This is a genomic window from Cupriavidus sp. CP313, from assembly GCF_054072015.1.
The window spans coordinates 222,433-271,363 of record NZ_JBSVZB010000007.1 but is presented as its reverse complement, the minus strand read 5'-3'; the positions used below and the strand labels follow the sequence as shown (position 1 = coordinate 271,363).

Here is a 48,931-nt window from a genome sequence, read left to right as displayed (position 1 = left end):
ACACGGCCGACAAGACCAGGGCGTTTGCGTCGGCCATCGGCTTGAAGCCGCTGACCACGCCGGTCTGCAGCCCGCAGAGCAACGGGATGGCCGAGAGCTTCGTGAAGACCATGAAGCGCGACTACGTCGCCTTCATGCCCAAGCCTGATGCCGAGACGGCGGTTCGCAATCTGGCCATCGCCTTTGAGCATTACAACGAGAAGCACCCCCATAGCGCCCTGAATTACCGCTCCCCGCGGGAGTTCAGGCGTGCGATGGCCTTATCAACCTAAGGGTGTGACCGTGTCCGGGGACACGGGGGCGAATCCAGCCGTAGTGAAGAGAGTCTTTCCTTTGCTGGCAATGTTCCTTGCCATGCCCGCTTTCGCTTGTAGCCTTGGCAACCTGGAATTCAGCCCGATTTTTGAAACCGGCTTCAGCCGTCTTTCAGGCGCGGAGATGCTGCGGTTGGCTGGCTGGAGGGCGGACCTGCGCAGCAGGTTTCCCAAAGCCGGCGAGTTCTATGTCGAAGTTCCAGAGAGCAAAGCAGCGGGGGTGACGCAGCAGCTCGCGGAATCCCGGCGCGCGCACTTGATGGAGACGCTTCGGAATCTCGGCGTCGATGCGGCCGATATCAAGCTATCGACAGTGGTAAAGCGAAGCGTCGATCCGTTCCGCCTGAAAAGCGCCGGGACGAAGCGTGAGGCTATTCGATACATCAATACCGCAAGCATTGCAATCACCCCCAGATGCCCTCACGCATGCTGCACTGGGCAGGACTACCGGCATCAGGAGCAGTCGATATTCAGAGGCGGAAACCTGCCGAAAGGGACCACGAAGGCTGGTGCCCTGATTGGAAGTGAGTTGGCTAAGTGAACTTTCTCCCTCGCAAGATCGCAGATCGCTTGCTTGTCCCGATATCCCTGGTAGCCGGGATGTCGGCCGCCTTCCTGTACCCCTTTCGTCTGTCGGACGAAAACACAACAATCGATGTCATACATATGCAGTATGCCTGCGGAGAGTGCCACGTACAGTATCGGGTGCTAAAGGCTGGCGGCACGAATGGCCAGACACATGCCCGAACGTTCGGCAACGAGAGCGATACCCCGATGCGGTTTATCGGATGGGATGTCGTCGTCCTGTACAAGGGGTCTGACAAACCGCTGCTCAAATATCGGAATGTCAGCGCCGTGTCTGCCGAAGCTTGCGCAAGTCCCGTGCTTCGCCTGAGGGGGCAATTCAAACGTAAGCTGATCTACACGTTTCTCTATTCCGGAGACCGGTACGATGGCACATATTTTGATGCGCATACCGCTTCCATCGCGCCGCAAGACCACCATGGCTGTAAGGCGAATGGCGGGGCATCGATACGATAGCCGTTCATCTGCAGCGCACCGATGATCCGCCGGGCCGGTTCTCCAGTCACGCCCGACATGCTCGCGAGGTTATACGGAAAATCCGCAATTGTTTGTGCCGCGATAAGTGGGGGGCTGGGTCGAGGCTGCAATGCGTGCCGTTGTCGGTGCGCAACTAAAGCACGTGGAACGATCGATTTGCCCCCCATTCGCTCTCCTATTTGCTCGCCGCCTGCACCGCCTGCTCCACCAGCGTCGCAAACAGCGCGTGAAGATGCGTGGTCGGATGGACCTCATCAGCAAACATATAGGTCTGATCAGCGTCCGGCACCGTGTAGGTCTTCGGTGAGCAGAACAGCGAACTCACTTCGATCTCCTTGGACAGAAGCTGCAGGTTGCAGCCGGTCCCGGTATTGCTGACCTGGAATCCCTTCTCCTTGAAGTGGGCAAGGACATCGTTGATGAAGCCGAACTGATCAATGTTGATGACCTGGTTCTGGATGCCTGCAGCCTGGAGCGCGTTCGTCAACGCTGAATTGAAGGTTAACGTCATCCCGGTGAGAAGGGACCCGAGGCTGTTGTCGCTGACCCCCAACGGTGAGACGCCGATATTGCCAACATTTGAGACAACGACATGCTTTGCACCGGATTGGAGGATCTTTCCGACGATTGCCGCCAATTGCTGCGCGGCAAGCGTCACGGCCTGATCCGCGTCAGGAGCTGTCTCACTTCCTGCCGCAACTGCGCCGGCGTGGATCAGGATATCGCTGCCGCCTCCCTGGACAAGAACAAGCTGCCCGTCATTGAAGTTACCGTGCGCCGAAAGGTGGTTTTGTAGCTGCGTTGCGATCGGCACCGTCAGCGCGCCGAGTCCATTCGCCTTGAAATTGATGCCGTTAGGATCCGTTACACGGGCGCCTCCTTGTGCGTAACCCAGTCCGTCAGCGTGATTCCGCACCGGCGCCCCATAGCCACCGGTTTGCGCCGCGGTCAGCGTCCCGCCGAAGAAGTTCGCAACATCCTGGGTCCACACCTGTCCAGGGTTGGTGGTGAAGCGCCCGCCGCCGACCAGTTGTGCAACTGGCGCATAGGTTCCTACATCAGAAATGCTGTCGCCAAACGACACCACCTGGAATCGGAGAGGCGGATTGGCAGCTGGTTTGCCGTCGTCACCTCCGCCGCAGGCGGCGAACAGTGCCACAGCGACACATAGAAGCCCTGAGCGGACGAAATCGAAAAGGGATTGATGGCGTGCTTTCATAGGAACCGTCCAATGGTAGGTGCCCCAGTCGTTCGCGCCCATCAAGACGCCAATGGAGTGAAACGCGCTTGTATGACGTAACAGACAAAGAAACGGCCCCTTTGCTGTCAGTCAGAAAAGTCTTTATGCGCGCTTGCTCGACTTCCCGGGCCCGGCACCGCAGCCTTGACAGTTGCCTTGTCACTAGTGGGCAATCGAACTCTGTTTAGTACAAAGCTATTGGGTTTCACGAGAAAGGCAAGTGGAATAGAAGCAGGCAGCGGCCAGGGCATTGCGAGCCACAGGCGCTTGCCCGACGACTGCTAAACGCCGTGTTCAGGTGGAACCCCGGCTGCCACCTGGGACGCTCGATGCGCCGTGTAAATAATGCTCGCTGCACGTGCGAGATGTTTCATGACTGAAGCATTGTTAATTCCGTGCAGACCAGACTTCAATCGCAATGACTTGGTATTGCCCTGGCAGCGCCTACGATTTCTTTCAACGACAAGCAAGCGGCGTGGGCCAGCCTGTTGCTGATGGCAGCGCCACGCGCTGGGCGGGTCGGGAAAGTGGTCGAGAGTAGAGCGAGATGTGCGATGCCGGGATCAGCTGAACGCCCCAACCGACTCAAGCCGGTGCAGTCCTTTGAGATGATGCGCGAAGGCGCGCCGATGCTCGGCGACTTCGGCCTGCAATGCTTGGCCCAGGGGGACTCCTGGTTCTCCATTAATACGTTGAGGCCGTTTAGCGGCTCAAATTTGCTGATGAACATGTGGCTGTCGCGCAGCGCCATCGCCGTGGATTGCGCAGATCCTGGCGATACCCTGGCGCATATGCTCGACAGCCGCCAGGATCCCCTGTTCTACAGTTTCCTTGTCGGTCCGCACGACCACGCCTGGAGCGTCATCCTGTTGTCCGGTGGCGGCAATGACCTGATCGACGCCATCCAGACCACGCCGACCGATGCCAACGGCCATCGCAGGCCGCCCAACGACAGACTGCTGCTGACGGAAGATGAATGGGATGGCCCTGACGCGATCAGTACATTTATCTCCCGACCCGGCTGGATTGCATTCACACGGTATATGCTGGACCAGTACCGAGCCCTGGATTTCTTGCGCCGGATCAGCGCGCAGAACCAGAACACGCCGATTATCACGCACACCTACGACTACGCCACGCCGCGCGACAGCGGTGCGGGGCTGGGCCGTGGGCCATGGTTGTTTCCGGCGCTGCAGGTTTATGGCATTCCCGAGGATGATTGGATTGCCCTGGCCAATGAATTCACCGACCGACTTGCCGATGACGTCATTCGCCAGGCCGGCATCCCGAATTTTCATGTGGCCGACACGCGCGACACGCTGGTCCCGGCCGGGACCGATGACGATGGCGCCACGGCGGACTGGGAGAACGAGATTCACCCGACTGCGGACGGCTACGGAAAGCTCGGGGTAAAGTTCGTCGACAAGATCGCCGAGGTTCTCCATATTCCCTGAGCGAAAGCTCACAGTTCCACCGTCGACGCGTGGTCTGGTCTGCCAGTCACGCCGGACACCCTCGCGAGGGTTGCGCGGGAAACCCGCAGTTGCTGACGCCGCTTGATAAGTGGAGAATCAGATGGCGCGCGGTACCGCATTCCAAGGCGCCCGTAACGGTTTCCTCTTCCCTCAATCCGTAGCTCGCCCCCTGCGACGACGCCTGCATAAGCGCCGACCATCGTGACGTCCTCACCCCCCTTGCGCACCACCCGCCTGCACTTTGACCTCACCACCGTCCAGCTTTTCATCGCCGTGGCCGACGCCGGCAGCATTACCCGTGGCGCGGAGCGTCTCCATCTGGCCCCCGCTGCCGCGTCAAGACGCGTGCTCGAACTGGAAGCCCAACTAGGCGTCTCCCTCTTCGAACGCCTCCCGCACGGCATGGCCCTGACCGAAGCCGGCCGCGCACTGCTGGCCCATGCCCGCGGCATCACCCACACCGTCCAGCGCATGCAGGACGACGCCGCCTCCTTCGTCGGCGGCGACCTGGGCGTAGTGCGGGTAGCAGCGCCCAAATCCGCAGTCATCCAGTTCCTCCCCTTCGACATCCAGCGCTGCGCCACCGCCTGCCCTGGCGTGCGCATCGACCTGCAGGAAATGAACAGCGCGGAAGTCCAGCAGTCGCTGCGCCGCGGCACCGTAGACATCGGCATTTACGACGGCAGCCTGGGTGTGATCGACCTGCCGACCAAGCCCTATCGGAATGACGAACTGGTGCTGGTGGTGGCGCGCGGCCATGCGTTGGCGCGGCGCCGCAAGGTCACGCCGGACGACGTGCTGGACTGCGACCTGATCGTGCTCAGCGAGAGCTCGGCGATCTCGATCGTGCTGGAGCGGCTGGCGGAGGAGGCCGGCCGCGTGCTGCGCATGCGCATGCGCGTGGGCGGTTTCGACAGCATGGCCGCGCTGGTGGCGCAGAACCTGGGCGGCGGGGTGATGCCGGAGGCGATTGCGCGTGAGGTGGCGGGCGGCAGCCGCTTTGTGCGGCTGCCCATTGCCGCGCCCTGGGCGCAGCGGCAGTTTGTGCTGTGCCATCGGCCCCATGGGGCACTTTCCTCGGCTGCGGTCAGCGTGCTGGCGGTGCTTGCGCAAAACGCGAAACCAGAATCCCCCAAATAGCGATAGCCCGCGGCAAGTGCATTGCGGATGATGGCTCCATAACTACCAGGACGGAGACACGCAATGCAGCGCAGACAATTCATTCTGGCGGCAGCGGCCGGGCTGGCGATACCCAGCCTGGTGCGCGCCGCCGACATCGCCGGCCCGGTGCGCATTGTGGTGGGCTTCGCCCCCGGCGGCGGCACGGATGTGCTGGCACGCGTGATCGGGCAGAAGCTGGGGGTCATGTGGAACACCAGCGTGCTGGTGGAGAACAAGCCCGGCGCTACCGGCGCCATCGCCGCCGCCTATGTGGCCAAGCAGCCGCCTGACGGCACTACCTTGCTGATGGCGCATGTGAACAGCCACGCGATCGCCCCGGCGCTGCTGGACGTCAAGTACGACCCGCGCACCGACTTCACGCCGATTTCGATGGTGGGCGTCACGCCCAATATGCTGACCTGCCGTCCGGAACAGAAGGTGCGCAGCGTTTCGGACATCGTGGCGCTGTGCCGGCAGAAGCCGGGGAAGATCTCCTTTGGTTCGTCCGGCATCGGTTCGGCGCAGCACCTGGCGCTGGAGATGTTCCGGTTGCAGGCCAGGCTCGACGTGGTGCACGTGCCTTACAAGGGCTCGGGCCCGCTGGTGGCGGACCTGATCGGCGGCCAGATCGACTATGCGTTCGACACCATGACCGCCGCCACCCCTTTTATCCAGCAAGGCAAGGTGATTGCGATCGCGCAGACCCGCCTGAAGCGCGCGGCCAGCCACCCCAATGTGCCAACGCTGGCGGAGTCCGGCTTCCCCGGGCTGGATGCGGCATCGTGGTACGGCCTGGTGGGCCCGAAGAACATGCCGCCGGCGCTGGTGCAGCGCATGAACGCGGACGTCAACCGCGTGCTGGCCATGCCCGATGTTGCCGAGCGGCTCAAGAGCTTTGGCGCCGAGGACTCCGGCGGCACCAACCAGCAGTTCGGCGCATTCATCGCCTCTGAGTCCACCAAGTGGGCGAAGGTCGTGAAGGACGCCGGCGTGAAGGCTGAGAGCTGATGGACGAGAAGCGACGCACCCGCGCACGCCGCCCCGTCAATTTATCCAGGATGAAGCACCTCATGACAGATTTCCGCGACTCGGGCGCACAGGCGCCTGCCTCCACCTTGCCGCTGGCCGGCGTGCGCGTGCTCGACGTCAGCCAGGTCATGGCCGGGCCCTACGCCTGCATGCTGCTGGCCGACCTCGGCGCCGATGTGATCAAGATCGAACCGCCTGAGGGAGGCGACCAAACGCGCAGCGCCATGGGTTTCAAGATGAAGGGGCCGGACAGCATGGGCTTCCTCAACATGAACCGGAACAAGCGCAGCGTCACGCTGGATCTGAAGACCGATTCCGGCAGGCAGGTGCTCTATCGCCTCGCGGAAACGGCTGACATCCTGGTAGAGAACTACCGCCCCGGCGTGATGAAACGGCTGGGGATCGACTATGAGACCCTCGCCAAGATCAATCCGAAGCTGGTCTATGTCAGCATTTCGGGCTTTGGCCAGACCGGCCCGTGGGCCGGGCGGCCGGGCTTTGACCTGATGGCGCAGGCCATGTCGGGCGTGATGAGCGTCACCGGTTACCCGGGTGGCGCGCCGGTGAAGGCGGGCGTACCGGTGGCCGATATCGGCTGCGCGCTGTTCGCGACCTACGGCATGCTGTCTGCCTACATCGGCGCCAAGGAGACGGGCAAGGGGCAATATGTCGATGCATCGCTGTTCGATTCCGCGCTGGCGTTCTCGGTATGGGACACCTGCGAATACTGGGGCACGGGCCGGGAGCCCGAGCCGCTGGGCACGGCCAACCGCATGAGCGCGCCTTACCAGGCGATGAAGTCCGCCGATGGCTACTTCGTCATGGGGGCCACCAACCAGAAGCTGTGGCAACTGCTATGCAACACGCTCGACCGGCCCGACCTGCTGGCGGACGAGCGCTTTGCCACCGTGGCGCTGCGGCTGGCCAACCGGCAGGCACTGATCGCGATGCTGGAGGAGAGCTTCGTCAAGGAGAGCAGCGATTACTGGATCGAACGCCTGCTCGGCGTCGGCATCCCGGCCGGGCCGATCCTGACCTACCCGCAGGCCTTCGACAGCGAGCACGGCCGCCACCGGCAGATGCGCATCGAAATCGATCATCCGATCGAGGGCAAGGTGCCCAATATCGGCTTCGCGGTGAAGATGGGCGGCACGCCCCAGCAGGTACGGCGCCCGCCGCCGCTGCTTGGCCAGCACACGGAAGAAATCCTGGTCGAGCTGGGCATCTCGAAGGACGAACAGCAGTCGCTGGCTGTAGCCGGCGCATTCGGAGCATGAAGGCCGCGCTGCCGCCGGAGGGCGGTCCCGGCACCGACGGACAGGTCACGCTCACGATGCAAGGGCAGGTCGCAACGCTGACGTTCGACCGTCCGGCCGCGCGCAATGCGATGACGTGGGCCATGTACGAGCAACTCGCCACGCATTGCCGCACGCTTGCGGCGCAAGGCAATGTGGGTGCGCGTGTGGTGGTGCTGCGCGGCGCGGGCGGCGAGGCCTTTGTTGCAGGTACTGACATTGCGCAGTTCCAGCAGTTCTCCAGCGGCGAGGACGGGGTTGCCTACGAAGCGCGTATCGACGAAGGCATCCGCCTGGTCGAGCAACTGCCGATGCCAACGGTGGCGGTTATCGAAGGCTGGGCGGTGGGCGGCGGCCTGGCCATCGCTACTGCCTGCGACTTCCGTGTCGCTACTCCCAAGGCCCGCTTTGGTGTGCCGATTGCCCGCACGCTGGGTAATACGCTGTCGGCGCTGAATCTTGCCAAGTTACGCGCGGCCTGGGGACTGCAGCCGGTGCGACGCATGCTGCTGCTGGCGCAGATCCTCGACGCCGATGCTGCGCTGGCGTGCGGGTTTCTTGAGGGTGTTTATGCCGCCGAGGCGCTTGAGGCCGAGGTCGCTTCCCTATGCGACCGGCTTGGTGCGCTGGCGCCTGTCACGCAGACGGTCGTTAAAGAGGCGCTGCGGCGCCAGACCGTGCAGTCGGTGGCCGACACGGACGATCTGGTGCGCTTGTGCTATGGCAGTAGCGACTTTCGTGAAGGCGTGGATGCGTTTGTGGGCCGGCGGTCGCCGGTGTGGAAGGGCAGTTGAAAGTCGGGGCCTCGTACGCTAGCCGCCGGTGTTTCACAACTGAAACGATCTGGCCGATTTACCGCGCAACCGACACACCGCGCGAGCGTCACGCGCCCGCCCGTCAGCCTCCCACCACGGTTGGCCCGCGATATGCATCACATTGTTGCTTTGGGCGATGAAGACGCTCGAGCCTGCATGCCTGAACCTGTGCCATGCAGTGGATGTCTCCAGCGCAGCTGGTGGCGGAATCGGGTGCCAGATGGCATCAATGCGGTCTGTGCCGTCGCCGCTCCGGCTGTCTGGTTGCCGTCTCAGGAAAGGAGCGCGCTATGAAAAACAAGCTTCCCCCGATTGCCACACTGGCCTTCGGCGTCTGCCTGACGATGTCTGCGGCATTGGCTGCCCCGCCGGGCAGCATGATCATGGTCACCGCCGAAGAGGTCAAATGGGCGGACCTGCCACTGATACCGGGTGCCAAACTTGCTGTCCTCGAGGGGCAGTTGGACAAGAAAGGGCCGTTCACGGCCCGGATCAAGCTGCCCGCGGATGCGAAGGTGGCGGCGCACTGGCACCCAGGCGTGGAGCGGGTGACCGTGCTTTCCGGGACGTTCAACTATGGCATGGGCGACAAGCTCGACGCGGAAAAGACCTCGCCGCTCGGCCCCGGCAGCCTGATTGTCATGCCACCCAAGATGCGCCACTTTGGCTGGACTAAGGAGGAAACCGTTATCCAGATCAACCCCGGCAGCCTGATTGTCATGCCACCCAAGATGCGCCACTTTGGCTGGACTAAGGAGGAAACCGTTATCCAGATCAATGCGGCGGGGCCTTGGGCTTTCAACTTCGTCAACCCGGCTGATGATCCCAGGAAGAAGAAGTGATGCCTGGTGCGGGGCTATGGATGGCTCAAAGCGGTGCAAGCTGCGGGCAGGACCATAGCAGGCATCGGACGTGGCAAATACCTGATGGAGAGGGCGGTTGCTTGCGGCAATTGCCATAACATGCGCGCGATTCAATGGCTGGCGGTAATCCTTGCACTTGTACTCGCTGGCTGTGGCGGAACCCGGACGACACCCACGCCTGATGCGCGGAGCGCATTGGCGCCGACGGGGAAACTCCGCGTCGGATTCATATCGGGATCCCCGATCCATGCGACGAAGGATGCTGCGTCAGGGGAGTTCAGAGGCGTTGCCGTTGACCTCGGTAAAGAAATGGCGCGGCGTCTCGGCGTTTCGTTCGAGCCCGTTGCCTACACTTCAGTCCCGGCGTTGATCGCCGGCGCAAAAACCGGGGAGTGGGATGTTGCCACAATGGGAATCAGTGCCGAGCGCGCGTCGGTCGTGGACTTTACCGCGCCATACATGGAGGTCGAGTTCAGCTACCTCGTTCCGCAGGGTTCGCGCATCACCACCCTGGCGGACGTCGACAGGCCCGGTGTCCGGATTGGCGTGGTGGAAAAGAGCTCGCCGGATGCCTATCTTGCCAGCACCATACGGAGTGCGACGCTGGTTCAGTCTTCAACCATTGCAGACATGGTTGAGTCGCTGCGGGCCGAAAGGGCAGATGTCATTTTCGGAACCAAGGCAGGCATGCACAGCCAGGCCGAGAAACTCGCGGGTTCGCGCCTGCTAGAGGGCCGGTCCGGCGGGGAGAAGGCCGGGATGGCAACGCCGAAAGGACGGGATTACAGCGCTGCCTACGCGCACAAGTTTGTCGAGAGCGCGAAATCCGAAGGCCTGGTTGAGGCGGCGATCGAACGCGCCGCGTTGCGCGGAGTCGTTGTCACCCCGCGTGAATAGTGCGCCCTGACACCTGCATCACCCGGCTACGACTTCGTTTCCGCCGATTCCAGAGTCCTCTCAACGCCCGCTCGGGGCAGTCCAAACACAATTCTCCGATCCACTCGGATTGTGCTTATTTTTTGGTTGTCACTTGACAACCAATCATTGCGCATCTAGTCTCGGAGACACGAATGACCCGCGCCAGGCACCCAAAGAAGGAGATTGAAGCCGCACTCAGGCATGTAGAGCTGCATGGCTGGCGTGTCGAGCAGGCGAAGGGCAACGGTCATGCTTGGGGCGCATCTACTGCCCCGACAACGCAAGGAATGCCGCTGCGGCGAGTTCTGTGTATCTAGCGTCTGGAGCACGCCGAAGAATCCGGGCAACCACGCCAATGCCATCCGGCGGATCGTGGACAACTGCTCGCATCAGCGGGAAGTGACAACGCTGCGCGTACTGCACCTCAGGACCTGACCATGGAATACGCCTTCACCCTGAAGTTTCACCTGTCGCAGGCGGACAGCGATACCGATGCGCTGGTCGAACGCCTGGCCGAGGCGGGGTGTGATGACGCGCTGGTGGGCACCGGCCTGCCGGGCCGCGTGGCGCTGGCGTTTGTCCGCGAGGCAGAGTCGGCGCGGGCGGCCATTGTGAGTGCCCTGGCCGATGCCCGCCGTGCCATGCCGTCGGCCACGCTGATCGAGGCGGCGCCCGACCTGGTGGGGCTGACGGATATTGCCGAGATGGTTGGTGTGTCTCGCCAGAACATGCGCAAGCTGATGCTTGGCTATCCGAAGTCCTTCCCGGTACCGGTGCATGAAGGCAACAGTTCGCTGTGGCGTTTGCTGGATGTGCTGGAGTGGCTGCGGCAGCGGGAGTACGATATTGAGCCGGCGCTCATGGAAATCGCAGCCGCGGCCAAACAGGTCAATCTCGCCAGGTGCGCCAGCCAGCTGGCGCCTGCGATGCAACGCGAGTTGCGGGGATTGGTGGCATAGCGGGATAGGGCGCTTTGGGGCGGCGCCACAAGAAGCGTTTCACGTACTAGTCCCACCCGCCCGCAGTTTCCCATCCGATGGCGTTGTCGGCGTTATTTTTGGCTGGGCAGGGGTGGTAGCGATTGTCGCGTAGTCCCGCAGGATCACAGTGAAATCGACATCTTTTGAGTCGTACCGCTTGATCGGAATACCGGCGGAGGCCAGTACATCATTCTTCTGCTTGTCCCGCCTCTGGGCCGCTGCACTTCTGTGCGAAGCACCGTCCAGTTCGATGACGTATAGCGGTCGCATTGTGTTGCGCTCGCAGACGAGATAGTCGACGTACTTCTGTGCGAAGAGATTCCGGGCTGCCTGTGATTTTCCCCTGTGTTGTACAAAGGCCGACATGGCAACCTGCGGAAACACGTGAGCGTCTTTCAACGCTGCCGATAGCCGTATGTAAAGTTGAATCTCATCTTGCCTCAGGAACGGCGTCCGGCGCGCGAATTCGAAGCCTTTCGCCGTGCCGGGACCATTGGTTTTTGCCTTGAGTATGGTGAGAGCCAGGAAGACCAGCGCAAACATGAGCGCCAGCGCAAACAATGCCTTCATGCGGACCCCTGCTGATTTGTTGTTGTTTTGGCAATTGCCGGACTGAATGGATTTATGGCTCTTGCATTTCGGCTCTGGGCTTGAGGCTGACCCAGAGTCCCGAGCCGTTCTGCTGATTCAGGACGAGGTCGGGATAGGTCCGGACCAGGTCGGACAAGGCCGCGTGCCCGTAAGCCTTGGGGGAAAATCCTGGATCCGTGCGCTTAAGGTATTGGCCCAATGCGCCCAATCCGACCCAACCGTCCGGGGTGCCACTCGCGAGTAGTGTGACGGCATTGATCAGCGATTTCGGACGCTTCTTTGGGGACGGTTTGGGTGGTGTTGCTGCAGGCTTGGGCTTGGACAAATCCACCGGCTCGGGTACCGGCTCCGGCGGCGTCCATTCGAAGAACTGGTCGCTGGCATTACGCAATGCCGCGGGCGTCTTGGTTTCGCCGACGATATGTACTGTGGCGCCACGCTCCCGAAGCTTGCGGCAGAGGTAAGCAAAATCCGAGTCGCTGGTGACCAGGCAGAACGTATCCGCACGCTCGTCGAACATGGCCTCCAGCGCATCAAGTGCCAATGCTATGTCGGCGGTGTTCTTGCCCGAGGCATACTGATACTGGAGGCAAGGGGTGAAGGCCAGGCGCACCAGGGCGTCTTGCCATTTGTTCGCCAGTGTGGCGTGGTTCCCGTACCCCCTGCGCAACACCACGCGCCCAAACTGCGCGACGACACGCAGCGCGTGTTCAAGAATCTCCGGTGTCGTATTGTCGCAATCCACCAGCACCGCAACCTTGGTATCGGCTGTCTCCACCTGGCTTGCCATATGCGCCTTCCGGTTCAATGTGAATTCGCATCATCGCGCTCGCTAGCATCCTCAAGTATCCCCTCTCTGGTGGGGGCTTCCCCACCCCATCCTTTTCGGGTGGTGGTACGAACCCCGGCCCTTGACCAAGATGCCAGGACAACCGCCCTAGCCGGCGACCATAACCAGAAGCGGAGACAAGATGGCCGAATCAGATGTGAAAGGAGTCATGGGCGAATTCTTCGCCGCCTTTGCCAGCGCAGACATGGCGCGCATCGCTGCATGCCTGGATGATGAGTTCATCTGGACGCTGCCCACCGGAGAATCCGACCCACATGGCCTGGTTGTGCGCGGCAAGGCCGCCGCCCGCCACGGACTACCTGAAGCAGCGCTTCTTTGAAGACAAGGCCAATGCGCCGGTGCTGTCGGACGTCAAGCTTGAGTACAGCGGTGATTTGGCCATCATGCGCTTCCGCGTGCGGGTGCCGGCCAGCGCCGGGAAGAAGAAGGTGGACGCAGCCGGGCTGGAGGTCTACCGGGTGGTGAATGGCAAGATCCGCTCGAAGGAGGCCTACTGGAAGCAGGTCTCCTGGCCGGACGCCAAGTAACCTCGACGGGCTGCAACGGCCCTAGTGCAACCGCAGCCTGTCGCTGTTGCTTCCACACACTCACGCGGCGTGTAGCGCCGGCGGGAGTTCCAGCAGCAACGGCTGCGCCAGCGTGCGCTCCTCGCAGTTGTTGCCATCCCCACCGCGATCGATCACGGCAAAGCGCGCCGGCGCGCCCACGGCCAGCAGCATGTGATGCCAGACGCCGCGGCGGTAGTTGACGCCCTGCCGCCCGTTGGTGATGAAGGCGCACAGCGAGGCGGGATCCAGCACGTCACCAGCCGGCGCCACCACTACCACGAAGGGCTGCTCCGATAGCGGGATAAAGGCCTGGCTGCCGAGCGGATGGCGTTCCAGCATTGCGATCTCCAGTGGATACGCGTAGGGCTTGGCCTCGAACAGGTTGATCAGGGCCCGGCCACCTTCCAATTCCACGGCAGCCAGGTCATGGTGCCGCGTGACCATGCCACCGTTGATCGGAAAGGCGCCGGGGTCGCCGGCGGCGCGCGCCTCGATCACGTCACCGAAGGGCGCAAAGGCGGCCGCGCTCAGCGGCTGCGGATGCAGGCGCACCATGGCTGATGCCATGGGCGGGGGCGTGGTTTCCATCAAAGTCTCCTAACTGAAGGTCGGCCGGCAAGCGGCTGGCTGCCCTGTGGCATGCATCATATGGGCCAGCCTCAACTGGTCTGACCAGTTGGGCCGGATTTTGCAGCAAGTCTCGATTCCGCACAAGCGGCGGATGTTGGTGCGATCCTCCCCCCATTCGGACATTCTCGCCGAAATCGGCCTGCAGATACGGGCTTTCCCCAGTCCAATCGCTCCTTGACACCGGCAGGGTGCCTCCCTACCATTCGGCATCTACTGGTCAGACCGGTATGACGATATGGCGTCGTGCCGGATGCAATCCAGGCTTTGCCACGCCGATGACTCGAACAAACCAAGGAGACTTCCATGATTCCGACTGAAACCGCCCATGCCGGGCCGGATGCCATTTCCGTGCCGCAGGCGCAGGCACAGGCCAGGGAGGACGCGGTGTACCGCAAGGTGGCCTGGCGGCTGCTGCCGTTCCTGATGCTGTGCTACGTGGTGGCCTACCTGGATCGGGTCAACGTGGGCTTTGCCAAGCTGAGCATGCTGGCTGACCTGCAGTTCAGCGAAGCGGTCTACGGGCTGGGTGCGGGGCTGTTCTTTATCGGCTACTTCTTCTTCGAGGTGCCCAGCAACCTGCTGATGCACCGCATCGGCGCCAAGGCCACCATCTCGCGCATCATGATCCTGTGGAGCCTGATCTCAGCGGCGATGATGTTCGTGCAGACCAGCACGCAGTTCTATGTGCTGCGCTTCCTGCTGGGCGCGGCGGAGGCGGGCTTCTATCCCGGCATGATCCTGTACCTGACGTACTGGTTCCCGTCGCACCGGCGCGCGCGCATGGTGGCGCTGTTCATGGCGGCGATTCCGATCTCGGGCATCTTTGGCGGGCCGCTGTCGGGCTGGGTGATGGAGGCCATGAACGGCGTCAACGGCCTGCGCGGCTGGCAGTGGATGTTCGTGATCGAGGCCGTGCCGTCGCTGCTGGTGGGCGTGGCCGTGCTCTGGTACCTGGACAACAACATCCAGTCGGCGCGCTGGCTGACGGCCGATGAAAAGGCGCTGCTGGAGCGCAATATCGCCGCCGAGAATGCGCAGAAGTCCGCCCATATGTCGCTGCGCACGCTGGTGACGGACCCGCGCGTGCTGAAGATGACGATGATCTGCTTCTGCACGGTGATGGGCCAGTACGGGCTGACCTTCTGGCTGCCCACGCTGATCAAGCAGACCGGCGTGAAAAGCGTGCTGGACGTGGGTTTGCTGACCGCGATCCCGTTTGGCGTGGCGGTGTGTTCGATGATCCTGGTCAGCCGCAGCTCTGACCGCATGCGCGAGCGCCGCTGGCACCTGATCGTGCCGTTCTGCTGCGCGGCCACGGGCCTGGTGCTTAGCGCGGTCTTCAGCCATAACACTGCGCTGTCGCTGGCCGCATTGGCGCTGGCCGCCGGCGGCAGCCTGGCTACCTCGCCGCTGTTCTGGAGCCTGCCGACGTCCATCCTGTCGGGCGTGGGCGCGGCGGCGGGCATTGCGCTGATCAACTCGTTCGCCAACCTGGCCGGCTTTATCAGCCCGTACATGATCGGCCTGATCAAGGATGCCACCCAGAGCACGGATGCCGCGATGTTCGTGCTGGCGGCGGTGCTGCTGTGCGGCGCGCTGCTGACCTATTCGGTGCCGGCCAGGCTGGTCAACAAGTAAGGGGCGGGGCAGGCCGGTTTGTCGGCTAGAATTTCCGGCAACCGGCTTCGCGCCCCTTGCGCGTCACCTCTTACTGGTCACCCCCTCACGCATGACAGGATCTTCCACCTCCGTCGCCAACCAGGCTGTCAGCCTTATCCAGCAATGGGTGCGCGACGGCACGTTCCCCGCGGGCACGCTGCTGCCGGCGCAGCGGGAGCTGGCGGAGAAGGTCGGCATCAGCCGCGCGTCATTGCGTGAGGCAATCTCTACCTTGCAGGGGATGGGCGTGGTGGTGTCGCGCCCGGGCAAGGGCGTCTACGTGACGGCCGCCGGCGACAGCGCCGCGGCCACGCCGCCCTGGCGTTTTGCGGCCACGCATTCGCTGATCGATATCTACCAGCTGCGCTTTGCGCTGGAAGGGCTGACCGCACGGCTGGCCGCGCTGGCCATCTCCGAGAACGAGATCGAGCAGCTGCGCCAGAACGCGGCCACGATGCAGCGCGCGATCGAGGCTGACGCGTATGACGAAGCGTCGCAGCTCGACTACGAGTTCCACACGCTGATCGTCACGGTGTCCGGCAACCAGGTCATCCGCGAGATCCTGCGCGAAAGTGCCGAGGTGATGCGCGAGAGCCAGCGCCTGCCGTACTACCGGCGCGGCGCGCGCAATGCCACCTTCACCGAGCACAGCGCCATCATCGAGGCGCTTGCCGCGCGCCAGCCGGAGCAGGCGCAGCGCGCGATGGAGCGCCACATCATGCTGGCGGCGCGCCGTGCGGGGGTGCATTTCCCCACGGGGGACGAGAAAGAGGATTGAGGCGAGCGGGCGTTATCCCAGTCGGAACACGCCCACCGCCCGGTTCAACCCCTCCGTCTGCTCCCGCTGCACCCGCGCAGCCTCAGCGGCACTGGCCACCAACTCTGCATTCTCCTCGAATGCCGCCTGGATCTCGGCCACGCGCCGGGCCATCCCTTCAATGCCGCTGCGCTGGTTGTCGCCCAGCGTCGCCAGTTCCTCTACCAACGTGGCAAGCTTGCCGATGCTGGCCACCACCTCGTTCATCGTCTCACCGGTATGGCCGACCAGTTCCGTGCCGGCGTGCGCGCGTTCGACCGAGGTATTGATCAGCCCGCGAATCTCCTTGGCCGCCGCGCCGCAGCGGTGCGCCAGTTGGCGGACCTCGCCCGCCACCACCGCAAAGCCCTTGCCATGCTCGCCCGCGCGCGCGGCCTCCACGGCGGCGTTCAGCGCCAGGATATTGGTCTGGAAGGCAATGCTGTCGATCACGCCGATGATCTCGGTGATGCGTCCGCAGGCCTCGTTGATCTCGCCCATGGTGTGGATCACCGAAAGGATCTCGCCGCTGCCGCGCGCGACCACGGTGCTGCTGGCCCCGGCCAGTTCGCAGGCGCCGCGGGCCTGGTCGGCACTGGCGCGGGCGGCCTGGGTCAGCGCCTGCATGTCCTGCATGGTGTGCGCGACGGTGCGAGCCTGCTCGTCGGTGCGGCGGGCCACGGTGGCGCTGGTGTCGAGGATGTCACCGGCGGCATCGGCCACGGTGCCTGCGGTGTTCCGTACCTGCAGCAACGTCTGGCGTACGGTGTCCAGCGTCTTGCGGAAGGCGCGGGCGAAGTCGCTGTCCGGGTCGGTGCCGTCGGCGGTCAGCGTCAGGTAGCCGGGTTCGCGCTCGATGCCCGCGGCCAGCGTGCTCAGTTCATCGGCAGAGTGGGCATCGCGCTCCAGCCGCCACGCGATCACGCACAGCACGCCGGTCTGCACGATGACAAAGGCGGCGTGGAACAGCACCATATTGAAGCTGGGGTCGGTAAAGCAGATGGTGTTCCAGCCCCACTGCTGGAAGAAGTTGAAGCTCAGGTGATGCAACGCGATCACCGCCGCCGCCAGCAGGATCACGCGGAAGTCGCGGTAGGCCAGCAGCAGCGACAGCGTGACGAATACCAGGAAGTGGAATTCCACCTGCCCGTGCGCCTGGTGGATCAGCAGTGCGACGAAGAGCATCAGCAGCACGGCCATCGCCATCCGCGTAGCCAGGCGGGCGGGCAGGGTGACCGCCATCAGCGTGCCGAGCAGCGCCATCGGCAAGCCCAGCGTCAGCGTCAGCCCGGTCGACCCATAGTGATTGCCGACGATCAGCGACAGCAGGCCCAGCACCCACAGCATGGCCGTCATCAACTGGTCTGCGCGGCGGTGCACGCCTTGCAGCAGCGGGGTGTGCGGCGCGGCTGGCGCAGAAACGGAACTGCCCGCGGCGCGGCGGGCAGGGATGGTCGCGGACAGCCGTCCGGACAGGGCGTGGTCAGCGCTGGTCATGGTTCCCTCGCAGCGTAAGTCGAGAAGACGCTGCACCCCGTCCGCCTGAGGGCTTATTGTTCTAATGTCTTACTTTATGGTGTTGCGCGGCTGATTATATCGGCGCCTACCGATTGCGACAGGCCATGGCGCAGCCGCGCAACACTGCGGGCAAATTGCTGCAATTGAGTGATGTTCGGGGCCGGCGCCAGGCGCTACGATGTCCCGGCGCGGCGCGCGGCGCTGCTTCAGTCGCAATGCCTCAGTCCAGCCGGATATTGTTCTCCTTGATCACGTTGCCCCAGTACGCCTGATCCGCTTTGGTCGTCGCCGCGAACGCCGCCGGCTGCGTCGTCTTGACGATCAGCCCCAGCTCGGCCAGGCGCTGGCGGATGCCCGGCGCGGCCATCACGATTTCCACATCGGCCGAGATCTTGTCGACGATGGCCTGCGGCGTGCCCGCGGTGGTGAACAGGCCAAACCAGGCCGGGCCGTCCAGCCCCTTGTAGCCGAGTTCCTGGAAGGTCGGCACATCCGGCAGCATCGGCGCGCGGGTATTGCCGGTAACGGCCAGCGGCTGGAGCTTGCCGGTGCGCGCATGCTGGCGCACGGTCATTGGCGACAGCGTGCCCAGCGAGATCTGGCCGCCGATCAGGTCGGTGGCGATGGGGGCTTCGCCCTTGTACGGGACATGGACCAACTGGGCGCCCGCGCCCTTGAGGAAGACCTGCATGTAGAGATGGGCGCCGGTGCCAATGCCATAGGTGCCATAGGAATACTTGTCGGGCTGGGACTTGGCCAGGCTGACCATCTGCGGCAGCGTGCGCGGCATGGCGCTGCTGGCGGTCAGCACCAGGCTGGTGGTGCACAGCTGGCTGATGGCGGTCAGGTCGCGCAGCGGGTCGAACGGCGGTTTGGCCACCATATAGGGCGTCTGCACCAGGCTGGGCAGGGCCAGCAGCAGGGTGTAGCCGTCCGCCGGCGCCTTGGCGACCACGTCGGCGCCGATCATGCCGCCCACGCCGGGGCGGTTCTCCACGATCACCGGGCGCTGCCACAGCTTGCTGAGCGGGTCGCCCAGCGCGCGCGCCAGCACGTCGGTGGCACCGCCGGGCGGGTAGGGCACGACCAGCCGCACGGGCCGCGACGGATAAGCCTGCTGGGCCCAGGCCCGGCCAAGCCCGAGGGTAGCGGCGGTGGCGGCGAGGGAACCTGCTCCCAGCCAGTGCAGGGCTTTGCGGCGGTCGGCTTGCATCGTGTTTCCTCCAGGTGTTGACGTCGTGTCGGTGCGCGGCACAGGGCGTCAATGCGCCAGGGCCACGGCAACATGCAGCGTACGAGTCTGCGCCAGGCCGCGGCATCGGCGGGATGGACGAAAACGTTGGGGGGTACTTACCCGGATGAGGGGCGCGGCAGCCTATGCTGCAGTGCCTCAATCCGAACCGGCGCATCCCTTATGATGGGCGCCTTGCCGCCGGCCTTGCGTTTTGCCTGCCTGATCCCGTGCGGCGCCCGATCCATTTCTTGCTTGTTCCATCATGGCCCGCCTCAAACTCGACCTGCCTGCCGACCAGTTCTGCTACGCCACGCACCTGACCGTGCGCGTGACTGACATCAACTCGGCCAACCACCTTGCCAACGATTCGATGATCTCGATGATCTCCGAGGCGCGGGCGCGGTTCCTGTATGAATTCGGCAGCGAGGACGTGCGGCAGGAAGGGGTGGGCATCATCGTGACCGACCTGGCTACGATGTACCGCAACGAGGCGCATGCGCGCGACCAGCTGCAGTTCGAGGTGGGGGTGATGGACTTCAACAAGTACGGCGGCGACATCATCTTCCGCATCACGCGGCCGGCCGATGGCGCGCTGATCGCGATGGCCAAGTCGGGCTTTGTCTTCTTCGACTACGTGGGGAAGAACGTGGTGGCGATGCCGGAGGGGTTTGCCGGGCGGTTCCCGAAAGTGAACTGGGTGGAGTAACCGCCTGCGTGGCGCTGTCCTTCAACAGCGCCACGGTTCCTGCAAGAGATTCGGCTTACGCCTTGCGCTCGCCGCCCAGCGCCTCGGTGAGGTCGCTGAGCATGCCGGAGAGTTCGCCGGCCATCATGGTGAAATCGGCGTCGAAGCGCTCGTCTTCATCGTGCGCCGTGCCGTCGGCCTGTTCCTTGATCACGTCCAGCGGCGCCACCTTCTTCACCACCAGCCCGTCGGTCAGCACGAACGAGACCCGGTCGTTCCACGTCATCGCCAGGCGCGTGCAGCGCTTGCCGGCGGCGATATGGCGGCGCAGGTCTTCCGGGTCCAGGGGATGGCGCACGTAACGCACGGTGGCCTTGCTTTCCGCGCCGGACTGCAGCTCGATTTCCTGGTCGACGGTGAAGCCGCCCGGTGCCGCATCGCCGGCCAGCCATTCGGTCATGGCCGCCACCGGCGACTGGTTCACGTGCAGGTTGATCAGCGGCAGCGGATCCAGCGCCTTGAACAGCATGCCGCGCACTTCATCGGCCTTGGCCGCGGCGGCGGCGTCGATGGCAAGCCAGCCGTTGTCCGGGTCGATCCACACCCGCGTGTCGCGGCGGATGCTGAAGGCGCGCGGCAGCAGTTCTTCGGTGACCTGCTCCTTCAGTTCCTTCATTTGCTTGCGGCCTGGCTTGTAGCCTTGCTGCTCTTCGATCTCGGCGGCGCGGGCGCGCGTGACCTGGTTGACCACGGTAGTGGGCAGCAGCTTCTTCTCGGTGCGTAGCGTCAGCAGCATCTGGCGGCCGACGGTATGGACCAACTGGCCGTTGTCACGCGCCGAGGCCCAGCCCTGGGTCTGCATTTCGAGGCTGGTACCGGGGAAGAAGGCGTGCTTCGCCAGGCTGGCTTCAACCTCGTCGGCGCTCAGCGACCACGGGGCGGAGAAACGATGGACCTGCAGATTCTTGAACCACATGGGAATTCGGCCAAAGGGACGAATTCTATCCGTTCGCGGCGCGCGGCCGCGAAAAATAAGGGCGCCGCGCGGCACGCAGGCCACGCGGCGGTCACCGGAAGCCCGCCCTTACAGGTCGAGCTTGGTGATCTTGCTGCCCTCGAGGCTCAGGCCCGCCATCAGGCCCACATTGGTCATGACGAAGCCGACGATGGGTTGCTGGGCGGTGTTGGTGTCCAGCACGCCGCTGGCGCCAACCGTTGCCACGGCTACGGTGGCGTCGACGCCCGCGGTCCAGCCTTCGCTGCGCACGAACTTGTCGTAGGCGTCCTGCGTCAGGAACATCAGGATCACGGACTTGGACTGCGCACCGATCTGCCAGCCGACCGAGCCGGAGACCAGGCGGTAATAACCGCGCGTGGCGCCGCCTGAGCGCAGGGAACCGTCGCCATACTCGCCACCGACGATAAAGCCGGCCGACAGCGTCTTCGGGAACACCAGGATGCCGCGCGCGCGGTTGCCCAGCTCGCGCGAGCCCTGGACCGAGCTGTACAGGCGCGACAGCGCGCCGTCCACGCCGGAGTCCAGCTCACGCCGGCGCGCGGCCTTGTCGCTGGGGGCGTCGGGCTTGGTGGTGGTGCAGGCACCCAGGGCCAGGCTGCCGAGGGCCAGACCCGCGCTGGCCGAAAGGAAGGTTCGACGTTTCATCTCGTCTCCTTTGTGTTGTTGTCGCCTTTGAAGCATAGGCGCCGGAAGCACCCGGACAAATACCGGACCGCGCAGAGACGTTTCCATTTGTGACGAAGGTGGTGCCGGGGGGCCATTCGCGGCAAGAATAGTCAGCCTTGCGCCCGGAACGTCCCATGGCTACACATGGGGTAGCCAATGCGCCGTGACAGCATCAACCAGCCATGAAAAAACTCCTGACCGCCCTGCCGCTGGCCTTCCTGGCCGCGTGCGCTTCACATCCTTCGGGTTCTTCCAATGACGCCGGCGCCGCGGGTGCCGGATCGCAGTCGGCCCTCGACAGCAGCGGCTGGCAGGCGTTGCGCGCCAAATACATGGATTGCGCCCAGAAGAAGGCCAACGAGAACCTGTCGGCCAAGGGCCAGCCCAAGGACGTGGCCAACCTGGCGCTGGCCGCGTGCGAGCCTGAACTGGACGCCATGCATGATTCCTTCCGCACCTACCTGGATGCGCAGATGTCGTCGTCGCACGGCAAGAGCAGCGCCCGCCAGGCAGCGGCGCGCGTGACCACCGACACCCGCGAGAAGGCGCGCAGCTACCTGGTGCGCTACGTCGAGCGCGAGCGCTACGTGGCCCGCGTGCCCTGAGGGCACGCGCACGGCAGCCTGGTCAGAGCATTTCCAGCGGGCCCGGGCCGTCGGGCGGCGGGAAAATGCGGTCGAGCTCGGCCAGCTGGGCGGCCGACAGCGTATGCGACAGCGCGCCCAGGTTTTCCTGCAGGCGCTCGCGCCGGCCGGTCTTGGGGATGGCGATGACGCCGTCCTGCGCCAGCAGCCAGGCCAGCGCCGCCTGTGCCGCCGTCATGCCGTGGTCGCGCGCAAAGCGCTTCAGCCCGGGGTTGCCCAACAGGCGTGACTGCTCGATCGGCGAATAGGCCATTACCGGCACGCCACGCTGGCGCAGCCACGGCAGCAGGTCCCACTCGATCCCGCGCCGGCCCAGGTTGTACAGCAGCTGGTTGGTGGCCAGCCGGTCGCCGCCCGGCGCGTCCCACAACTCCTGCAGATCGGACAGGTCCAGGTTGCTCACGCCCCAGCGGCGGATCTTGCCGTCGCGCTGCAGCGACTCCATGGCCTGCACGGTCTCTTCCAGCGGCACGCCGCCGCGCCAGTGCAATAAATAGAGGTCGATGCGGTCGGTGCGCAGCCGCTTCAGGCTGCGCTCGCAGGCCTGCACGGTGCCGCGCCGGCTGGCGTTGAAGGGATAGACCTTGCTGACGAGGAAGGCCTCGTCGCGGCGCCCGGCGATGGCCTCGCCGATCATCTCTTCGGACTGGCCCTCGCCATACATCTCGGCGGTATCGATCAGCCGCAGGCCAAGGTCCAGGCCCAGGCGCAGCGTGGCGATTTCTTCGGCGCGCGCGGCGCGCGACTCGCCCATATTCCACGTTCCCATGCCGAGCGCCGGGACGCGCTCGCCGTCGGGCAGGGTGACTTGCTTCATGATGTGTTGGCTTCCTGATTTGCCAGGCGGGGTGCCCGGCGGCACCCAACCACACTAGTTAACAACACCTGGAATGTACAAGCCGCGTGGGCCGGGATTGCTTCAGACCAGTCCGGTCAGAAAATACACCGCGATGACGAAGAACACCGCGGCAGTCTTAATCAGTGTGACGGCGAAGATATCGCGGTAGGACTCGCGGTGGGTCAGGCCGGTCACCGCCAGCAGCGTGATCACGGCGCCGTTGTGCGGCAGGGTGTCCATGCCGCCGCTGGCCATCGACACCACCCGGTGCAGTACTTCCAGCGGGATCTGCATGGCCTGCGCACCCGCGATAAAGGTCTGCGACATCGCCGCCAGCGCAATGCTCATGCCGCCGGAGGCGGAGCCGGTGATGCCGGCCAGCGTGCTGACCGAGACCGCGGCATTGACCAGCGGGTTGGGGATCGCGCGCAGCGCGTCGCTGACCACCAGGAAGCCGGGCAGGGCGGCGATGACCCCGCCGAAGCCGTATTCCGATGCGGTATTCATCGACGCCAGCAGCGCGCCGCCGACGGCGCCCTTGGTGCCCTCGGCAAAGCGCTCGCGCAGGGCGCTGAAGGCGGTCACCAGCACCACGGCGATGCCCAGCAGCAGCGCGCCTTCCACTGCCCAGATCGCGGTCACGCTGGCGATCTTGGTTTCCACGGGATTGGGCAGGCCCGGCAGCGCCACGCTGTTGGAAGGGCCGTACCAGAGCGGGATCATCCGCGTCAGCCAGAAGTTGGCCACGCCCACCACCACCAGCGGCAGCAGCGCCAGCAGCGGGTGCGGCAGCTTGCCGGACTGGCTGCGCTCCGGCTCGTTGCGCAGGTTGGTGCCGTAGCCTTCGCCACGCGCGGCGGCGGCGCGGCGGCGCCATTCCAGGTAGCTCAGGCCCACCACCAGGATAAACAGCGAGCCGGCCACGCCCAGCACCGGCGCGGCCCAGGAGGTGGTGTTGAAGAAGTTGGTGGGGATGATGTTCTGGATCTGCGGTGTGCCCGGCAGCGAATCCATGGTGAACGAGAACGCGCCCAGCGCGATCGCGCCCGGCATCAGCCGCTTGGGGATGTTGCTCTGGCGGTACAGCTCGGCCGCGAACGGATAGACCGCGAACACCACCACGAACAGCGACACGCCGCCATAGGTCAGCAGCGCGCACACCGTGACGATCACCGCGTTGGCGCGCGAGCGCCCGATATAGCGGATCGCCGCGGCGACGATGGACTCGGAAAAGCCGGACAGCTCAACCACCTTGCCGAACACCGCGCCTAATAGGAATACGGGGAAATACAGCTTCACGAAGCCGACCATCTTCTCCATGAAGATGCCGGTGAACACCGGTGCGACCGCGGACGGGTCGGTCAGCAGCACCGCGCCCAGCGCGGCGATGGGCGCGAACAGGATCACGCTGTAGCCGCGGTACGCGGCGAACATCAGAAGGGCAAGGGCTGCCAGCACGATCAGAAACGACATCGGATCTCCTTCAGGGTTGCCTTGTCCTGAGGTGCGGTCCGTTTGCCGCGCGGGGGCTGGCGCTTGTGGCGCCTTGTCTCTGTCAGTCCCATCAGGAAAAGGGATCAGCCGGCGACTGTGCCACAGCTTGGCCCGCGGCGAAACCTCTGGTCTCGCCGCGGGGCACTGAGATGACAGCGGCCGGCATGAAGGAGGTGCGCTGTTTCAGCCGTGCTGGTGGCGATACTCCTGCGTGCGCCCGCCGTAGCCATAGGCCGTGGCGCGGGCGTCGATCACGTGCACGTACGACACCGGATGCAGGTTGCCCAGCAACCCCGACATGGTCTCGAACACGGCCTCGATGAACTGCGCTTTCTCCGCCTTGGTATTGGTTTCATCGGTCACGCTGATGTCCAGGTGGAAGGCGTTGCGGCCCTGCTCCGACAGCGGCACGTCGGCGATGATCCAGCTGTCGTGCGGGATGTACTGGACCGTGACGGCTATCACGTCGCGCTTCTTGCCGAGCACGCGCTCGGTCAGGTCCGCAATCGCCCTGGCGCTGCGGCGGGTGAGGGCGGCATCGGGTTGGCCGGACAGGTGCAGGACGATGTGGGGCATGGCTGGCTCCTTGGTTGTGCGCGGGTTGGTGATGCCATGGTAGGGGGTGGTGTAGTATCGGAAAAGCGGGAATATTCGATGCATACCATCGGGTTATCCGAAGTAACGCCACCCTTGCCGGAGCCTTGCCATGCGTGGATTCGAAACCGACCAGTTGCGCACCTTTGTCACGGTCGCGGACAGCGGCAGCCTGTCGGCGGCGGCGCCCAGGCTGTTCCTGTCGCAGTCCTCGGTCAGCGAGCAGCTGCGCAAGCTGGAGGAGCGCGCCGGGGTGCCGCTGCTGTCGCGCGGCCGGCATGGCGCGGTGCCGACGCCGGCAGGGGAGCGGCTGCTGGAACACGCGCGGCGCATCCTGGCGCTGAACGAGCTGGCCCTGCAGGAGCTGCGCGGCCACGCGCTGGCGGGCGAACTGCGGCTGGCCGTGACCGACTACTTCCGCCCGGGCGAGATCGCCGGCATGCTGCGGCGCCTGCGCGAGCGCTATCCGTACCTGCGGCTGCACGTGACCGTGATGAAGAGCGCGGCAATCGATGCAGCCGCGGAGATGGACGCCTTCGATATCGGCCTCAGCATGCGCCTGCCCGGCACCCGCGGGCAGGGTGCGGGCACGCGCGGCACGGTGCTGCGGCGCGAGCCGCTGGCCTGGGTCGCCGCGCCTGCCGAGGCTGACAGCCTGCCCGCGACGCTGCCGCTGGTGCTGCTGCCCGATACCTGCTCGCTGCATCAGTACGTGGTGCAGCTGCTGCTGCGCAAGCGGCTGCCGTTCGAGGTCGCGCACTCGGCATCGGGCGTCGCGGGGCTGCACCTGGCGCTGGCGGCGGGGTTGGGGATGTCGTGCCTGAACGCCTCGGCGATCGGCCCCGGCGTGGCGCCGCTGGACGCCGCCACCATCGCGCGGCTGGGCCTGCCGCGGCTGCCGGAGGCGGAGTTTTTCCTGTTGCCGGGACGGCGCGGTGAGTCAGCCTTTGTTGCCGAGGCGCGCGATGCACTTGCCGGGCAGCTGGTGTAGGGAATGCGTTGCTGAAGTTCGGGATCCAGCACAGGAATGGCGGTGCCGACTCAGACTTGTGATGAAAGCAACATATATTGACCGCGAATAGGAATAATTCGCAATCTCGTTGACCCTGACAATCCTGTAATCGATAATGCGCCCGCGTTTTCAAAACTATTACAGCCGATTACAGGGAAATGAGAATAAAACTTCACCCGATCTGTGCCGCGGTGGCGGGGAGCTTCGTATTTCAACCGATGCTGACGTGGGCCCAGGCCGCGCCAGGCGCTTCGGCGCAGTTGCCTGAGGTCACGGTCAGGGCCGATGTCAGCCGCGAGCTTGGCACCGGCTATAACCCGCCCAATGCGGTCAGCGCGACCAAGACCGAGGCGCCGCTGCGCGACATCCCGCAGACCGTCAACGTGGTCACCGCCGATGTCATGCGCGACCAGCACGCCACCTCGATGCAGGATGCGCTGAAGAACGTGCCGGGCGTGTCGTTCTCCCACGGCGATGGCCAGCGCGACCAGGTGTCGATCCGCGGCTTTTCCGCCATTGCCGACCAGTTCGTCGACGGCATCCGCGACGATGCGCTGTACTTCCGCGACATGTCCAACGTCGACCGCGTTGAAGTCATCAAGGGCCCCGCGGCGGTGCTGTACGGGCGCGGCTCGTCGGGCGGCCTGATCAACCGCGTGACCAAGAAGCCGGGCATCGACGTCACCGACTTCGCGCTGAGCTACGGCATGTGGGCCGACCGCCGCGCCGAGGCCGACGTGGGCCGTGTGTTTGCCGACGGCGCCGCCGCCTTCCGCGTGACCGGCGCGGTGGAGAAGGCCAACAGCTACCGCTCGCAGCAGTTCCTGGATCGTGCCGCCGTCGCGCCGTCCCTGGAACTGCGCATCGCGCCCGAGACTACCGTGCTGCTGCAGGCCGACTACCTGGAAGATCGCCGCGTGACGGACTTCGGCATCCCGGCCTACAAGGGGCGCCCGGTGGACGTGCCGGCCTCGCGCTACTACGGCGCGGCCAATGCGCGCGATGCCGACTATAGCCAGTCGCGTGTGTACTCGGGCACTGCCACGATCAACCATCGCTTCAACGACGACTGGTCGATCCGCAACGCCACGCGGTACTACCACTACTCGCTGGATCGCAATAACACGCTGACCAGCTCGGTCAACGAGGTGACACAGCGGCTGACGATGTCGCACTCCAACGTCTACCGCGAGGAGCACGGCTGGTTCAACCAGACGGACCTGACGCAGAAGGCGACGATCTTCGGTACGAAGCACGAAATCCTGTACGGGATGGAGATCGGTCAGCAGAACAAGGATCTGGTCAACTTTTCCAGGGCCGTGCCAGGCACCTTCGATCTGTTCAACCCGGTACTGCCGACGCTGCCGCGCCTGGTTGGCGGCACGCCTGCCACGAGCAACCTGGCTACCGCCAAGACCCTGGCGTTCTACACGCAGGACATGATCACCTTTACCGAGCAGTGGAAGGCGCTGTTCGGCGTGCGTTACGACAACTTCCAGCAGGACACCAGCCAGCGCCTGGCTGGCCAGAAGAACCTGTCGCGCACCGACAATGCCTGGAGCCCGCGTGCGGGCTTGGTCTGGCAGCCGTCGAAGGTGCAGTCGTATTACGTGTCGTGGAGCCGGTCATTCCAGCCCTCGGGTGAGACCTTCGCGCTGGCCGCCAACAACGCCGAACTGGCACCCGAGACGACCAACAATGCCGAAGTCGGTGCCAAGTATGAATGGCTCGACGGCAAGGCGAGCACGACGATTTCCGTGTTCCGGCTGGAACGGAACAATATGAAGATCGCCAATGCCACCGGCACGGCGCTGATTCCGGTTGGCGAGCAGCGCACGGACGGCGTCGAGTTGAGCGGCGCCGCGGAGCTCGGCAGCGGCTGGCGTGTGCTGGCCGGCTACGCCTACCTGGATGCAGTGGTTACCAAGTCGACCCCCTTGTTCCAGGGCAAGCGTGCCACGCTGACGCCTCGCCATTCCGGCAACGTCTGGCTGACCAAGACGCTGGGCAATGGCTTTGGCATTGGCGGCGGCCTGAATCTGGTCGGCGCCCGGATGGCCGATCAGGCCAATACCGTCACGCTGCCGGGCTATGTCACGGCGGACATGATGGCCTGGTACCGCCATGGTCCGTTCGAGGCGCAGTTGAACCTGTATAACCTGTTCAACAACAGCTACATCGTCTCGGCGCATGGTTCGAATGCCAACCTGAACATGCCGGGTGCCCCGCGCAGCGTGATGGCCACTCTGCGCTACCGGATGTAAAGCGCAGCATCGTGGACAAAAAAACCGGGCGGTTCATCACCGCCCGGTTTTTTTTCGACTGCCGTTTCTCCTTCGACTGGGACACGCAACGGCATGCCCCGGAGAAACCCTGAGCCCTGCGCCGTGCCGGCAGGGTCAGTGGTCGCGTTCCCAGGTCTGGGTGCGGCCGATCAGGCTGATGCCGATGAAGCCGCGCACGCTGAGCTTGTTGCCGTCCTCGGCCAGCGACATCTTGCTCTTGTAGACCTTGCCGTTCTCCGGGTCCAGGATCTCGCCGCCGCTCCACTCGTTGTCGCCGGTCTTGCGCAGGCCAGAGAGGATGGTCATGCCGATGACGGGCTGGTCCTTGCGTGCGTCGGTGCACTTGTCGCACACGCGCGGCTTGCCGTCGCTCTCGACGAAGGTCTTGACCAGGCGTCCGCTGAAGACGCCGTTCCTCTCGGTGATCTCCACCAGCCCGCGCGGCTTGCCGGTGTTGTCGTCGATGGTCTTCCACATGCCGCTGGGCGTGGCCTGCGCCATCGCCGCGGCGCTGCCGAGCAGGGTGGCGGCAAGCACGGCGGCGCGCAGGGTCGAAGCAAGGGGGGAATGGATGCGCATGATGTCTCCTTTGAGGTTCGTAGCCACGCCAATCTACTGGCGCCGGGGCCGCGCCGCAATCCGGCGCGGCGCGGCGCGCGCCTTTCCGCCGCCATCGCCTGCTACCCGCAAAGCCGCATGCAGCTGCCGTTTGCGGGTTATTGTGATGCAGCAAAAGGCACCGGCGGGCGGGCGCTGAAGCAATCCTCTAAGCGGACGTACGACGCGCTGCTGGCAGGGCGAGGCGAGTGGTGCGGCGAGTGGCGAGGGTGAGAGCGCGAAGACGCGAGACACGGCGCGCGCGATCCGGATCGCACGGCAAGCGCGCGGATCGAACACGCATGCCGATGGCTTGATCGAAGCGTCTGCCGAAGTGTTGCCGCGATGCTTCGCGAGCGTCGCGGCTTGGCTCGATCGCAACGCTTTGATGCCCTCGCGATGCCTTCGCGCTGTTGCGTCGATGCAAACCGTTGCGTGCACGCATCACTCTTGGACGGTGTGTGCGACGGTGTCGCGCGAAGCGCGAAGCGAGCATGGCCGAGGCTTGGTCGCATGGTGGCGCGTGCGTGCGCTGCCGACTGTGTAAAGCATGCCGGGCGTGTGCCGCGCAGCGCTTCGCGCGCGCGTTCAGGAACGTTTCCGCGCCAGTCGAAGGCTGCCGCACGCGTATCGGTGCATCGCCTGCAAAGCCTTTGTCCATGCGGCTTTTCGGAAAACGTGATGACGCGCGCAGCGGCGTTGCGCAGTCGTCAGGCGCGCGTTGCGATGCTGGTCATCAGGGTTTGTCGCGGTGTGTAAAAGCTGCGATGCGCGGTGCGTGCGATGGGGTGTCGCGCTGCGTGTGCGAGTGTGCGAATCGAGCATCCGCACCAGCGTGCGAGCGACGCGTTGCGATGCTATCGGCAACGTCTTCGTGACACTGCGCGTGAGAACTAGTTCGAGCGATACATGCAGGCAAGTTTTTTTGCACTTTTTTCTTAACATCATCGTGCAAACGAATTATGATTCGCCTTGACAAGAGTCTCACTTCATTGCAGAGAAGCAGGAAGCAAGATTGAACGACGAGCGCGATGCGCGCTTCGATGCAGTGACGAAGGTAGTAGCTGAGGAGCACGAGAACTTTGACGCAGACCAGGCCGGACCGGCTTCTTAAAACGCGTGCAGTCTCCCTTGGTCCAGTAACGGGTTGGACCAGCTACCACCGAATGAATGCCGCCTGCCGTGCGCGAGGCCAAGCCCGCACCGCAGGCCAGCTGTCCGATATCTCCTCATTTCTGGCCGTGCGCCGGCTCAACGGGCGGTGCGGGCTGATCGAATATTCCAGGGCGCGGCACGTGCCCGAGACCCGCTTGCGGGCTCGCTCCGGCCGCCAAGTCACCGCCAGGGGCGGTGCGCCTGCAACCAAATTCATTAGCGTGCAGCAGTTGTCGGGCCGCACGCCGATGAATCGCTCGCTCGACTGGGGCCGCGCTGCTGTAGTGCGCCTCGGGTCGGTCGGGTCGCCAACTTAGGTCATTCGATATTCACTCTCTAGTGAAGGAGTTATCCATGGCAACTGCTGCAAAGAAAAAGCCGGCGGCTAAGAAGGCCGCCAAGCCGGCCGCCAAGAAGGCTGCTGTGAAGAAGGTAGCCGCCAAGAAGGCAGCACCGGCCGCCAAGAAGGCACCGGCCAAGAAGGCCGCTGTGAAGAAGGTCGCAGCCAAGAAGGCAGCACCGGCCAAGAAGGCAGCCGCCAAGAAGGCCCCGGCCAAGAAGGCCGCGGTGAAGAAGGTAGCCGCCAAGAAGGTCGTGGCCAAGAAGGCTGTTGCCAAGAAGGCACCGGCCAAGAAGGCCGCAGTGAAGAAGGTAGCCGCCAAGAAGGTCGTGGCCAAGAAGGCTGTCGCCAAGAAGGCTGTCGCCAAGAAGGCTCCGGCCAAGAAGGCTGCAGTGAAGAAGGTTGCTGCCAAGAAGGCTGCACCGGCCAAGAAGGCTGCCGCCAAGAAGCCGGCTGCCAAGAAGGCCCCGGCCAAGAAGGCTGCTGCCAAGAAGGCTGCCGCCAAGCCTGCCGCGGCCCCTGCCGTTGCTCCCGCTTCGGCTGCCAAGACCGCGCTGAACCCGGCTGCTGCCTGGCCGTTCCCGACGGGCAACCGTCCGTAAGCTGCTCCGCCACGGAGTGGACCTTACGCGTTCCGCAAGGAACCGCACCGGCACGCAGCGCGTGCCCGCATGACCGGATACTGCGTATCCGGTCAGCAAGACACCAGGTCTTGCCGACCCGCCGATGGCATCCGCCCGGCGGGTTTTTTCATGGGCGCGCGCCCGCGCGCTGGAGCGGTCCGCCACTGTTACGGAATTGCAAAGCCGAAAAGAAAAAGCGCCGCGACCCTTGCGGGTGCGGCGCGCTTTGCTGCGCCCTGGCGCGGCCCTGCGGGGCCGCGAGGGCTCAGTGCGTGACCCGGGTCACGCCGCCTGAGGACAGCAGCCGCACGCGTTCGCCAGGGCGGAAGGCTTCGTCGGCCTCCTGCGTGATCGCGCGCATCTCGCCGTTTTCCAGGCGCACGGTGATCTCCAGCCCGCGGCGCTGGTTGATCTTGTTCTCGGCCGCGCTGCCGGCAATGCCGCCGAGCACCGCGCCAAGGATCCCGGCCGCCACCGCGCCGTTGCCGCCGCCGATGGTGCTGCCGGCGGCAATGCCGCCGATGGCACCGCCCGCCAGCGTGCCGGCGCCGCTCTGGTTACCCTGGATGGTGACCTCGCGGATGCCTTCGATCACGCCGTAGCGCACGGTCTGTTCGCGCTGCGCCTGGCCCGTGCCATAGACGCTGTTGGAGTTGGATTGCGTAGCGCAGCCGGCAACCAGGGCGGTGACGGCAAGGACGGCAACGGCACCGCCACGTAGCTTGTTGTTCATGTCGTTTCCCGAAAAGAAGCCACGCGCTGGCCGCAGGTCAGGCGTAGCGGTACCCGAATGCAGACTGGAACCGGTTGCCGATTTCCTCGCGCGACAACCAGTGGTTCTGCGGACCCTGTTGCGCGATCTTGACCGAACCCATCAGCGATGCCAGGCGGCCAGTCGTTTCCCAGTCTAATCCGTTTTCAATGCCGTAGAGCAGGCCGCCACGGAAGGCGTCGCCACACCCGGTAGGGTCCACGATGCGCTCGGCCGCAACGGCCGGGATCGCGTACTGGCGACCATCGGCAAAGATGCTGGCGCCGCGCTCGCCGTGCGTGACGATGAAGGCACGGACCTTGGCGGCAACCTCGGCGCTGGTCCATGCGGTACGGGACAGCAGGACCTGCGCCTCGTAGTCATTGACTGTCACGTAACTGGCGAGTTCAACGAACTCGCGCAGGTCTTCCCCGTTGAACAGGGGCATGGCCTGACCCAGGTCAAAGATGAACGGCACGCCGGCCTCGGCGAACTGGCGCGCGTGGTGCAGCATGCCCTCGCGGCTGTCGGGCGCGACGATGCCCAGGCCCGGCGCGCTGGCGCCGCCCAGCGCATCCTTGACGTTGTTCAGCTGCGACTGGCTCATTGCGCCAGGGTGGAAGGCGGTGATCTGGTTGTTGTCCAGGTCGGTGGTGATCATGGCCTGCGCCGTGAAGGTCTCCGGCAGCACGCGGATGTGGCCGGTGGGGATCTCCAGCTTGCGCAGGTAGTCCAGGTAGGGTTCGGCATCGGTGCCGACGGTGGCCATCACCACGGGATCACCGCCAAGCATCTTCAGCGTGTAGGCGATGTTGCCGGCGCAGCCGCCGAACTCGCGGCGCATGCCGGGCACCAGGAACGAGACGTTCAGCATGTGGATCTGGTCCGGCAGGATGTGTTCACGGAAGCGTCCGTCGAACGTCATGATGGTGTCGTAGGCGACGGAGCCGCAGATCAGGCTGGCCATGCTCTCTCCAGGTGTTGGGATGATTGGGTGGAACGGAGCCCTTGCGGGCAGTATCGGTCAGGCAGAAAACAAAAAGCGGCCGCCCCGGGATGCGGGCGGCCGCTGCCGTCCGGGAACCCGCGGGTTCCCGGGCGTGCCGCTGATTACTTCAGCGCGGCCAGGGCGGCGTCGTAGTCCGGCTCGCTCTTGATCTCGGGCACCAGCTGGCTGTACTTGACGGTGTCGTTCTCGTCGAGCACCACCACGGCACGGGCGGTCACGCCGGCCAGCGGGCCGGTCTTGATGTCCACGCCGTAGTTGCCCTTGAACTCGGCGCCGCGCATGGTCGACAGCGGCACCACGTTGGCCAGGCCTTCAGCCGTGCAGAAGCGGCCCATGGCGAACGGCAGGTCGGCCGAGATCGTCAGCACCACGGTGTTGGCGAGGCCACTGGCGGCTTCATTGAACTTGCGCGCGGACGCCTGGCACACCGGGGTATCCAGGCTCGGGACGATGTTCAGCACCTTGCGCTTGCCGGCGAAGTCGGCCAGCGTGACGTCCTTCAGGTCCTTGCCGACCAGCGAGAAGGCGGGGGCCTTGTCGCCGGCTTGCGGGAACTTGCCTGCGACTTCGATGGCGTTGCCGCCGAGGGTGACGTTGCTCATGTCTACTCCTTGTTGTCTGATGGATTTCCGGTTCGTGTCCGGAGCGGGGGGCGCGGCCTGCCGCCGGACTCGGATTCGGTCCGGCGGCGGGCCAGGAATTCAGGGGTAAAAAATCAGCACGCGATAGTTGGCTGGCGCCTGCTGCGTCCGGAATCGTACCCGAACCGGCAGCTCCATGCCCGCGCGAAGACCCTGCGCGGCAAAGGCCTTTTGCGACGGCTCCAGGTACTCCGCGGGTTGCAGCACCCGGCGCAACAGCAGCTGGTCCTGCAGGTCGGTCATCACCAGCTCGATCGCGGGCAGGGCGGTGCTGGCGCGGCCCAGGTTGCGCAGCGTGACCGCCAGCACGTAGGTGTCGCCGTCTTCATCCTGGCGCTGCAGCTGCGAGGTCTCGATGCGCAGCGCATCGATGTCGCGCCACGGCGGCACGTCGCAGCCCAGCGGCGCGCAGGCGGCCTCGAGTGCCGGGCGCAGCATCGGGAACTGGCCGGCCAGCTGGCTGCGTGCCAGGTAGACCACTTGCACGGCCGCGGCCATGGCAAGCATCACGGCGGCCACGCGCCAGGCGGAGCGGGACACGGTCACTGGCTTGCGGGGCTGGCGTTCGCGTTCGCGCTCACGCGCATGGCGCAGGAAGTCGGGGGCGAAGACCGGGCCGGACGGTGCTTCGGTGCGCGCCCAGCGGCGCGTGGTCTGCTCGCGCGCGACGGCGCCGCCGGTGACGCTGAAGGGCTGGCCGGTGTCGGGGCCGGGGGCGTTGTCGTCGTCGCCAACGGTCGGTGAGGCGGGCGAGGCGGCGGGGCGGGCCGATGCCTCATCCGGCCACGCGGTCGGCTCGGATCCGGCATCGGCTGACGCCGCGCGCAGGAACTCGCTTGCGCTGGGGATGCTGGCAGCGGGTGCCACTGGCGCGGGCTCGGCGTCGGCGTCGGCGGGTTGCAGCGCTGCCGGTGTCGCCGCAGCGGCCGGGGGTGCCGCCGGTGCGGCGGGGGTATCGAGCGCGCCGTGATCGAGTGCCGGCCAGGCGGCCGCTTGTGCCGGCTGTGCCGGCGTACCCTCGGCTTGCTCCGGTGCCGTGACAGTGGCGGGCTCGGCCGCTTCCGGGCCGGCAGCGTGGCGTTCTGCGTCGCGTGCATCGCGATGGGCGACGGCTTCGTTGGCTTCGCGCAGCGCGTGCTCGATCTCGGCGTCTTCCATGCCGGCGGGTGCCGGCATGGCCATGTCCTCCGGCGACGACATCAGCATCGTCGGCGCATCCAGTGCCGGCACGTCATAGCCGGGGTCGATGGTCGGGGTGAAGGCAGGCTGCGGCGCAGGTGCGGCTTCAGCCGATGCGGGCGGCGTCGAGGGGGTGGGAGGTGCGGCCGGTGAAGTTGCCGCAGACGGCGCCGATGATGCCGATGATGCAGCGTCGGCCGGCAGCGGAATCTCGATCAGGTGCTCGCGCGCGTCGAACACCGTTTCGCACTGGCCGCAGCGCACCAGCCCCTGGCGCAGGCGCAGCTGGTCGGCGACCAGCCGGAAGGCGGTGCGGCAGGCCGGGCAGCGCGTGACTAGCTTGACGGCGGCCATCGGTGTGAATCAGGGACGGGTGCCGCGGGTGCCATGCAGGCACACCCAGCCTTCCTCGCTGCGCCACACCGTCAGCGGCAGCCAGGGGGCATACGCCGCGGCGACTTCATCCGCCTGGCGCTCCAGCACGCCGGACAGCACCAGCCGTCCGCCGGCGCGCACGCGCGCGCTCAGCATGGCGGCCATCAGCTTGAGCGGATTGGACAGGATATTGGCGACCACCAGGTCGTAGCTGGCCTCGGACACCGATTCGGGCAGCGCGAACGAGGCTTCCACCCGGTTGCGCTCGGCGTTGTAGCGCGACGCATCCACCGCGTTGGGATCGATGTCGATGCCGACGGTGTCGCCCGCGCCCAGCTTGCGCGCCACGATGGCCAGGATGCCGGAGCCGCAGCCATAGTCGAGCACGGTTTCGCCCGGCTTCAGGTTCTGCTCCAGCCACTGCATGCACAGCCGCGTGGTGGGATGGCTGCCGGTGCCGAAGGCCAGGCCCGGGTCGAGTTCCAGCACCACGGCATCGGGCTCGGGGGCGTCGTGCCACGACGGCACCACCCAGATGCGCTCGCCGATGCGGATCGGCTCGAACTGGGATTGCGTCAGCCGCACCCAGTCCTGGTCCTCGACCGCGCGCAGCTGGTAGGCCGGCACCGGGTCGATGCCCAGCTGGTTGGCGGCTGCCGCCACCACCACGGCCGGATCGGCATCGTCGCCGAACAGCGCCACCACGCGCGAGCGGTTCCACGCGAGTTGCTTCGGTTCCAGCCCGGGCTCGCCAAAGAGCGGCTGCTCGTCGGGCGTGTCGGCATCGGCATCTTCCACCGAGACCGACAGCGCGCCGAGGTCGAACAGGGCATCAGACCAGGCTTCGGCCTGGTCCTGCGCCACTTCGATCACACATTCCTGAAATGCCACGGGCTTCCTTGCTTGCTGCTTGTGTGTTGCGGGTAACGTTGCGTCAGGCCTTCGCGCGCTCCGCCAGGCGATGCTCGAGATAGTGGATGCTGGTGCCGCCTTCAACGAAGTTGGCGTCCATCATCAGCTCGCGGTGCAGCGGCACGTTGGTCTGGATCCCGTCCACCACCATTTCCGACAGCGCGATGCGCATGCGGGCAATGGCCTGCTCGCGCGTGGCGCCGTAAGTGATGATCTTGCCGATCATCGAATCGTAGTTGGGCGGGACGAAGTAACCATCATACGCGTGCGAGTCGACCCGCACACCCGGGCCGCCGGGCATGTGCCAGGCGGTGATGCGGCCCGGCGACGGCGTGAACTTGAACGGATCCTCGGCGTTCACGCGGCATTCGATCGCGTGGCCGCGGAACTGCACGTCCTTCTGGCGCAAGCGCAGCTTCTCGCCGAAGGCGATGCGGATCTGCTCCTGCACGATGTCGATGCCGGTGATCATCTCGGTGACCGGGTGCTCGACCTGCACGCGCGTGTTCATCTCGATGAAGTAGAACTCGTTGTTCTCGTACAGGAACTCGAAAGTGCCGGCGCCGCGGTAGCCCATCTTCTTGCAGGCATCGGCGCAACGGTCGCCGATGCGCTCGATCAGGCGGCGCGGAATGTGCGGCGCGGGCGCTTCCTCGATCACCTTCTGGTGGCGGCGCTGCATCGAGCAGTCGCGCTCGCCCAGCCAGATCGCCTGGCGGTGCTGGTCGGCGAGGATCTGGATTTCCACATGGCGCGGGTTCTCAAGGAACTTCTCCATGTAGACCTCGGGATTGCCGAAGGCGCGGCCGGCTTCTTCACGCGTCATGTTGACGGCGTTGATCAGCGCGGCTTCCGTGTGCACCACGCGCATGCCGCGGCCACCGCCGCCGCCTGCGGCCTTGATGATCACCGGGTAGCCCACGTGGCGCGCGGTCGCCAGGATTTCCTTGGGATCGTCGGGCAGGGCGCCGTCCGAGCCGGGCACGCACGGCACGCCGGCCTTGATCATGGCCTGCTTGGCCGAGACCTTGTCGCCCATCAGGCGGATGCTGTCGGCGGTCGGGCCGATAAAGACGAAGCCGGACTTCTCCACGCGCTCGGCAAAATCGGCGTTCTCGGACAAGAAGCCGTAGCCGGGGTGGATGGCTTGCGCGTCGGTCACTTCGGCGGCCGAGATGATGGCCGGCATGTTCAGGTACGACAGCGGCGACGGTGCCGGGCCGATGCAGACGGCTTCGTCTGCCAGGCGTACGTACTTGGCCTCTTTGTCGGCCTCGGAGTACACCACGACCGTCTTGATGCCCAGTTCGCGGCAGGCGCGCTGGATGCGAAGAGCGATTTCGCCGCGGTTCGCGATCAGAATTTTTTCAAACATGGTCTCTCTCTGCGAGAACAGTAGCGGTCCCGCTGCGTGCCGCAACGGCACGCCGGGCGCGCGGCCCGGGGTTGTCGCCGCCGCGGCCGCCATACTGCGCGGAACTGCATGGAACTGCACGGAACGGGCCGCGAAGCCCACAACGTCCCTGGCGCCAAACAACGCCATGGCATGCCGCACGGACCCTGCTGCGGGGGCCACTTGCGTGGCCGATGGCAGCGTGCGGCGTGGCATGCCGGTCAGGATCAGCCGATAACGAACAGCGGCTGGCCGTACTCGACGGCCTGGCCGTTCTCGACCAGGATTTCCTTGATGACGCCGGCCTTGTCGCACTCGATTTCGTTGAGGAGCTTCATGGCTTCGATGATGCAGACGGTCTGGCCTTCCTTGACCGAGTCGCCGACGTTGACGAACGGCGCGGCGCCCGGCGACGGCGCACGGTAGAACGTGCCCACCATCGGCGAGGTCACCACATGGCCGGCGGGCAGCTGGGCGGCGGGCTCTGCAGCCGGTGCCGCGGCACCAGCCGGTGCGGCGGCCGCAGCGGGCGGCAGCGCCTGCATCTGCGGCATGGCCATCGGCGCGGCGATGATTTGCGGCGGTTGCTTGACGATGCGTACCTTGCCGTCGCCTTCGGTGACTTCCAGCTCGGAGATGCCGGATTCGGCCACCAGGTCGATAAGCGTCTTCAGCTTGCGCAGGTCCATCTTTTTATCCTCCTGAATCGGGTTATCCGGCCGCTGCCCGGGACGGGCCGCGGCGGAAGAATCGTGTTGCCGGCCACCGGAAATCCGCGCCCGCCGTGCCGAGGCACGCCAACGGGCGCAGGCCGCCGGGCGGCGCGCGCAGGTTGTCGAAAAAATCTTGGGAGTTCAGCTCCCCGAACTCTCGGGTGGCGGCTGCTCCTGGCCCAGCACATAGTCCAGCGCCAGCAGGTAACCCTGCCAGCCAAGCCCGCAGATCACCCCGACCGCCACGTCGGAGAAATAGGAGTGGTGCCGGAAGCTTTCGCGCCGGTGCACGTTGGACAGGTGCACCTCGACGAACGGGATCGCCACGCCGGCCAGGGCATCGCGCAGCGCCACGCTGGTATGCGTGTAGGCAGCCGGGTTGATGATGATGAACTCGACCCCTTCCGCGCGTGCGGCGTGGATGCGGTCGACCAGTGCCCCCTCATGGTTGGACTGGAACGTATCCAGCGAAACGCCGGCTTTTGCCGCGCGTTCGGCCAGGGCCGCGTCGATATCGGCAAGCATCGTGTGCCCGTAGGTTTCCGGCTCGCGCGTGCCCAGCAGGTTCAGGTTTGGCCCATGCAGGACCAGCACCTTGCGGTAGCGGGCTGAGCGACGGATGGAGCGGGTTGCAGTCACGGCGGCTCGACCAGATCAACGAAATTGCGCGGAGATTACCGTAGCTTAGAGGGATTTGTCTAGCACGCGATACAAGGCTTGGCGACCTTGTGCGACGCTCGGCGGCCCTTTAAGCACTTTCTGGCCGATTTAGCGCACCGGCGAAACAAATCGCTGAAGAAAACCGAAATTCAGCGAATTTGGCGGAAGAATACGCTCAGGCGCGTGGCAGCACGGCCCGCAGTTCCTCGGCCGTCACCCGTCCCATCTTGCGGTACTTCACCGACCCGTCCGGGTTGATCACCACCGTATAGGGCAGGCCGCCGGCGCTGTTGCCGAAGTTGCGCGACAGCTCGGTGCCGGCAAAACCGGCCACGGCGAGCGGGTAGGCCACTGGGACCTTCCTGGTGAACTGCTGGATATTGGCGGCTGAATCGATGCCGATGCCGACAAACTCCACCTGGCGGCTCTTGTATTCCTCATGCAGCGCGGTCAGCTCCGGCATTTCCTCGACACACGGCCCGCACCAGGGCGCCCAGAAGTTGATCACCACGGTCTTGCCGCGCAGCTTGCCCAGGTCCAGGTCGGCGCCGGCGGCGTCGGGCAGGCGTGTCTGGAAGAAGGTTTCCACCGCCTGGTCGCTGGCGGGCTTGGGCGAGAACACGAAATGGCCGGCCAGTGCGCCGGTGGCGCAGGCGACCACGGCCACGGTGATCCACAGCCAGAGGCGGGAGCGGCGGGCGGGCGAGGAAACGGTTTCAGTCACGGGGATGGCTTGGACCAGTGAAGTAGGGGGCGGGCGTCAGGCCGGGTCGGCATCGCCGGGCGCGTCCAACAGCGCCCGTACCGCCTGCACGTCGGCGCGGGCCGGGCGCCCCGAGGCGTCGGCACGCACGGCGCCGCGTTCGTCGACGGCATCATACAGTGCAATATGAATGCCGACCGGGGCACCCAGTTCCGCGCGCACCTCGCCGGCGAGCAGCCGGGCCTCGCGGCGGTCGGGCCACTGGCCTTTCCACAGGAAGCTGAGGGTCTCGACCTCGCCGCGGCCGCCGAAATGCCGGCTTTCGCTGGTCTCGAAGTCCACGCCGGCGTTGATCAGGTGCAGCGTCGCATCCTTGGCGCTGTCGCAGAAGCACTGCAGATAGATATCGGAGTGCTCGGTGGCGGTGCCGTTGAGCACGGCGCCGGCCAGGTAAGGCCGGAACGGCGCCAGGTCTTCCATGGCCAGCACCGCCAGCCGGCGCAGCAGCGCCAGCACGCGGGGCTGGCTGTCGGCGTGGAACAGCGCCTGGTAGGCGCGCACCTCGGCTTCGACCTGTTCGTTGTCGGGCAGCCATTCGCCGGGCACGCGCTGCTCGCCCAGCACCTGGCGGGCGGCCTTGCGCTTGGCGGTGGCGTAGTCGGCACCGTCCTCGGCAATCATCCGGGCGGCAGCCTGGGCGATTTCCTCGCGCAGGCGGGTGGGGTCGGGGGCGGTGCGTCGGGTCATGCCCCATGATACCGGAGGCTTCCGCGCAACCGGTGCGCGCGCTGCCGCAGTGCAGCGAAGGCCGCGGGCGCTCGGGTACAATCGAAGGCTTCCTGCCCGGCCACCGCACCGCAAGACACGGCCTGAAACCGCCGCCGTGCCGCCGCGCCACGCCGGGTGCCGAATCCCCACGCCTGCGGGCTTCAAGTCTTTCCGGGAACCCATGCATATTCATATCCTTGGCATCTGCGGCACCTTCATGGGCGGCCTGGCGGTGCTGGCCAAAGAGGCCGGCCACCGCGTCACCGGCTGCGATGCCAATGTCTACCCGCCGATGAGCACCCAGCTCGAGGCCCAGGGGATCGAGCTGACCGAAGGCTTCGACCCCGCCCAGCTGTCGCTGGAGCCGGACCTGTTCGTGATCGGCAACGTGGTCTCGCGCGGCAACCCGCTGATGGAGGCCATCCTCGACCGCAACCTGCCCTATGTGTCGGGCCCGCAATGGCTGGGCGAGCACGTGCTGGCGCGCAAGTGGGTGCTGGCGGTGGCCGGCACGCATGGCAAGACCACCACCACGTCGATGCTGGCCTGGATCCTGGAAGATGCCGGCTACAACCCCGGCTTCCTGGTGGGCGGGGTGCCGCAGAACTTCGGCATCTCGGCGCGCGTGACCGAATCGGACTTCTTCGTGATCGAGGCCGACGAGTACGACACCGCCTTCTTCGACAAGCGCAGCAAGTTTGTCCACTACCGCCCGCGCACCGCGATCCTGAACAACCTGGAATACGATCACGCCGACATCTTCCCGGATCTGGCGGCGATCGAGACCCAGTTCCACCACCTGGTGCGCACCGTGCCCGGCCAGGGCCGGATCGTCGTCAACGGCGTGGAGGAAAGCCTGGCACGCGTGCTGGAGCGCGGCTGCTGGAGCGAGGTCGAGCAGTTTGGCGTGGGCGACTGGCGCGAGAGCGATGCTGCCGCCACTGCGGCGCCCGGCAAGGACGCCTTCGACGTCTGGTTTGGCGATGCCGTGCAGGGCACCGTGGTCTGGGACCTGCAGGGCACCCACAACCGCATGAATGCGCTGGCCGCGATTGCCGCCGCGCGCCATGTGGGCGTGCCGGCCGCGCAGGCGATCGAATCGCTGTCCCGCTTTGCCAACGTCAAGCGCCGCATGGAAGTGCGCGGCGCAGCCGGCGGCGTGACCGTCTATGACGACTTCGCCCACCATCCGACCGCGATCCAGACCACGCTGGACGGGCTGCGCCGCCGCGTCGGCGATGCCCGCATCCTGGCGGTGCTGGAGCCGCGCTCCAACACCATGAAGCTGGGCGTGATGAAGGCGCAGCTGCCGGCCAGCCTGGAGCAGGCCGACCTGGTGTTCGGCTACGGCGCCCCGGCCGGCAAGGACGCGCTGGGCTGGGACCTGGCCGGATCGCTGGCGCCGCTGGGCGACAAGGCCGCCGCCTTCCAGGACCTGGGCGCGCTGGTGCAGGCCGTGCGTGCCGCGGCGCAGCCGGGCGACCACGTGCTGGTGATGAGCAACGGCGGCTTCGGCGGCGTGCACCAGAAGCTGCTGGACGCCCTGGCCCAGGGCGCCGCGCGCTGACCGGCGGGAAGGACGACCATGCTGCTGTACCTGCACGGATTCCGCTCCTCGCCCCAGTCGTTCAAGGCCCGGCTGGTGCAGGAGCGCATGCGCGAGTGGGGCGTGGGCCGCTACTACGCCTGCCCCACGCTCAACGTCTCGCCCGAAATGGCCATTGCCCAGGCGCAAGCCGCGATCCGCGCCGCGCAGGCCGGCGGCGACCAGGAGATCGCCATCGTCGGCTCGTCGCTGGGCGGCTTCTATGCCCGCTGGCTGGGCGAGCGCCATGGCTGCAAGACCGTGCTGCTCAATCCGGCCATCCACCCCTGGACCGACCTGGAAACGTACCTGGGCGAACAGCCGCTGTGGCACGGCGGCGGCTCGGTCACGGTCGAGCGCCGCCACCTGCAGGAGCTGCTGGACCTGCGCGTGGACACCATCACCGATCCCGAACGCTATTACCTGATCGCCACCACCGGCGACGAGGTGCTGGACTATCGTGAGATGGTCGCGGCCTGCCCGGGCGCGAACATCCGCGTGATCGAGGGCAGCGACCACGGCATCAGCGAATTTGCCGACTACGTCGACGATGTGCTCGCCTTCTGCGGCTATGGCCCCGGCGGCAAGGTGCCGGCCGGCGCAGGCCCGGCATGAGCGCGCAGTCCGCGCGCCGCTGCAGCTGGAGCCCGCACCTGGCCTTTGATGCAGCCATCACGCCCAACCTGCGGCGCTGGGTGACCGGTGACGACGGCTCGCTGACCGCGCGCCTGGTGGCAGCGTCGGAGCGCTTTCGCGTGGCGCGCCTGCTGCAGCGCCCGCAGCGCCCGCTGGCCGATGAATGGCAGGTGCTGGGCCAGCACGACCGCACCCCCGCGCTGACGCGCGAGGTGCTGCTGATCTGCGACGATATTCCCGCCGTGTTTGCCCATACCGTGGTGCGCTGCCGCCATGCGCGCCGCGACTGGCCGTTCCTGCGCGGGCTGGGCGAGCGCCCGCTGGGCGGTCGGCTGTTTGTCGACCCGGCGGTGGCGCGCGAGCCGTTCCAGTTTGCGCGGCTGCTGCCGCACCATCCGCTGCGCCAGGCCTTGCAGCGCGTGCTGCCGGCCATGGCGCCACTGCCCATGCTGCCGGCGCGGCGCTCGGTGTTCCGGCGCGGCGGCGGCGTCATGCTCGTGACAGAAGTGTTCCTGCCGGACCTGCTGTCGCGGCCATCCCCGGGGACCGAGGCGATTCCGCATCCCAGGTATTTGCGGACGACAGACCGAAGCCCCTCCACACACACTACCGAAATCAAGAAAGAGACCACGAGATGAAACTGCAGGGTCGGGTTGCCATCATCACCGGTGCCGCCGCTGGCATCGGGTTTGCCACCGCGCAGCGCTTTGCCGCCGACGGCGCCATCGTCGTCCTGTGCGACGTGCAGGAAGGGCGCGTGCGCGAGGCCGCCGACAAGCTGGCCGCCACCGGCGCCACCGTGTCGGCCTACCGCGTCGACGTGACCCGGCGCGACGAAGTCGATGCCATGGTGGCCGCCGTGCTGGCCGCGCACGAACGCGTCGACATCCTCGTCAATAACGCCGGCATCACCAAGGATGCACGCCTGGCCAAGATGACCGAGGCCCAGTTCGATGCCGTCATCGACGTCAACCTGAAGGGCGTCTTCAACTGCGCGCAGGCCGTGGCCGGCCTGATGACCGAGCAGGGCAAGGGCGTGATCCTGAACGCTTCCAGCGTGGTCGGCCTGTACGGCAACTTCGGCCAGACCAACTACGCCGCCAGCAAGTTCGGCGTGATCGGCTTTACCAAGACCTGGGCGCGCGAGCTGGGCCCCAAGGGCGTGCGCGTGAACGCGGTGTGCCCGGGCTTCGTCAATACCGAGATCCTGCAGACCGTGCCGGAAAAGGTGCTGGACGGCATGAAATCGTCGTGCTGGCTGCGCCGCCTGGCCGAGCCGGCCGAGATCGCCAGCATCTACGCCTTCCTGGCCAGCGACGAAGCCAGCTACGTCAACGGCGTGGCGATCGAGGCCAGCGGCGGCATGTCGCTCTGAACCGCGGCGCCACGGCGGGCCGGGTGCACGCATCTTGCCGGTGCGCCGGCCTCCGGAGGCGCCGGAGCGGGGTGCGGTATCATTCCAGGTCTCAGGCCGTACCGATACGGCGCGGCCCGCGGCCAGCGATTTGCACCCCGCGCGCCGCACTCGCTTCCGTTCGCACGCGTTTGCGCCCGGCTGCACCATTTCTCCCACAGGACCCGCCCCGGCGCTGCCTCTTGGCGGCCAGACGCGGTTCCGCGCATTTCTGAAAGTACCGATCGATGCAGTTGCTGTTCGAAGAAGGCGGCGAAATCCGCGCCGGCACCGTGCTGAACCAGCAGGGCGAGGCTTACCAGGTGGAGCTGCCAGCCGGCAAGCGCACCAAGGTCAAGTCGCGCGACGTGCTGCTGCAGTTCGCGCAGCCGTCGGCAATCGAGCTGGTGCGCCAGACCGGCGACATGATGGCCGAGATCGACCTGGACTTCCTGTGGGAATGCGCGCCCGAGGCTGAATTCGGCTTTGCCGAGCTGGCCGCCGAGTACTACGGCGCCGAGCCCGGCCCGGTGCAGCAGGCGGCGCTGGCGATGGCGCTGCACGGCAACCCGGTGTACTTCCGCCGCAAGGGGCGCGGCCGCTACCAGCGCGCGCCCGAAGACCAGCTCAAGGCGGCGCTGGCCGCGCTCGAGCGCAAGCGCCAGCAGGCGCTGGTGCAGGCCGAGTATGAAGAACAGCTCAAGGCGCTGACGCTGCCGGAGACGTTCCGCAACAAGGTGCTGCAGCTGCTGTTCAAGCCGGACAAGAACAGCCTGGAATTCAAAGCCATGGACGCCGCCTGCACCGCGCTCGGCATGACGCCGATGCGGCTGATGGTCGCCGCCGGCGGCGTGGCCAGCCCGCGCGCGCTGCATGAGGCCAAGTTCCTGGCCGAGTGCTTCCCCAAGGGCACGGGCTTCCCGGATACCGACGTGCCCGAGCCGACCGCCGACCTGCCGGTGGCCGAGGTCGAAGCGTTTTCGATCGACGACGTCACCACCACCGAGATCGACGATGCGCTGTCCGTGACGAAGCTGCCCGACGGCAAGCTGCGCATCGGCATCCATATCGCCGCCCCCGCGCTGGGCATCCGCCGTAGTGAGCCGCTCGATGCGATCGCGCGCCAGCGCCTGTCCACGGTCTATTTCCCGGGCGACAAGATCACCATGCTGCCCGACGCCGTGGTGGAGCGCTACACGCTGCAGGAAGGGCGCGCGTGCCCGGCGCTGTCGCTGTACGTGACGGTGGACCCGACCGTGTGGCTGATCACCGGCAGCGAGACCCGCGCCGAGATGGTGCCGATCGCCGCCAACCTGCGCCACAACCTGCTGGACGATGTCATCACCGAGGCTGCGCTTGCCGCGGGCACCGGCGACTACCCGTTCCGCGACGCGCTGACGCAGCTGTGGCACTTTGCCGGCTACCTGTACGACGAGCGCCAGAAGGCGCGCCTGGCCAGCGGCCTGCGCCCCGAGACCCACAACCGCGCCGACTTCAATTTCTACCTGGATGACCAGGCCGACGGCAGCCAGCGCGTGCGCATCGAACAGCGCAAGCGCGGCTCGCCGCTGGACAAGATCGTGGCCGAGCTGATGATCCTGGCCAACAGCACCTGGGGCAAGCTGCTGGCCGACAACGGCGTGCCGGGCATCTACCGCACGCAGAAGGCGTGGGGCATGCACCGCACCCGCATGCAGACCTACCCGGCGCCGCATGAGGGCCTGGGCGTGGCGCAGTACGCGTGGAGCACCTCGCCGCTGCGCCGCTATGTCGACCTGGTCAACCAGTGGCAGATCCTGGCGGTGGCCCAGCACGGCGTGACCGCCAAGCTGGTGGCGCCGTTCAAGCCCAAGGACGCCGACCTGCTGGCCGCGGTGGCAGACTTCGAAGGCACTTACGCCGCCTATGCCGACCACCAGTCGACCATGGAGCGCTACTGGTGCCTGCGCTGGCTCAAGCAGGAAAAGCGCGAGCGCATGGTGGCCTCGGTGCTCAAGGAAGGCGCGGTGCGCTTTACCGAGATCCCGCTGGTCACGCGCGTGCCCGAACTGGTGCAGGCGCAGCGCGGCACGCAGGTGCTGCTGGAGATCGGCGAGACCGACGAGATCACGCTGGAAGTGTCCTGCCGGGTGCTGGAAATCTTTGCCGGTGAAGGCGAGGTGCCCTCTGAAGAACTGGAAAGCGACGAGGAAGCCGCAGAGCTGTCCGCCGAAGCCGCTGCCGAGGCGGCCGCCGAGGACGCCGCCGAGCAGGCCGCCGGGGTCTCGGGCGAGACCCCGGCCGAACCTGGCGACGACGATGCCGGCGAGGCGTCGGGCGAGCGCGACACCGGCACCCCGGCGGCCGGCTGAAGCCTTCGGAAATCGGCGGCACTCACTTACAATGCCTGTCTGATCCGGGGCCCGTGGCCCCGGTCTTGCCAGGCCGCCGGCCCGGACCGGTTCGGGCCGCCGCCCGCCCTTCAGCCACCCTCCATCCATCGTGAACGCCACTCTCGCCGCTCCCCGCCACTGGTGGCATGCCAGGTGGCACAACAGCAGTACGCTGGCCAAGGCGCTGGCCATTTCCGTGGCCGTGCACGTGGTGCTGCTGATGGTGCGGGTGGCCGCGCCCGAGGTGTTCGAGATCAAGCGCAGCGATGCCGCGCTGGACGTGGTGCTGGTCAACGCCAAGTCGGCGCAGAAGCCGCGCAACCCGACCGCGCTGGCGCAAGCCAACCTGGACGGCGGCGGCGACCATGACCTGCAGCGCGCCACCACGCCGCTGCCCGCGCAGACCCTGACGCAGGAAGGCGACCTGGTGCGCCAGGTGCAGCGCCGCGTCGAGCAGTTGGAACAGGAGCAGCAACGCCTGCTGACCCAGTCGCGCGAGGCCGCGCCGTCGGTGCGCAACCAGCCGCTCAAGCCCGGCGAGAAGCGCCAGGACACCCCGCAGCGCGGCCAGGACGAGCGCACCTCGACCGACGAGATGGCCAGGCTCGAGGCCGAGATCGGCCGCAACCTGGACCACTACGCCAAGCGGCCCAAGCGCTTCCAGCTGACCGCCACCAGCGCGCAGGCGGTCGACTACGCGCAGTACTACGACCGGCTGCGCAGCAAGATCGAGGCGCGCGGCACCACTGACTTCCCGCAACGCAACGGCAAGCCGCTGTACGGCCAGCTGATCCTGGTGATCAACGTCAACCGGCTGGGCAAGCTCGGCTACAACCGCGACGGCTATAACGTCGATGCCATCGACGTGGTCAAGAGCTCGGGCGATCCCGCGCTGGACCGCCAGGCCGTGGCGATCGTGCGCGCGGCCGCGCCGTTCGGCCCCTTTACCGCCGAGATGGCGTCGCGCCAGGACATCCTCGAAGTCATTTCCACTTTCAAGTTTTCGCGCAGCGGGCTGGAAACCCGCTTGCAGGCACGCTGATGACATCCACTGATTCTTCCCAAGCCACTTCCGACCGCTATGTGGTGATCGGCAACCCGGTTGCGCACAGCCGTTCGCCGGCGATCCACGCCGCCTTTGCGCGCCAGACCGGCGAGGCCGTGCAGTACGACCGGCTGGAGGCGCCGCTGGACGGGTTTGCCGATGCCGTGCGCCAGTTCTTTGCCGAGGGCGGCTACGGCTGCAACGTGACGGTGCCGTTCAAGCTGGAGGCCTATGACCTGGCCGACCGCCTGACCGAGCGCGCCGAGGCCGCCGGCGCGGTCAACACGCTGTGGATCGAAGAGGGCATGATCCATGGCGACAACACCGACGGCATCGGCCTGGTGCGCGATATCCAGGACAACCTCGACACGCTGATCGAAGGCAAGCGCGTGCTGCTGCTGGGCGCCGGCGGCGCCGCCATGGGCGCGATGCTGCCGCTGATCGAATGCCGGCCGTCGCGCATCGTGGTGGCCAACCGCACCGCGTCGCGCGCCAGCGACATGCTGGAAGAGTTTGTCGAAGCCGCGGACCAGTACGGCGTGGAACTGTGGGGCGGCGGGCTCGATGCGCTCGACGGGCTGTCCGAGGACGAAGCCGTCGACGTGGTGATCAATGCCTCGTCCAGCAGCCTGCACGGCGAAGTGCCGCCGGTGCCCGAGTTCCTGCTGGGCGAAGGCGTACTGGCCTACGACATGATGTACGGCGCCGAGCCTACCGTGTTCCTGCAGTTCGCCGCCCGCTGCGGCGCGCGCGTGAGCGACGGCCTGGGCATGCTGGTCGAACAGGCCGCCGAGGCCTTCTATATCTGGCGTGGCGTGCGGCCCCGCACCGCGCCCGTGCTGGCCGAGCTGCGCGCCGCGCTGCAGGCCGAACGCAAGGGCTGACCGGGGCGCCGCCAGCCGTGGCCAACCGCAACCGCACGGCAAGCGCCGCGCCGGCCCGTGCCGTGTTCAACCCGGTGCGCTGGCTGGGCTACCTGCTCGGCTGCGTGGCGGCGGGCGTGGTGGCGATGCAGCTGTACTTCTTCGTGCAGATCGCCTCGTGGCAGTACATCAACCCGACCACCACCACCTTCATGCGCGCCGAGCGCTGGCGCCTGTGCGGCATCAATGTCTGGAACTGCGGCCTCGACCGGCAATGGGTGGCGTACGACCGCATTTCGCGCAACCTCAAGCGCGCGGTGATCGCCAGCGAGGACGCCGACTTCGTCAACCACCCGGGCTATGAGCTGGATGCCATGCTCGATGCCTGGGAGCGCAACAAGAAGCGCGGGCGCATCGTGCGCGGCGGTTCCACCATCACGCAGCAGCTGGCCAAGAACCTGTTCCTGTCGTCCGAGCAGCACTACCTGCGCAAGGGCCAGGAGCTGGCCATCACGTGGATGCTCGAGTTCTGGCTGGACAAGCAGCGCATCTACGAGATCTACCTGAATTCGGTGGAGTGGGGCGAGGGCGTGTTCGGCGCGCAGGCCGCGGCGCAGCACTACTTCCGCACCAGTGCCGACAAGCTCAGCGTGGGCCAGTCCGCGCGCCTGGCCGCGGCGCTGCCGGCGCCCAAGTGCTTCGACAAGAAGGAGTACTGCGCCAACGTGCGCGTGAACTTCCGCGCCAAGGCGGGCATCATCGCGCGGCGGATGGGGGCAGCCACACTGCCTGACTGAGCCCCGCGGGGCTCAGCTCAGCCAGCCCTTCCTGCGGAAATACACCAGCGGAATCGCCGCCGACACCGCCATCAGCGCAATCGCCCACGGATAGCCCGCGCCCCAGTCCAGCTCCGGCATGAACTTGAAGTTCATGCCGTAGATGCTGGCGATCAGCGTGGGCGGCATCAGCGCCACCGACACCACCGAGAACAGTTTGATGATCTT

The 48,931-nt window shown here is 66.0% G+C and carries 51 protein-coding genes and 1 pseudogene (1 of these 52 cut by a window edge); 29 read left to right on the top strand and 23 right to left on the bottom strand.

The window, feature by feature from the left end; all coding sequences use genetic code 11:
• The coding region (locus ACW4E8_RS13430) for an integrase core domain-containing protein (protein WP_456804958.1) at positions 1–272 on the top strand (272 nt) is incomplete at its 5' end.
• 61 nt (positions 273–333) lie between these two features.
• On the top strand, positions 334–855 hold the full coding sequence (locus ACW4E8_RS13425) for a hypothetical protein (protein ID WP_456804957.1): 522 nt from the start codon (positions 334–336) through the stop codon (positions 853–855).
• Between the two features lie 696 nt (positions 856–1,551).
• On the opposite strand, the gene ACW4E8_RS13420 is transcribed toward ACW4E8_RS13425, so the two are convergent.
• The gene (locus ACW4E8_RS13420; protein WP_456804956.1) at positions 1,552–2,595 is read right to left on the bottom strand and encodes an SGNH/GDSL hydrolase family protein; all 1,044 of its coding nucleotides are present in this window, start codon (positions 2,593–2,595) and stop codon (positions 1,552–1,554) included.
• Positions 2,596–3,170: 575 nt separating this feature from the next.
• Here ACW4E8_RS13420 and ACW4E8_RS13415 point away from each other — a divergent pair.
• The 9 genes and pseudogenes from ACW4E8_RS13415 to ACW4E8_RS13375 all read left to right on the top strand — a co-directional run bounded on the left by ACW4E8_RS13415 (position 3,171) and on the right by ACW4E8_RS13375 (position 11,131).
• A complete protein-coding gene (locus ACW4E8_RS13415) occupies positions 3,171–4,070 on the top strand; it encodes a hypothetical protein (protein ID WP_456804955.1) in 900 nt (299 codons plus the stop codon).
• Positions 4,071–4,292: 222 nt separating this feature from the next.
• On the top strand, positions 4,293–5,231 hold the full coding sequence (locus ACW4E8_RS13410; protein WP_456804954.1) for a LysR family transcriptional regulator: 939 nt from the start codon (positions 4,293–4,295) through the stop codon (positions 5,229–5,231).
• A 63-nt stretch (positions 5,232–5,294) separates the two neighbouring features.
• On the top strand, positions 5,295–6,260 hold the full coding sequence (locus tag ACW4E8_RS13405) for a tripartite tricarboxylate transporter substrate binding protein (protein WP_456804953.1): 966 nt from the start codon (positions 5,295–5,297) through the stop codon (positions 6,258–6,260).
• A 62-nt stretch (positions 6,261–6,322) separates the two neighbouring features.
• Positions 6,323–7,558 (top strand): CaiB/BaiF CoA transferase family protein, encoded by a 1,236-nt coding sequence (locus ACW4E8_RS13400; protein ID WP_456804952.1) that lies wholly within the window; start codon positions 6,323–6,325, stop codon positions 7,556–7,558.
• Entirely contained in the window at positions 7,555–8,370 is an 816-nt protein-coding gene (locus tag ACW4E8_RS13395; protein ID WP_456804951.1) for an enoyl-CoA hydratase/isomerase family protein, read from the top strand. The genes ACW4E8_RS13400 and ACW4E8_RS13395 overlap by 4 nt, the downstream gene beginning before the upstream one ends.
• 311 nt (positions 8,371–8,681) lie before the next feature.
• On the top strand, positions 8,682–9,233 hold the full coding sequence (locus ACW4E8_RS13390) for a cupin domain-containing protein (protein WP_456804950.1): 552 nt from the start codon (positions 8,682–8,684) through the stop codon (positions 9,231–9,233).
• A gap of 84 nt (positions 9,234–9,317) precedes the next feature.
• Positions 9,318–10,151, top strand: a complete 834-nt coding sequence (locus ACW4E8_RS13385) for a transporter substrate-binding domain-containing protein (RefSeq protein ID WP_456804949.1) — start codon at positions 9,318–9,320, stop codon at positions 10,149–10,151.
• Between the two features lie 173 nt (positions 10,152–10,324).
• A pseudogene (locus ACW4E8_RS13380) lies at positions 10,325–10,607 on the top strand (hypothetical protein).
• 2 nt (positions 10,608–10,609) lie between these two features.
• Positions 10,610–11,131, top strand: coding sequence for a helix-turn-helix transcriptional regulator (locus tag ACW4E8_RS13375; RefSeq protein ID WP_456804948.1), 522 nt, complete (start codon positions 10,610–10,612; stop codon positions 11,129–11,131).
• A gap of 39 nt (positions 11,132–11,170) precedes the next feature.
• Here ACW4E8_RS13375 and ACW4E8_RS13370 read toward each other — a convergent pair whose 3' ends face one another.
• Together ACW4E8_RS13370 and ACW4E8_RS13365 are read right to left on the bottom strand one after the other, a co-directional pair.
• Positions 11,171–11,722 (bottom strand): DUF2726 domain-containing protein, encoded by a 552-nt coding sequence (locus ACW4E8_RS13370; protein ID WP_456804947.1) that lies wholly within the window; start codon positions 11,720–11,722, stop codon positions 11,171–11,173.
• A gap of 52 nt (positions 11,723–11,774) precedes the next feature.
• On the bottom strand, positions 11,775–12,533 hold the full coding sequence (locus tag ACW4E8_RS13365; protein ID WP_456804946.1) for an NYN domain-containing protein: 759 nt from the start codon (positions 12,531–12,533) through the stop codon (positions 11,775–11,777).
• 181 nt (positions 12,534–12,714) lie between these two features.
• Here ACW4E8_RS13365 and ACW4E8_RS13360 point away from each other — a divergent pair, with 181 nt between their 5' ends.
• Positions 12,715–12,912 carry a nuclear transport factor 2 family protein gene (locus ACW4E8_RS13360; protein WP_456804945.1) on the top strand — a complete coding sequence of 66 codons (198 nt, stop codon included), beginning with the start codon at positions 12,715–12,717 and terminating at the stop codon, positions 12,910–12,912.
• Positions 12,848–13,120, top strand: a complete 273-nt coding sequence (locus ACW4E8_RS13355) for a hypothetical protein (protein WP_456804944.1) — start codon at positions 12,848–12,850, stop codon at positions 13,118–13,120. The genes ACW4E8_RS13360 and ACW4E8_RS13355 overlap by 65 nt, the downstream gene beginning before the upstream one ends.
• 60 nt (positions 13,121–13,180) lie before the next feature.
• On the opposite strand, the gene ACW4E8_RS13350 is transcribed toward ACW4E8_RS13355, so the two are convergent.
• The gene (locus tag ACW4E8_RS13350; protein WP_456804943.1) at positions 13,181–13,729 is read right to left on the bottom strand and encodes an ureidoglycolate lyase; all 549 of its coding nucleotides are present in this window, start codon (positions 13,727–13,729) and stop codon (positions 13,181–13,183) included.
• Between the two features lie 345 nt (positions 13,730–14,074).
• Here ACW4E8_RS13350 and ACW4E8_RS13345 point away from each other — a divergent pair, with 345 nt between their 5' ends.
• Positions 14,075–15,409, top strand: coding sequence for an MFS transporter (locus ACW4E8_RS13345; protein ID WP_456804942.1), 1,335 nt, complete (start codon positions 14,075–14,077; stop codon positions 15,407–15,409).
• Positions 15,410–15,500: 91 nt separating this feature from the next.
• Positions 15,501–16,208: a FadR/GntR family transcriptional regulator gene (locus tag ACW4E8_RS13340; RefSeq protein ID WP_013958017.1), complete on the top strand. Its 708-nt coding sequence runs from the start codon at positions 15,501–15,503 to the stop codon at positions 16,206–16,208.
• 12 nt (positions 16,209–16,220) lie between these two features.
• Here the strand turns inward: ACW4E8_RS13340 and ACW4E8_RS13335 are convergent, their stop codons facing one another.
• On the bottom strand, positions 16,221–17,723 hold the full coding sequence (locus ACW4E8_RS13335) for a methyl-accepting chemotaxis protein (RefSeq protein ID WP_456804941.1): 1,503 nt from the start codon (positions 17,721–17,723) through the stop codon (positions 16,221–16,223).
• A 241-nt stretch (positions 17,724–17,964) separates the two neighbouring features.
• The gene (locus tag ACW4E8_RS13330) at positions 17,965–18,957 is read right to left on the bottom strand and encodes a Bug family tripartite tricarboxylate transporter substrate binding protein (protein WP_456804940.1); all 993 of its coding nucleotides are present in this window, start codon (positions 18,955–18,957) and stop codon (positions 17,965–17,967) included.
• A gap of 283 nt (positions 18,958–19,240) precedes the next feature.
• Between ACW4E8_RS13330 and ACW4E8_RS13325 the strand changes: the two genes are divergently transcribed.
• Positions 19,241–19,684, top strand: coding sequence for a thioesterase family protein (locus tag ACW4E8_RS13325; RefSeq protein WP_013958014.1), 444 nt, complete (start codon positions 19,241–19,243; stop codon positions 19,682–19,684).
• A 55-nt stretch (positions 19,685–19,739) separates the two neighbouring features.
• Here ACW4E8_RS13325 and ACW4E8_RS13320 read toward each other — a convergent pair whose 3' ends face one another.
• Both ACW4E8_RS13320 and ACW4E8_RS13315 read right to left on the bottom strand, forming a co-directional pair.
• Positions 19,740–20,639 carry a recombination-associated protein RdgC gene (locus ACW4E8_RS13320; protein WP_456804939.1) on the bottom strand — a complete coding sequence of 300 codons (900 nt, stop codon included), beginning with the start codon at positions 20,637–20,639 and terminating at the stop codon, positions 19,740–19,742.
• A gap of 108 nt (positions 20,640–20,747) precedes the next feature.
• Entirely contained in the window at positions 20,748–21,326 is a 579-nt protein-coding gene (locus tag ACW4E8_RS13315; protein ID WP_456804938.1) for a BPSL1445 family SYLF domain-containing lipoprotein, read from the bottom strand.
• Between the two features lie 203 nt (positions 21,327–21,529).
• Here ACW4E8_RS13315 and ACW4E8_RS13310 point away from each other — a divergent pair, with 203 nt between their 5' ends.
• Positions 21,530–21,952, top strand: a complete 423-nt coding sequence (locus tag ACW4E8_RS13310) for a hypothetical protein (protein WP_456804937.1) — start codon at positions 21,530–21,532, stop codon at positions 21,950–21,952.
• A 22-nt stretch (positions 21,953–21,974) separates the two neighbouring features.
• On the opposite strand, the gene ACW4E8_RS13305 is transcribed toward ACW4E8_RS13310, so the two are convergent.
• The 3 genes from ACW4E8_RS13305 to ACW4E8_RS13295 all read right to left on the bottom strand — a co-directional run bounded on the left by ACW4E8_RS13305 (position 21,975) and on the right by ACW4E8_RS13295 (position 24,899).
• The gene (locus tag ACW4E8_RS13305; RefSeq protein ID WP_456804936.1) at positions 21,975–22,808 is read right to left on the bottom strand and encodes an aldo/keto reductase; all 834 of its coding nucleotides are present in this window, start codon (positions 22,806–22,808) and stop codon (positions 21,975–21,977) included.
• Between the two features lie 102 nt (positions 22,809–22,910).
• On the bottom strand, positions 22,911–24,302 hold the full coding sequence (locus ACW4E8_RS13300; protein WP_456804935.1) for a GntP family permease: 1,392 nt from the start codon (positions 24,300–24,302) through the stop codon (positions 22,911–22,913).
• 204 nt (positions 24,303–24,506) lie between these two features.
• A complete protein-coding gene (locus ACW4E8_RS13295) occupies positions 24,507–24,899 on the bottom strand; it encodes a tautomerase family protein (RefSeq protein ID WP_456804934.1) in 393 nt (130 codons plus the stop codon).
• A gap of 130 nt (positions 24,900–25,029) precedes the next feature.
• On the opposite strand from ACW4E8_RS13295, the gene ACW4E8_RS13290 reads away from it, so the two are divergent.
• The gene (locus ACW4E8_RS13290) at positions 25,030–25,908 is read left to right on the top strand and encodes a LysR family transcriptional regulator (RefSeq protein ID WP_456804933.1); all 879 of its coding nucleotides are present in this window, start codon (positions 25,030–25,032) and stop codon (positions 25,906–25,908) included.
• A gap of 179 nt (positions 25,909–26,087) precedes the next feature.
• Entirely contained in the window at positions 26,088–28,193 is a 2,106-nt protein-coding gene (locus ACW4E8_RS13285) for a TonB-dependent receptor (protein ID WP_456804932.1), read from the top strand.
• A gap of 135 nt (positions 28,194–28,328) precedes the next feature.
• Here the strand turns inward: ACW4E8_RS13285 and ACW4E8_RS13280 are convergent, their stop codons facing one another.
• The gene (locus tag ACW4E8_RS13280; protein ID WP_456804931.1) at positions 28,329–28,793 is read right to left on the bottom strand and encodes a DUF2147 domain-containing protein; all 465 of its coding nucleotides are present in this window, start codon (positions 28,791–28,793) and stop codon (positions 28,329–28,331) included.
• Here ACW4E8_RS13280 and ACW4E8_RS13275 point away from each other — a divergent pair.
• A complete protein-coding gene (locus tag ACW4E8_RS13275; protein ID WP_456804930.1) occupies positions 28,782–29,045 on the top strand; it encodes a hypothetical protein in 264 nt (87 codons plus the stop codon). The genes ACW4E8_RS13280 and ACW4E8_RS13275 overlap by 12 nt on opposite strands.
• Positions 29,046–30,320: 1,275 nt before the next feature.
• Positions 30,321–30,908, top strand: a complete 588-nt coding sequence (locus ACW4E8_RS13270; RefSeq protein ID WP_456804929.1) for a histone H1-like DNA-binding protein — start codon at positions 30,321–30,323, stop codon at positions 30,906–30,908.
• A 286-nt stretch (positions 30,909–31,194) separates the two neighbouring features.
• Here ACW4E8_RS13270 and ACW4E8_RS13265 read toward each other — a convergent pair whose 3' ends face one another.
• From ACW4E8_RS13265 to ACW4E8_RS13220, 10 genes are all read right to left on the bottom strand, one after another.
• On the bottom strand, positions 31,195–31,662 hold the full coding sequence (locus ACW4E8_RS13265; protein ID WP_456804928.1) for a hypothetical protein: 468 nt from the start codon (positions 31,660–31,662) through the stop codon (positions 31,195–31,197).
• A 37-nt stretch (positions 31,663–31,699) separates the two neighbouring features.
• A complete protein-coding gene (locus ACW4E8_RS13260) occupies positions 31,700–32,647 on the bottom strand; it encodes a PfkB family carbohydrate kinase (protein WP_436222641.1) in 948 nt (315 codons plus the stop codon).
• 143 nt (positions 32,648–32,790) lie between these two features.
• Positions 32,791–33,291: a thiol peroxidase gene (gene tpx / locus ACW4E8_RS13255; RefSeq protein ID WP_018312108.1), complete on the bottom strand. Its 501-nt coding sequence runs from the start codon at positions 33,289–33,291 to the stop codon at positions 32,791–32,793.
• A 99-nt stretch (positions 33,292–33,390) separates the two neighbouring features.
• On the bottom strand, positions 33,391–34,863 hold the full coding sequence (locus tag ACW4E8_RS13250; protein ID WP_456804927.1) for a DUF3426 domain-containing protein: 1,473 nt from the start codon (positions 34,861–34,863) through the stop codon (positions 33,391–33,393).
• 9 nt (positions 34,864–34,872) lie between these two features.
• The gene (gene prmA, locus ACW4E8_RS13245) at positions 34,873–35,775 is read right to left on the bottom strand and encodes a 50S ribosomal protein L11 methyltransferase (protein WP_456804926.1); all 903 of its coding nucleotides are present in this window, start codon (positions 35,773–35,775) and stop codon (positions 34,873–34,875) included.
• 43 nt (positions 35,776–35,818) lie between these two features.
• Entirely contained in the window at positions 35,819–37,171 is a 1,353-nt protein-coding gene (gene accC / locus ACW4E8_RS13240; protein WP_456804925.1) for an acetyl-CoA carboxylase biotin carboxylase subunit, read from the bottom strand.
• A 245-nt stretch (positions 37,172–37,416) separates the two neighbouring features.
• Positions 37,417–37,878: an acetyl-CoA carboxylase biotin carboxyl carrier protein gene (gene accB, locus ACW4E8_RS13235; protein ID WP_456804924.1), complete on the bottom strand. Its 462-nt coding sequence runs from the start codon at positions 37,876–37,878 to the stop codon at positions 37,417–37,419.
• Between the two features lie 165 nt (positions 37,879–38,043).
• A complete protein-coding gene (aroQ, locus tag ACW4E8_RS13230; protein ID WP_456804923.1) occupies positions 38,044–38,541 on the bottom strand; it encodes a type II 3-dehydroquinate dehydratase in 498 nt (165 codons plus the stop codon).
• 196 nt (positions 38,542–38,737) lie between these two features.
• On the bottom strand, positions 38,738–39,286 hold the full coding sequence (locus ACW4E8_RS13225; protein WP_456804922.1) for a TlpA family protein disulfide reductase: 549 nt from the start codon (positions 39,284–39,286) through the stop codon (positions 38,738–38,740).
• A 36-nt stretch (positions 39,287–39,322) separates the two neighbouring features.
• Positions 39,323–40,012, bottom strand: a complete 690-nt coding sequence (locus ACW4E8_RS13220) for a UDP-N-acetylmuramate--alanine ligase (protein WP_456804921.1) — start codon at positions 40,010–40,012, stop codon at positions 39,323–39,325.
• Positions 40,013–40,214: 202 nt separating this feature from the next.
• Here ACW4E8_RS13220 and mpl point away from each other — a divergent pair, with 202 nt between their 5' ends.
• From mpl to mtgA, 8 genes are all read left to right on the top strand, one after another.
• Positions 40,215–41,600: a UDP-N-acetylmuramate:L-alanyl-gamma-D-glutamyl-meso-diaminopimelate ligase gene (gene mpl / locus ACW4E8_RS13215; RefSeq protein WP_456804920.1), complete on the top strand. Its 1,386-nt coding sequence runs from the start codon at positions 40,215–40,217 to the stop codon at positions 41,598–41,600.
• Positions 41,601–41,618: 18 nt separating this feature from the next.
• Entirely contained in the window at positions 41,619–42,233 is a 615-nt protein-coding gene (locus tag ACW4E8_RS13210; protein ID WP_456804919.1) for a YqiA/YcfP family alpha/beta fold hydrolase, read from the top strand.
• The gene (locus ACW4E8_RS13205) at positions 42,230–42,892 is read left to right on the top strand and encodes a chorismate--pyruvate lyase family protein (protein WP_456804918.1); all 663 of its coding nucleotides are present in this window, start codon (positions 42,230–42,232) and stop codon (positions 42,890–42,892) included. The genes ACW4E8_RS13210 and ACW4E8_RS13205 overlap by 4 nt, the downstream gene beginning before the upstream one ends.
• Positions 42,889–43,629: a 3-oxoacyl-ACP reductase FabG gene (fabG, locus tag ACW4E8_RS13200; RefSeq protein ID WP_456804917.1), complete on the top strand. Its 741-nt coding sequence runs from the start codon at positions 42,889–42,891 to the stop codon at positions 43,627–43,629. Before ACW4E8_RS13205 ends, fabG begins: the two co-directional genes overlap by 4 nt.
• A gap of 266 nt (positions 43,630–43,895) precedes the next feature.
• Complete coding sequence (locus ACW4E8_RS13195; protein WP_456804916.1) at positions 43,896–45,998, top strand: ribonuclease catalytic domain-containing protein; 2,103 nt, start codon at positions 43,896–43,898, stop codon at positions 45,996–45,998.
• Between the two features lie 130 nt (positions 45,999–46,128).
• Complete coding sequence (locus ACW4E8_RS13190) at positions 46,129–47,061, top strand: energy transducer TonB family protein (protein ID WP_456804915.1); 933 nt, start codon at positions 46,129–46,131, stop codon at positions 47,059–47,061.
• Positions 47,061–47,948, top strand: coding sequence for a shikimate dehydrogenase (gene aroE / locus ACW4E8_RS13185; RefSeq protein ID WP_456804914.1), 888 nt, complete (start codon positions 47,061–47,063; stop codon positions 47,946–47,948). Before ACW4E8_RS13190 ends, aroE begins: the two co-directional genes overlap by 1 nt.
• 74 nt (positions 47,949–48,022) lie before the next feature.
• The gene (mtgA, locus tag ACW4E8_RS13180; protein ID WP_456804961.1) at positions 48,023–48,724 is read left to right on the top strand and encodes a monofunctional biosynthetic peptidoglycan transglycosylase; all 702 of its coding nucleotides are present in this window, start codon (positions 48,023–48,025) and stop codon (positions 48,722–48,724) included.
• A gap of 12 nt (positions 48,725–48,736) precedes the next feature.
• Here the strand turns inward: mtgA and corA are convergent, their stop codons facing one another.
• Positions 48,737–48,931, bottom strand: partial view of a magnesium/cobalt transporter CorA gene (gene corA / locus ACW4E8_RS13175; protein WP_456804913.1) — the final stretch only. Its footprint extends 771 nt past the window's final position; the window shows 195 of its 966 coding nt (coding positions 772–966); its start codon lies off the right edge, out of view; it ends in the stop codon at positions 48,737–48,739.

Bases quoted from the DNA above. Each gene is read 5' to 3' on its own strand.
- ACW4E8_RS13420 (WP_456804956.1), bottom strand. From the start codon at position 2,595: ATGAAAGCACGCCATCAATCCCTTTTCGATTTCGTCCGCTCAGGGCTT.
- ACW4E8_RS13415 (WP_456804955.1), top strand. From the start codon at position 3,171: ATGCCGGGATCAGCTGAACGCCCCAACCGACTCAAGCCGGTGCAGTCC.
- ACW4E8_RS13405 (WP_456804953.1), top strand. From the start codon at position 5,295: ATGCAGCGCAGACAATTCATTCTGGCGGCAGCGGCCGGGCTGGCGATA.
- ACW4E8_RS13400 (WP_456804952.1), top strand. From the start codon at position 6,323: ATGACAGATTTCCGCGACTCGGGCGCACAGGCGCCTGCCTCCACCTTG.
- ACW4E8_RS13395 (WP_456804951.1), top strand. From the start codon at position 7,555: ATGAAGGCCGCGCTGCCGCCGGAGGGCGGTCCCGGCACCGACGGACAG.
- ACW4E8_RS13390 (WP_456804950.1), top strand. From the start codon at position 8,682: ATGAAAAACAAGCTTCCCCCGATTGCCACACTGGCCTTCGGCGTCTGC.
- ACW4E8_RS13385 (WP_456804949.1), top strand. From the start codon at position 9,318: ATGGAGAGGGCGGTTGCTTGCGGCAATTGCCATAACATGCGCGCGATT.
- ACW4E8_RS13375 (WP_456804948.1), top strand. From the start codon at position 10,610: ATGGAATACGCCTTCACCCTGAAGTTTCACCTGTCGCAGGCGGACAGC.
- ACW4E8_RS13370 (WP_456804947.1), bottom strand. From the start codon at position 11,722: ATGAAGGCATTGTTTGCGCTGGCGCTCATGTTTGCGCTGGTCTTCCTG.
- ACW4E8_RS13365 (WP_456804946.1), bottom strand. From the start codon at position 12,533: ATGGCAAGCCAGGTGGAGACAGCCGATACCAAGGTTGCGGTGCTGGTG.
- ACW4E8_RS13360 (WP_456804945.1), top strand. From the start codon at position 12,715: ATGGCCGAATCAGATGTGAAAGGAGTCATGGGCGAATTCTTCGCCGCC.
- ACW4E8_RS13355 (WP_456804944.1), top strand. From the start codon at position 12,848: ATGGCCTGGTTGTGCGCGGCAAGGCCGCCGCCCGCCACGGACTACCTG.
- ACW4E8_RS13350 (WP_456804943.1), bottom strand. From the start codon at position 13,729: ATGGAAACCACGCCCCCGCCCATGGCATCAGCCATGGTGCGCCTGCAT.
- ACW4E8_RS13345 (WP_456804942.1), top strand. From the start codon at position 14,075: ATGATTCCGACTGAAACCGCCCATGCCGGGCCGGATGCCATTTCCGTG.
- ACW4E8_RS13340 (WP_013958017.1), top strand. From the start codon at position 15,501: ATGACAGGATCTTCCACCTCCGTCGCCAACCAGGCTGTCAGCCTTATC.
- ACW4E8_RS13335 (WP_456804941.1), bottom strand. From the start codon at position 17,723: ATGACCAGCGCTGACCACGCCCTGTCCGGACGGCTGTCCGCGACCATC.
- ACW4E8_RS13330 (WP_456804940.1), bottom strand. From the start codon at position 18,957: ATGCAAGCCGACCGCCGCAAAGCCCTGCACTGGCTGGGAGCAGGTTCC.
- ACW4E8_RS13325 (WP_013958014.1), top strand. From the start codon at position 19,241: ATGGCCCGCCTCAAACTCGACCTGCCTGCCGACCAGTTCTGCTACGCC.
- ACW4E8_RS13320 (WP_456804939.1), bottom strand. From the start codon at position 20,639: ATGTGGTTCAAGAATCTGCAGGTCCATCGTTTCTCCGCCCCGTGGTCG.
- ACW4E8_RS13315 (WP_456804938.1), bottom strand. From the start codon at position 21,326: ATGAAACGTCGAACCTTCCTTTCGGCCAGCGCGGGTCTGGCCCTCGGC.
- ACW4E8_RS13310 (WP_456804937.1), top strand. From the start codon at position 21,530: ATGAAAAAACTCCTGACCGCCCTGCCGCTGGCCTTCCTGGCCGCGTGC.
- ACW4E8_RS13305 (WP_456804936.1), bottom strand. From the start codon at position 22,808: ATGAAGCAAGTCACCCTGCCCGACGGCGAGCGCGTCCCGGCGCTCGGC.
- ACW4E8_RS13300 (WP_456804935.1), bottom strand. From the start codon at position 24,302: ATGTCGTTTCTGATCGTGCTGGCAGCCCTTGCCCTTCTGATGTTCGCC.
- ACW4E8_RS13295 (WP_456804934.1), bottom strand. From the start codon at position 24,899: ATGCCCCACATCGTCCTGCACCTGTCCGGCCAACCCGATGCCGCCCTC.
- ACW4E8_RS13290 (WP_456804933.1), top strand. From the start codon at position 25,030: ATGCGTGGATTCGAAACCGACCAGTTGCGCACCTTTGTCACGGTCGCG.
- ACW4E8_RS13285 (WP_456804932.1), top strand. From the start codon at position 26,088: ATGAGAATAAAACTTCACCCGATCTGTGCCGCGGTGGCGGGGAGCTTC.
- ACW4E8_RS13275 (WP_456804930.1), top strand. From the start codon at position 28,782: ATGGATGCGCATGATGTCTCCTTTGAGGTTCGTAGCCACGCCAATCTA.
- ACW4E8_RS13280 (WP_456804931.1), bottom strand. From the start codon at position 28,793: ATGCGCATCCATTCCCCCCTTGCTTCGACCCTGCGCGCCGCCGTGCTT.
- ACW4E8_RS13270 (WP_456804929.1), top strand. From the start codon at position 30,321: ATGGCAACTGCTGCAAAGAAAAAGCCGGCGGCTAAGAAGGCCGCCAAG.
- ACW4E8_RS13265 (WP_456804928.1), bottom strand. From the start codon at position 31,662: ATGAACAACAAGCTACGTGGCGGTGCCGTTGCCGTCCTTGCCGTCACC.
- ACW4E8_RS13260 (WP_436222641.1), bottom strand. From the start codon at position 32,647: ATGGCCAGCCTGATCTGCGGCTCCGTCGCCTACGACACCATCATGACG.
- tpx (WP_018312108.1), bottom strand. From the start codon at position 33,291: ATGAGCAACGTCACCCTCGGCGGCAACGCCATCGAAGTCGCAGGCAAG.
- ACW4E8_RS13250 (WP_456804927.1), bottom strand. From the start codon at position 34,863: ATGGCCGCCGTCAAGCTAGTCACGCGCTGCCCGGCCTGCCGCACCGCC.
- accC (WP_456804925.1), bottom strand. From the start codon at position 37,171: ATGTTTGAAAAAATTCTGATCGCGAACCGCGGCGAAATCGCTCTTCGC.
- accB (WP_456804924.1), bottom strand. From the start codon at position 37,878: ATGGACCTGCGCAAGCTGAAGACGCTTATCGACCTGGTGGCCGAATCC.
- ACW4E8_RS13220 (WP_456804921.1), bottom strand. From the start codon at position 40,012: ATGACCCGACGCACCGCCCCCGACCCCACCCGCCTGCGCGAGGAAATC.
- mpl (WP_456804920.1), top strand. From the start codon at position 40,215: ATGCATATTCATATCCTTGGCATCTGCGGCACCTTCATGGGCGGCCTG.
- ACW4E8_RS13210 (WP_456804919.1), top strand. From the start codon at position 41,619: ATGCTGCTGTACCTGCACGGATTCCGCTCCTCGCCCCAGTCGTTCAAG.
- ACW4E8_RS13205 (WP_456804918.1), top strand. From the start codon at position 42,230: ATGAGCGCGCAGTCCGCGCGCCGCTGCAGCTGGAGCCCGCACCTGGCC.
- fabG (WP_456804917.1), top strand. From the start codon at position 42,889: ATGAAACTGCAGGGTCGGGTTGCCATCATCACCGGTGCCGCCGCTGGC.
- ACW4E8_RS13195 (WP_456804916.1), top strand. From the start codon at position 43,896: ATGCAGTTGCTGTTCGAAGAAGGCGGCGAAATCCGCGCCGGCACCGTG.
- aroE (WP_456804914.1), top strand. From the start codon at position 47,061: ATGACATCCACTGATTCTTCCCAAGCCACTTCCGACCGCTATGTGGTG.